Source organism: Sphingomonas sp. DC4900, assembly GCF_049896485.1.
GTDB lineage: Bacteria > Pseudomonadota > Alphaproteobacteria > Sphingomonadales > Sphingomonadaceae > Sphingomonas > Sphingomonas aquatilis.
In genome coordinates this window covers 1-53,856 of sequence record NZ_JAFCUK010000016.1, presented here as the reverse complement: position 1 = coordinate 53,856, position 53,856 = coordinate 1, and the positions used below count along the sequence as shown (strand labels likewise).

Annotated in this window: 62 protein-coding genes and 1 tRNA gene (1 of these 63 only partly in view); 30 read left to right on the top strand and 33 right to left on the bottom strand. The window is 67.2% G+C overall.

The annotated features are described in order from the left end of the window. The 4 genes in view from ACP690_RS15495 to lysC are tightly spaced (each overlapping or abutting the next) and all read left to right on the top strand, a layout consistent with a single transcriptional unit that may run on beyond the window. Positions 1–432 carry the 3' portion of a hypothetical protein gene (locus ACP690_RS15495; protein WP_426261537.1) on the top strand. Its footprint begins 189 nt before the window's first position, so 432 of the gene's 621 nt are visible here — the last part of the coding sequence; its start codon lies beyond the left edge, outside the window; the stop codon is at positions 430–432. Further along, complete coding sequence (locus ACP690_RS15490; RefSeq protein WP_426261538.1) at positions 429–653, top strand: hypothetical protein; 225 nt, start codon at positions 429–431, stop codon at positions 651–653. Before ACP690_RS15495 ends, ACP690_RS15490 begins: the two co-directional genes overlap by 4 nt. Continuing rightward, positions 650–1,036, top strand: coding sequence for a hypothetical protein (locus ACP690_RS15485; protein WP_426261583.1), 387 nt, complete (start codon positions 650–652; stop codon positions 1,034–1,036). Before ACP690_RS15490 ends, ACP690_RS15485 begins: the two co-directional genes overlap by 4 nt. Continuing rightward, positions 918–1,202, top strand: coding sequence for an Rz1-like lysis system protein LysC (lysC, locus tag ACP690_RS15480; protein ID WP_426261580.1), 285 nt, complete (start codon positions 918–920; stop codon positions 1,200–1,202). Before ACP690_RS15485 ends, lysC begins: the two co-directional genes overlap by 119 nt. Positions 1,203–1,755: 553 nt before the next feature. Here lysC and ACP690_RS15475 read toward each other — a convergent pair. Beyond that, positions 1,756–1,974 carry a hypothetical protein gene (locus ACP690_RS15475; protein ID WP_426261539.1) on the bottom strand — a complete coding sequence of 73 codons (219 nt, stop codon included), beginning with the start codon at positions 1,972–1,974 and terminating at the stop codon, positions 1,756–1,758. 140 nt (positions 1,975–2,114) lie between these two features. Between ACP690_RS15475 and ACP690_RS15470 the strand changes: the two genes are divergently transcribed. Next, positions 2,115–3,185, top strand: coding sequence for an RNA-guided endonuclease InsQ/TnpB family protein (locus tag ACP690_RS15470; RefSeq protein ID WP_426289877.1), 1,071 nt, complete (start codon positions 2,115–2,117; stop codon positions 3,183–3,185). A 155-nt stretch (positions 3,186–3,340) separates the two neighbouring features. On the opposite strand, the gene ACP690_RS15465 is transcribed toward ACP690_RS15470, so the two are convergent. The 10 genes from ACP690_RS15465 to ACP690_RS15420 all read right to left on the bottom strand — a co-directional run bounded on the left by ACP690_RS15465 (position 3,341) and on the right by ACP690_RS15420 (position 6,985). Next, positions 3,341–3,637 (bottom strand): hypothetical protein, encoded by a 297-nt coding sequence (locus ACP690_RS15465; RefSeq protein WP_426261540.1) that lies wholly within the window; start codon positions 3,635–3,637, stop codon positions 3,341–3,343. Next, positions 3,634–4,239, bottom strand: coding sequence for a hypothetical protein (locus tag ACP690_RS15460; protein ID WP_426261541.1), 606 nt, complete (start codon positions 4,237–4,239; stop codon positions 3,634–3,636). The genes ACP690_RS15465 and ACP690_RS15460 overlap by 4 nt, the downstream gene beginning before the upstream one ends. Before the next feature lies 1 nt (position 4,240). Then, on the bottom strand, positions 4,241–4,501 hold the full coding sequence (locus tag ACP690_RS15455) for a hypothetical protein (protein WP_426261542.1): 261 nt from the start codon (positions 4,499–4,501) through the stop codon (positions 4,241–4,243). A 31-nt stretch (positions 4,502–4,532) separates the two neighbouring features. After that, positions 4,533–4,868 (bottom strand): DUF6283 family protein, encoded by a 336-nt coding sequence (locus ACP690_RS15450; protein WP_426261543.1) that lies wholly within the window; start codon positions 4,866–4,868, stop codon positions 4,533–4,535. Continuing rightward, a complete protein-coding gene (locus ACP690_RS15445; protein ID WP_426261544.1) occupies positions 4,869–5,201 on the bottom strand; it encodes a hypothetical protein in 333 nt (110 codons plus the stop codon). Beyond that, positions 5,198–5,506: a hypothetical protein gene (locus ACP690_RS15440; protein ID WP_426261545.1), complete on the bottom strand. Its 309-nt coding sequence runs from the start codon at positions 5,504–5,506 to the stop codon at positions 5,198–5,200. The genes ACP690_RS15445 and ACP690_RS15440 overlap by 4 nt, the downstream gene beginning before the upstream one ends. Continuing rightward, the gene (locus ACP690_RS15435; RefSeq protein ID WP_426261546.1) at positions 5,503–5,670 is read right to left on the bottom strand and encodes a hypothetical protein; all 168 of its coding nucleotides are present in this window, start codon (positions 5,668–5,670) and stop codon (positions 5,503–5,505) included. Before ACP690_RS15435 ends, ACP690_RS15440 begins: the two co-directional genes overlap by 4 nt. After that, the gene (locus tag ACP690_RS15430; protein WP_426261547.1) at positions 5,667–6,011 is read right to left on the bottom strand and encodes a hypothetical protein; all 345 of its coding nucleotides are present in this window, start codon (positions 6,009–6,011) and stop codon (positions 5,667–5,669) included. The genes ACP690_RS15435 and ACP690_RS15430 overlap by 4 nt, the downstream gene beginning before the upstream one ends. Beyond that, the gene (locus ACP690_RS15425; protein WP_198356327.1) at positions 6,008–6,274 is read right to left on the bottom strand and encodes a hypothetical protein; all 267 of its coding nucleotides are present in this window, start codon (positions 6,272–6,274) and stop codon (positions 6,008–6,010) included. Before ACP690_RS15425 ends, ACP690_RS15430 begins: the two co-directional genes overlap by 4 nt. A 252-nt stretch (positions 6,275–6,526) precedes the next feature. Then, complete coding sequence (locus tag ACP690_RS15420; protein ID WP_426261548.1) at positions 6,527–6,985, bottom strand: (deoxy)nucleoside triphosphate pyrophosphohydrolase; 459 nt, start codon at positions 6,983–6,985, stop codon at positions 6,527–6,529. A gap of 31 nt (positions 6,986–7,016) precedes the next feature. Here ACP690_RS15420 and ACP690_RS15415 point away from each other — a divergent pair, with 31 nt between their 5' ends. Continuing rightward, positions 7,017–7,217 (top strand): Flp family type IVb pilin, encoded by a 201-nt coding sequence (locus tag ACP690_RS15415; RefSeq protein WP_017978665.1) that lies wholly within the window; start codon positions 7,017–7,019, stop codon positions 7,215–7,217. Between the two features lie 142 nt (positions 7,218–7,359). After that, positions 7,360–7,527: a Flp family type IVb pilin gene (locus ACP690_RS15410; RefSeq protein ID WP_018250824.1), complete on the top strand. Its 168-nt coding sequence runs from the start codon at positions 7,360–7,362 to the stop codon at positions 7,525–7,527. A 118-nt stretch (positions 7,528–7,645) separates the two neighbouring features. Here ACP690_RS15410 and ACP690_RS15405 read toward each other — a convergent pair whose 3' ends face one another. The 4 genes from ACP690_RS15405 to ACP690_RS15390 form a co-directional block, all read right to left on the bottom strand. Next, positions 7,646–8,593, bottom strand: a complete 948-nt coding sequence (locus tag ACP690_RS15405; protein ID WP_063688953.1) for an acetyl-CoA carboxylase carboxyltransferase subunit alpha — start codon at positions 8,591–8,593, stop codon at positions 7,646–7,648. Between the two features lie 33 nt (positions 8,594–8,626). Next, a complete protein-coding gene (locus tag ACP690_RS15400) occupies positions 8,627–9,535 on the bottom strand; it encodes a tyrosine recombinase (RefSeq protein ID WP_426261549.1) in 909 nt (302 codons plus the stop codon). Between the two features lie 11 nt (positions 9,536–9,546). Beyond that, positions 9,547–11,148, bottom strand: a complete 1,602-nt coding sequence (locus ACP690_RS15395) for a hypothetical protein (RefSeq protein WP_426261582.1) — start codon at positions 11,146–11,148, stop codon at positions 9,547–9,549. 238 nt (positions 11,149–11,386) lie between these two features. Beyond that, on the bottom strand, positions 11,387–11,521 hold the full coding sequence (locus tag ACP690_RS15390) for a hypothetical protein (RefSeq protein WP_018250826.1): 135 nt from the start codon (positions 11,519–11,521) through the stop codon (positions 11,387–11,389). A gap of 74 nt (positions 11,522–11,595) precedes the next feature. Between ACP690_RS15390 and ACP690_RS15385 the strand changes: the two genes are divergently transcribed. The 4 genes from ACP690_RS15385 to ACP690_RS15370 all read left to right on the top strand — a co-directional run bounded on the left by ACP690_RS15385 (position 11,596) and on the right by ACP690_RS15370 (position 15,395). After that, positions 11,596–12,165 (top strand): shikimate kinase, encoded by a 570-nt coding sequence (locus ACP690_RS15385; RefSeq protein ID WP_426261550.1) that lies wholly within the window; start codon positions 11,596–11,598, stop codon positions 12,163–12,165. Next, positions 12,162–13,265 carry a 3-dehydroquinate synthase gene (gene aroB, locus ACP690_RS15380; RefSeq protein WP_426261551.1) on the top strand — a complete coding sequence of 368 codons (1,104 nt, stop codon included), beginning with the start codon at positions 12,162–12,164 and terminating at the stop codon, positions 13,263–13,265. Before ACP690_RS15385 ends, aroB begins: the two co-directional genes overlap by 4 nt. Further along, entirely contained in the window at positions 13,265–13,405 is a 141-nt protein-coding gene (locus tag ACP690_RS15375; RefSeq protein ID WP_017978657.1) for a DUF2256 domain-containing protein, read from the top strand. Before aroB ends, ACP690_RS15375 begins: the two co-directional genes overlap by 1 nt. Positions 13,406–13,634: 229 nt before the next feature. Further along, the gene (locus tag ACP690_RS15370; RefSeq protein WP_426261552.1) at positions 13,635–15,395 is read left to right on the top strand and encodes a retroviral-like aspartic protease family protein; all 1,761 of its coding nucleotides are present in this window, start codon (positions 13,635–13,637) and stop codon (positions 15,393–15,395) included. Between the two features lie 49 nt (positions 15,396–15,444). Here the strand turns inward: ACP690_RS15370 and ACP690_RS15365 are convergent, their stop codons facing one another. The 5 genes from ACP690_RS15365 to radA all read right to left on the bottom strand — a co-directional run bounded on the left by ACP690_RS15365 (position 15,445) and on the right by radA (position 20,255). Continuing rightward, entirely contained in the window at positions 15,445–15,774 is a 330-nt protein-coding gene (locus ACP690_RS15365; RefSeq protein WP_426261553.1) for a DUF423 domain-containing protein, read from the bottom strand. Next, complete coding sequence (locus ACP690_RS15360; protein WP_241891669.1) at positions 15,771–17,537, bottom strand: cation:proton antiporter; 1,767 nt, start codon at positions 17,535–17,537, stop codon at positions 15,771–15,773. The genes ACP690_RS15365 and ACP690_RS15360 overlap by 4 nt, the downstream gene beginning before the upstream one ends. Continuing rightward, entirely contained in the window at positions 17,530–17,967 is a 438-nt protein-coding gene (locus ACP690_RS15355) for an iron-sulfur cluster assembly scaffold protein (protein WP_426261554.1), read from the bottom strand. Before ACP690_RS15355 ends, ACP690_RS15360 begins: the two co-directional genes overlap by 8 nt. After that, entirely contained in the window at positions 17,964–18,539 is a 576-nt protein-coding gene (locus ACP690_RS15350) for a CvpA family protein (RefSeq protein WP_426261555.1), read from the bottom strand. Before ACP690_RS15350 ends, ACP690_RS15355 begins: the two co-directional genes overlap by 4 nt. 342 nt (positions 18,540–18,881) lie before the next feature. After that, positions 18,882–20,255 (bottom strand): DNA repair protein RadA, encoded by a 1,374-nt coding sequence (gene radA / locus ACP690_RS15345; protein WP_426261556.1) that lies wholly within the window; start codon positions 20,253–20,255, stop codon positions 18,882–18,884. A 248-nt stretch (positions 20,256–20,503) separates the two neighbouring features. Here radA and ACP690_RS15340 point away from each other — a divergent pair, with 248 nt between their 5' ends. Further along, positions 20,504–21,667 (top strand): glycosyltransferase family 4 protein, encoded by a 1,164-nt coding sequence (locus ACP690_RS15340; RefSeq protein WP_426254955.1) that lies wholly within the window; start codon positions 20,504–20,506, stop codon positions 21,665–21,667. A gap of 509 nt (positions 21,668–22,176) precedes the next feature. On the opposite strand, the gene ACP690_RS15335 is transcribed toward ACP690_RS15340, so the two are convergent. Further along, a complete protein-coding gene (locus ACP690_RS15335) occupies positions 22,177–22,482 on the bottom strand; it encodes a DUF2218 domain-containing protein (protein ID WP_426254782.1) in 306 nt (101 codons plus the stop codon). After that, complete coding sequence (locus ACP690_RS15330) at positions 22,479–23,099, bottom strand: PadR family transcriptional regulator (RefSeq protein WP_426254956.1); 621 nt, start codon at positions 23,097–23,099, stop codon at positions 22,479–22,481. Before ACP690_RS15330 ends, ACP690_RS15335 begins: the two co-directional genes overlap by 4 nt. A gap of 561 nt (positions 23,100–23,660) precedes the next feature. On the opposite strand from ACP690_RS15330, the gene ACP690_RS15325 reads away from it, so the two are divergent. The 13 genes from ACP690_RS15325 to ACP690_RS15265 all read left to right on the top strand — a co-directional run bounded on the left by ACP690_RS15325 (position 23,661) and on the right by ACP690_RS15265 (position 34,875). Beyond that, positions 23,661–24,977 carry a replication-associated recombination protein A gene (locus ACP690_RS15325; RefSeq protein ID WP_426254783.1) on the top strand — a complete coding sequence of 439 codons (1,317 nt, stop codon included), beginning with the start codon at positions 23,661–23,663 and terminating at the stop codon, positions 24,975–24,977. 49 nt (positions 24,978–25,026) lie between these two features. After that, positions 25,027–25,102 (top strand) — tRNA-Thr (locus ACP690_RS15320). A gap of 40 nt (positions 25,103–25,142) precedes the next feature. Then, positions 25,143–25,853 (top strand): endonuclease/exonuclease/phosphatase family protein, encoded by a 711-nt coding sequence (locus tag ACP690_RS15315; RefSeq protein WP_426261557.1) that lies wholly within the window; start codon positions 25,143–25,145, stop codon positions 25,851–25,853. Further along, positions 25,853–28,144 (top strand): patatin-like protein, encoded by a 2,292-nt coding sequence (locus ACP690_RS15310; RefSeq protein ID WP_426261558.1) that lies wholly within the window; start codon positions 25,853–25,855, stop codon positions 28,142–28,144. Before ACP690_RS15315 ends, ACP690_RS15310 begins: the two co-directional genes overlap by 1 nt. Before the next feature lie 54 nt (positions 28,145–28,198). Beyond that, a complete protein-coding gene (locus ACP690_RS15305) occupies positions 28,199–28,504 on the top strand; it encodes a lipopolysaccharide assembly protein LapA domain-containing protein (protein ID WP_426261559.1) in 306 nt (101 codons plus the stop codon). Next, entirely contained in the window at positions 28,501–29,172 is a 672-nt protein-coding gene (gene pyrF, locus ACP690_RS15300; protein WP_017978643.1) for an orotidine-5'-phosphate decarboxylase, read from the top strand. The genes ACP690_RS15305 and pyrF overlap by 4 nt, the downstream gene beginning before the upstream one ends. A gap of 184 nt (positions 29,173–29,356) precedes the next feature. Then, positions 29,357–29,989 carry a phosphoribosylanthranilate isomerase gene (locus tag ACP690_RS15295; protein ID WP_426261560.1) on the top strand — a complete coding sequence of 211 codons (633 nt, stop codon included), beginning with the start codon at positions 29,357–29,359 and terminating at the stop codon, positions 29,987–29,989. Next, the gene (gene trpB / locus ACP690_RS15290; protein ID WP_426261561.1) at positions 29,986–31,218 is read left to right on the top strand and encodes a tryptophan synthase subunit beta; all 1,233 of its coding nucleotides are present in this window, start codon (positions 29,986–29,988) and stop codon (positions 31,216–31,218) included. Before ACP690_RS15295 ends, trpB begins: the two co-directional genes overlap by 4 nt. Then, positions 31,215–31,388, top strand: a complete 174-nt coding sequence (locus ACP690_RS15285) for a hypothetical protein (protein ID WP_426261562.1) — start codon at positions 31,215–31,217, stop codon at positions 31,386–31,388. The genes trpB and ACP690_RS15285 overlap by 4 nt, the downstream gene beginning before the upstream one ends. Next, entirely contained in the window at positions 31,385–32,185 is an 801-nt protein-coding gene (gene trpA, locus ACP690_RS15280) for a tryptophan synthase subunit alpha (RefSeq protein WP_426261563.1), read from the top strand. The genes ACP690_RS15285 and trpA overlap by 4 nt, the downstream gene beginning before the upstream one ends. Further along, entirely contained in the window at positions 32,182–33,036 is an 855-nt protein-coding gene (gene accD, locus ACP690_RS15275) for an acetyl-CoA carboxylase, carboxyltransferase subunit beta (protein ID WP_426261564.1), read from the top strand. The genes trpA and accD overlap by 4 nt, the downstream gene beginning before the upstream one ends. A gap of 28 nt (positions 33,037–33,064) precedes the next feature. Further along, positions 33,065–34,378 (top strand): bifunctional folylpolyglutamate synthase/dihydrofolate synthase, encoded by a 1,314-nt coding sequence (locus ACP690_RS15270; protein ID WP_426261565.1) that lies wholly within the window; start codon positions 33,065–33,067, stop codon positions 34,376–34,378. A gap of 68 nt (positions 34,379–34,446) precedes the next feature. After that, positions 34,447–34,875, top strand: a complete 429-nt coding sequence (locus tag ACP690_RS15265) for a DUF6628 family protein (protein ID WP_426261566.1) — start codon at positions 34,447–34,449, stop codon at positions 34,873–34,875. Here ACP690_RS15265 and ACP690_RS15260 read toward each other — a convergent pair. Further along, positions 34,872–35,537, bottom strand: coding sequence for an anti-sigma factor family protein (locus ACP690_RS15260; RefSeq protein ID WP_426261567.1), 666 nt, complete (start codon positions 35,535–35,537; stop codon positions 34,872–34,874). The two genes, ACP690_RS15265 and ACP690_RS15260, sit on opposite strands and share 4 nt — an antisense overlap. Positions 35,538–35,540: 3 nt before the next feature. Beyond that, the gene (locus ACP690_RS15255; RefSeq protein WP_020486481.1) at positions 35,541–35,999 is read right to left on the bottom strand and encodes an RNA polymerase sigma factor; all 459 of its coding nucleotides are present in this window, start codon (positions 35,997–35,999) and stop codon (positions 35,541–35,543) included. Positions 36,000–36,105: 106 nt separating this feature from the next. Here ACP690_RS15255 and ACP690_RS15250 point away from each other — a divergent pair, with 106 nt between their 5' ends. From ACP690_RS15250 to ACP690_RS15240, 3 genes are all read left to right on the top strand, one after another. Beyond that, complete coding sequence (locus ACP690_RS15250; protein WP_426261568.1) at positions 36,106–37,449, top strand: S8 family serine peptidase; 1,344 nt, start codon at positions 36,106–36,108, stop codon at positions 37,447–37,449. A gap of 97 nt (positions 37,450–37,546) precedes the next feature. After that, positions 37,547–38,335, top strand: a complete 789-nt coding sequence (locus ACP690_RS15245; protein WP_426261569.1) for a hypothetical protein — start codon at positions 37,547–37,549, stop codon at positions 38,333–38,335. Positions 38,336–38,623: 288 nt separating this feature from the next. Beyond that, positions 38,624–40,087 carry an MFS transporter gene (locus tag ACP690_RS15240; protein WP_426261570.1) on the top strand — a complete coding sequence of 488 codons (1,464 nt, stop codon included), beginning with the start codon at positions 38,624–38,626 and terminating at the stop codon, positions 40,085–40,087. Here the strand turns inward: ACP690_RS15240 and ACP690_RS15235 are convergent. From ACP690_RS15235 to dnaE, 3 genes are read right to left on the bottom strand one after another with little or no spacing between them, the layout of a single operon-like run. After that, complete coding sequence (locus ACP690_RS15235; RefSeq protein WP_426261571.1) at positions 40,084–41,415, bottom strand: ABC1 kinase family protein; 1,332 nt, start codon at positions 41,413–41,415, stop codon at positions 40,084–40,086. The genes ACP690_RS15240 and ACP690_RS15235 overlap by 4 nt on opposite strands. Before the next feature lie 37 nt (positions 41,416–41,452). Next, on the bottom strand, positions 41,453–41,980 hold the full coding sequence (gene moaB, locus ACP690_RS15230; protein ID WP_426261572.1) for a molybdenum cofactor biosynthesis protein B: 528 nt from the start codon (positions 41,978–41,980) through the stop codon (positions 41,453–41,455). Next, complete coding sequence (gene dnaE, locus ACP690_RS15225) at positions 41,980–45,486, bottom strand: DNA polymerase III subunit alpha (protein WP_426261573.1); 3,507 nt, start codon at positions 45,484–45,486, stop codon at positions 41,980–41,982. Before dnaE ends, moaB begins: the two co-directional genes overlap by 1 nt. Positions 45,487–45,594: 108 nt before the next feature. On the opposite strand from dnaE, the gene ACP690_RS15220 reads away from it, so the two are divergent. Further along, the gene (locus tag ACP690_RS15220) at positions 45,595–46,173 is read left to right on the top strand and encodes an HdeD family acid-resistance protein (RefSeq protein WP_017978626.1); all 579 of its coding nucleotides are present in this window, start codon (positions 45,595–45,597) and stop codon (positions 46,171–46,173) included. A 155-nt stretch (positions 46,174–46,328) separates the two neighbouring features. Here the strand turns inward: ACP690_RS15220 and ACP690_RS15215 are convergent, their stop codons facing one another. The 5 genes from ACP690_RS15215 to ACP690_RS15195 all read right to left on the bottom strand — a co-directional run bounded on the left by ACP690_RS15215 (position 46,329) and on the right by ACP690_RS15195 (position 52,432). Beyond that, entirely contained in the window at positions 46,329–46,808 is a 480-nt protein-coding gene (locus ACP690_RS15215; protein WP_426261574.1) for a glutathione peroxidase, read from the bottom strand. After that, a complete protein-coding gene (locus ACP690_RS15210; RefSeq protein WP_426261575.1) occupies positions 46,805–47,398 on the bottom strand; it encodes a GNAT family N-acetyltransferase in 594 nt (197 codons plus the stop codon). Before ACP690_RS15210 ends, ACP690_RS15215 begins: the two co-directional genes overlap by 4 nt. Continuing rightward, positions 47,395–48,066, bottom strand: a complete 672-nt coding sequence (locus ACP690_RS15205) for an ABC transporter ATP-binding protein (protein ID WP_017978623.1) — start codon at positions 48,064–48,066, stop codon at positions 47,395–47,397. Before ACP690_RS15205 ends, ACP690_RS15210 begins: the two co-directional genes overlap by 4 nt. Further along, the gene (locus ACP690_RS15200) at positions 48,059–49,303 is read right to left on the bottom strand and encodes a lipoprotein-releasing ABC transporter permease subunit (RefSeq protein WP_024310526.1); all 1,245 of its coding nucleotides are present in this window, start codon (positions 49,301–49,303) and stop codon (positions 48,059–48,061) included. Before ACP690_RS15200 ends, ACP690_RS15205 begins: the two co-directional genes overlap by 8 nt. 633 nt (positions 49,304–49,936) lie before the next feature. Next, a complete protein-coding gene (locus tag ACP690_RS15195) occupies positions 49,937–52,432 on the bottom strand; it encodes a TonB-dependent receptor (RefSeq protein WP_426261576.1) in 2,496 nt (831 codons plus the stop codon). Between the two features lie 250 nt (positions 52,433–52,682). Between ACP690_RS15195 and ACP690_RS15190 the strand changes: the two genes are divergently transcribed. Further along, positions 52,683–53,150: an Hsp20 family protein gene (locus ACP690_RS15190; RefSeq protein ID WP_426261577.1), complete on the top strand. Its 468-nt coding sequence runs from the start codon at positions 52,683–52,685 to the stop codon at positions 53,148–53,150. Between the two features lie 289 nt (positions 53,151–53,439). Here ACP690_RS15190 and ACP690_RS15185 read toward each other — a convergent pair. Further along, positions 53,440–53,856 (bottom strand): hypothetical protein (locus ACP690_RS15185; RefSeq protein ID WP_426261578.1); only part of this gene is annotated, 417 nt, incomplete at its 5' end.

Genomic DNA, 53,856 nt, shown 5'->3' with positions numbered 1-53,856 from the left:
GATGCGTATTTCACGCGCCTCTACGACGTTGCGGGCGATCGGCCGAAGACCTGCATCGCCTACGGCAACACCTGCGCTGGCGACGGTCCGAAATACTGCGGGCGCGGCTATGTCATGCTGACGTGGAAGGCGAATTACGCGCGCGCAGATCGCGAGCTGGCGCAGGCTGGGATCATCAAAGTAGGCGACCTGATCGCCAACCCGGACCTCGCCATGCGTCCCGACATCGCGGCGTTTATCATGGTGCGCGGCATGGTCGAGGGCTGGTTCAGCGGCAAGAAGCTGGCTGACTATCTGCCAGCGCAGGGCGTCGCGACGAAGCCGCAGTACGTTCAGGCCCGGCGGATCATCAACATCCTCGACAAGGCCGATCTGATCGAGGGCTATGCGCAGGCGTTTGAGCGTGCTTTGCGGGATGGAGGTGTGTCATGACCGAACGCCACAACCTGATCGCTTTTTCGGTCCTGATCGGCGCCATCTGCTACCTCGCCACGATCGCAGCCATCCTCGCCTTCTACGGCAAGTATGCGGAGGCGCTGGGGTTCGGCGGCCTGACAACGGGGCTTGTGGGCGTGCTGGGCACCTTTCGCCCCAAGAGCGCCGTAGCGAACGTCGAAAAGGCGGATACGGTCAATCAGGGGCCATCGGCATGATCCCCTTCCTCCTCCCCTACATCGCCCGCATCGGCGTGCCACAGCGCCTTCAGCGTGCAGCGGCATGGCTGATCGCCCTCATCATCGCCGCAGCAATCGCAGCCCTATGCGTCTGGGCATTCTGGCGTTGGGTCGGCCATCGCGAACAGCGGGCCGTGCAGGCCGATCGCGTTGACGTGACCATGGAGGCAGCGAACCGGGTAATCGCAGCCACGGAAGCGGCGGACGTGAACCAGGTGGCGCGGGATGAACGCGCGCAGGACAATGCGAAGGAGCTTCAGCGTGAAGTCGACACCAAGGGCAGTGACGACGTGGCTGGTCCTGCCGTTAGCGGGGTTCTTGACCGGGTGCGCCAGCAACAGGCAGCCGGTCGTCGTAATTAAGACGCCGCCTGCAAGCTACCTGACGTGCAAGCCTGAGCCTGCCGCGCCTGAGGTGGCGACAGACAAAGCTGTGGCGCAGTTTATCACGGATGCGCTCGACGCCGGGCAGTCGTGCCGGGATGCGCTGGCGCGCGTGCGGGACTGGTCGAAGGCGGTGGGGAAGTAGCTGCGGGCAGGACTCGAAACCTGCTCTCCCCGGCCTGCCGAAGCTGGTCTAGCCAGCGACGGAGTGCGGCGGCTTTCCGCACCTTAGAGACCTAGCCGTGTCCGCCGTCAGGCTCGTGCACGGTTCTCGATCAAGGGCTGACGATCCCCACGTGTCCTTCCACGTCGCCGCAGCTACGAAACAGGCCGTACGCTATTGCGCCGAGTCGCGTCAAGAGGTATGGCCGTGGGGCCATCGGAGGTTGAGCGAAAGCCCATCTGACGTTGACCTGAGGTGCCTGCGGTCTCGACGGTGGGAAGTGATCACCCCTCAGCGCTCTGAAATTGGGTGGCCCGGGCTGGACCTTCCCGCGCCCGATTGAGGATGACAGCCGGAAAGACGGCATAGCTGATCTGCCATGCGTAGAAACAGCAACGGGGGCGAGACATAGGGACGCACACGACGTCACGTATCTCGCCCCCAGCCACAGTATCGCGTCCCTGCTCTGCGCTATGGATTGGGCTTACCCGGTCGGCGCATCAGGCTTGGGGTGGCGGTTCCGGTAGCCGCCACCTCACCCCTTCATCGGCATCACCGACAGATCGCCGGCCAGAAACCGCCGAGCCCGATCGCGGAAGAAGTCTCGATACTCCGCAGTCCCGGTGAACCAGGTCGTTCCAAACGGCACGTCAAACGGGATTTCGTTGACCGGGGTGTAGGCCGACAGCTCCTTCGCGCAGGCATCCGTTATGGGGTTCACCATGTCGTCGGCGTGTTTGCAGCGCGGGTCCATGGCGGAACGTTAGCGGAACATGCAACGGATGTATAATCCGGCAGGCGCACTTTTTACGATCGGGGCTTTCCGTATAATCCCCTCACCTTATCTGCAATTCTTGACTTGATGTATTCCGTGTCGACTAATACATTTTAACTATGCCGGTGATGACCTTCAAGTACCGCATTAAAAGCGGGGACCGTCATCTTCGGCGGTACGGCATCGCATGCAACCAAGTGTGGAATTTTTGCGTCGCCACCCAACGCGAGGCGCAGCGCAGACGACAGGGAGGCCTCCAAACGAGGTGGCCGTCTGCTTTCGACCTGATCAAACTCACCACCGGTTGTGCGGCCGATATCGGGCTTCACTCGGATACGGTCAGCGGCATCTGCCGTCAGTTCGTCAAATCGCGTGACCAGCATCGTCGGTGCCCCAAATTCCGAGCCAGTTTCGGTCCAAAGCGTGCTCTTAGCTGGATCCCGTTTATCACTCGCGCGGTTAAGGTTCGGGAGAACCAGGCCGTTTACCTCAAGCGCAACTTTTCGTTCTGGAAGTCGCGGGAATTGAATGGAGAAATAAAAGCGGGTTCTTTCGTCGAAGATGCCCGTGGCCGCTGGTACGTGACGTTCCAGTGCGAGGTGGCCGATGATCTGCCGACTGGTAGTGGCCATATCGGCATTGATCTCGGCTTGAAGAACCTCGCTACGATGTCGGATGGAACCCATATCCCGGCCCTGCGGCATTACCGGAAATACGAGTGTCTTCTGGCTGTCGCGCAGCGCGCCGGAAACAAGAAACGGGTCCGTGCGATCCACGCAAAAATCGCGAACGCGCGGCGCCACCATCTTCACGAGCAATCGACACGTCTCGCTCGCGAAAACTTTCTGATCGTCGTCGGCAACGTAAACGCCGCCTCCCTTGCTAAGACACGAATGGCAAAATCCGTGCTCGATGCAGGCTGGAGTGCGTTTCGACATATGCTCCAGTACAAGGCCAGAAGGCACGGAGCCGTGTTTGTTGAAGCCGATGAACGATACAGTTCCCAAGTCTGTTCGGCGTGCGGTTCCATGCCCGCGTCGAGGCCGAGAGGTATCGCAGGTCTTGGAATAAGGCGCTGGGAATGCTCGGACTGCGGTACGTCGCACGATCGCGATGTAAACGCAGCCCGAAACATACTACGCGTCGGGCTGGAACATCAGCCTCCCGCTGGGGGAATCCCCGCCTTTTAGGGCAGGGAGCATGTTAACGGTGGCTCCTGTGGTGGCGAGGAATAGCCGACGTGATCTCGTACTGCCAGGTGCCGGGCCAGCCAACGATGCGGCGTCCGTCCATGGTGTGGATCACTGGTAGCAACTCGCCGCGGCGGTAGTGATCGCGATCGCTCTTATCCACGACCCGCCTCCATCGCTCGGGCGCGCAACGATGCTGCGGTTTGTGCTCGCACGCGCGGGCCGCCCAGCACCTCATGCGTCCAGTCGTCCGCGCGGAAGGTGGCGTCCCGGCCGTTCTGATCGGTCAGGATTACCTTTGTGCCGGCATGATTAGCGCGGATCGACGCCCACGTCGTGCTTGGCCGGAACAGCGCGATCTCGCACAGCACGTCAACCGCGTTGTCGCTGGTTTTCAGCGCTTCGACCCTATCCGCCAGCTCCACCAGCCCTTCGCGCGTGAGGTCGGTCATGCGGGGTCTCCAGTGGCAAGCGAGCGGCGAAGCTGCGCGATCCAGGCATTGCGGCCATCGGTTCGAGCGCGTTCCTCTGCGTCTTTCTTTGCGTGATATTCTATGTCGCGCTCAATCTGCGCCAGCTTGTCGGCCATCCATTCTGCGCCATCGGTGGTCGGCTCTTGCCGATAAAAGCGAAACTCACGGGGACAGTCGAAGTCCATGCCGGATCGCAGCTGGTCGAGGGCAAACTCCTTAATCCCCTCGGGTGCGCCCTGCCAAGCCTCCACCTTGTCGATCATCGCCTTGTAGCGCAGCACGCAGGCGTTGTGCTCGTCCCTCGCATTCGCGCGATCAGACAGAAACTCAGCGTGTTCCGCCTCGGCTTCCGCCTGCGTTTCTGCATCCGTCAAAGCATGTAGGCGGTCGCGCTCGGCTTTCGCTTCCTCCAGCCTCTCCGCATGGTATCGCGATGGCTCGAACGCCTCGGGGATCGGCTTGTCCATCGGATCATCGCGCATTGTGACAGTCGCGCCCATGCCGCGTGCCAGCCGCATAGCGAACGTGGTGAGGTCAGTGACACTGCCATCGGCAACATCGGCGGTATATCCTGTGGGCATTTCACTCTCCTTTGCGGGCGGGAACAGGTTGGCGACGATCAAGCCACTCGACATGGCTGCGAAAGTCGGTAGACATCGCCGGGTCGGAGCCATGGATTTTGCGATAAGCCTGCACCCCGCCGTAGTGGAAACTGATGTTCGTTGTGCGGTCGTCGTTCACCCGATGTGGCCACTCTCGCCACTGAAGCTCAAACCATAAGCGGTCAGCAGGCCCCGAGGCCGCATAATTTTCAGCGCCCTCGAATTGCGTTGCCTCGCTCATTCTGCGCTCCTGGGTTTGGTGGTGGGGGTGGTCACGGCAGCGTTTGCTCAAACGTTTCATGTTGCTCGCCGCGTAAGCGGATTGACCAACCATTTTCGCAGGACAGCATTCGCAGTCGCATGCCGATGTTATTGCCGGACCCGAGCTGGTTCACCAGCCAGCCGACGCAATGCACTTCATCGGCGCTGTCGTGTTCATGGCAGGCCATAACCCGCCCTGACCCGCGCAGCGATCCTGGATCAGCAATAGTGTCAGCCAGCCCGCGATGCAGATCTTCGCTATAGCCGTTCGGAATATCGTGCGGGTCTGTCTCGACGCGCCACGGACACTTCTCGCACTGATGCGTGCGCTTCAGCTTCCAGCCCATCTATCCCTCTCCTATGTCGGGGTGGCGGGGGTGGGTGGGATCGTCGGCGAGAAGTTGCAGATAGTGATCGCCGCGTTCGATCTGCGCAGCCTTGAAGGCCAAAGTCGCTGCCACCTCATGAAGAGCGCGAGCGTCCGATGGCGCTTCCTCGCTATATGCGTCAGCGTTCGCGCGCATCGTAGCGGCGTCGTCTCGCAACATGGAGACGATCAGCGAGCGCTCTGTCTCGCCAGATGTGGCGGCATCCAGCGCCTGCTCAAATGCGCCCCAATGGGTTGCATCGTCAGCATCGAGCCATGTGCGGATGATGCTCCTGATCTCATCGGCCGTCATTCTTCCCACCCCTCAAGATATTCCTGTACAGCGACGAGTAGCCGACAGCCGTCATCGTACTGCCCGCGCTGGTCGAGGTTTTCGTATTCGGGCGGAGCGGCATGCAGCAGCGCCAGCACCGAGCGGAGCGCGTCAGCCATCTGATAGGCCGTTTCACGATGCCGGAGATTGTCGCCAATCGGCATGTCGCCACGCATGGCCTCGGCTACGTCAAGCGTGGCAGCATTGCCGGCTGCGATAGCAGACAGCGCCATATCCCATTCCGTGCGGACGTTAGCGCAGGCCACAGGCATATTGTCGCTCATGGGCGGACCTTTCCATCGGATAGCGTCAGCGCGGCATTGATTTGCTGCACGACGGCGAAATTGTTGAAATCTTCGAGGTTCCACATGTGGCGGTGCTCCATCCACAGGGCCTTTTTTGCCTCGACAAGAGCGGCATAGAGCGCGGGAGCAACCTCTTGGGTCATTGATGATGATCCTCGCGCTCGATCATGTCTGCGAAGCTTTTGGCGTAGCCTCGCATCTCCGTGTCCCAAGAGAACCACTCGCCCCTGATCTTTTGACCACCGTTGCGGAGGAACGCGACGACAGACATGCGTTCGCTGGTCGCCATGATAGAGCCATGCAGCTTGCAGGCCGCGTCAATTTCCTCGGGCGTGGAGGATGCGAGGATTTGCTCGTCGGTTTGGGCCATCATCTCAGCCACCGCCTCATCAGCGGTAGCAAGCCGACGATCGTCGCACGTGTCCGAGTGCCGGATGGCATCCATCCCCCATGGAAAGCCGCAGGTCGCGCAGACGCCGCTCATGCCGCCAGCCCCAACATGCGCTGAGCCTGCACGAGCCACGCAGCTTTCGACTGCGCCGCCTGCATGCTTTTGTGGCCCGATATGAACCCGAACTCAACGGTATCGGGATCATCTCGCGGGCCGTCGTTCAACCGCCAGATGAGCCGATAGCGCTTCGTCGTATCGTCAATGAAGAAGTCCAGCCACTCGCCCTCACCCGGCACTGGTACGCGGAGCTTCGGGTAGACCTCAGTCAGCAGGATGGTATTGGGATCGTCAGCCATTCGAGCCTCCAACTCGTTTGGTCGGGGTCGTTCGGCTGCAACCGAGCGGCCCTTTTTCGTATGCGGAGGCGAGTGTCGAGTTCGCAGCCGCGCTCAAAACCCACGGAATCCGGTGGGTGGAACGGACAGTGAATCGTGCGAACTCATTAGCTAGGAGCGAGGCTGTCGGTGGATTTGCAGTCCTCTGCGTCACCACTCCGCCATCGCGCCTCGATGCGGGAGGGCGGCTGATGATCGGTTTTCCCCGTGGCGTCAACCGCCGATTGCATCGTTTCCGGTCAACCAGCGATCCAGCATCGCCACCAACGGAACGTCGGCGGGCGGCATCGGCAAATCGCGCATCGCCGCGGGCGTCACCCACGCCAGCTCGGTCGCCTCCAGCGCCTGCGGATCGCCCTGCCAGTCGCGAATCACGTAGAGCAGCAGCAGCAAATGCCGCCCGCCCAGCGGCGCGCTGGCGAAGGTCAGCGGAACGCAGCCCTCCTGATCCACGACGATGCCGAGCTCCTCGCCCAGTTCGCGCACCAGCGCGGCTTCGGGGCGTTCGCCGGGGTCGATCTTGCCGCCGGGAAATTCCCACAGGTCCGCCATCTGCTTGCCCGGCGGGCGCCGCTGCAGCAGCACGCGTCCCTCACCATCCAGCATCGCCGCCGCCACGACCGGCAACAGCGTGACGGCCTCGCCGGCGATATCGTTACACGTGTCGACCATTTCTTAAGCGCTTTCCCCTATCGCCGACGCCATGACAGCGCGCGCGTACCTTCGTCGTCTCGTCCGGCGGCTCGCTCCGGCCCTGCGCAACGCGCGCGGCGCGACGGCGGTCGAATACGGACTGATTCTCGCGCTCGTCGTGCTGGTCATGATCGTCGCGCTGCGCGGGGTCGCGGGCGTCACGGTCAATATGTGGACCAACGTGTCCGACCAGGTCAGCAAGGCTGGCTAATCAGCCGCAGAAATCCGCCGTTTTGAGCAATACCTTAGCCGCTCGTCTTAAACCTTTGGCAACCTCACCCCCGTACACCCGTCCCCGCTGCTCCGGACTTCCGGTTCAGCCGGGTGACTGAAGTTCGAACATGGAGACCGGAATGCTAGCGATTCGTAAGTTCATCAAGAACAGCAAGGGCGCCACCGCCATCGAGTACGGCCTGATCGCCGCGCTGATCGCCGTCGCCGCCATTGCTGCGATGAAGGGCCTGGGCACCAAGCTGACCACGACCTTCAACAACGTCTCGTCGAACATGAGCGCCACCTAAGCGCTACCGTTCGATCGAATGAAACAGGGCGGCGGACCTCACGGGTTCGCCGCCCTTTTCGTTTTGGCAGAGGACGCGAGGCGGAAGCTACCGCCCCGCACCGGGGACTGGCCGTGTCTTACAGCCGCCCCATCGCCAGGAACTTCTCGCGCCGCTCGCGCCGCAGCGTCGCGGCATCACGGCCCGACAGCGACGCCAGCGCATCGCGCAACGCGTCGCCCAGCAGGCGGATCGCCTCGGCCGGATCGCGATGCGCGCCGCCCAGCGGCTCGGGCACGATCGTGTCAATCACGCCGAAGGTCTTGAGGTCCTGCGCCGTCACGCGCATCGCCTCGGCCGCCTCCGCCGCCTTGTCCGCGGTGCGCCACAGGATCGACGCGCAGCCTTCGGGGCTGATCACCGAATAGATGGCATGTTCGAACATCAGCACGCGATTGCCCGCAGCCAGCGCGATCGCGCCGCCCGATCCGCCTTCGCCGACGATCGCAGCGACCACGGGAACACCCGCGGCCAGGCACGCCTCGGTCGAGCGCGCGATCGCCTCGGCCTGGCCGCGCTCCTCCGCCTCGATGCCGGGGAAGGCACCCATCGTGTCGACCAGCGTCACCACCGGCAGGCCGAACCGGTCGGCCATCTCGACCAGACGGATCGCCTTGCGATAGCCTTCGGGTTTGCCCATGCCGAAATTGTGGCGCAGGCGCGTCGCGGTGTCCGAGCCCTTTTCGTGGCCGATCACCATCACCTTCGTGCCGCGGAACGTCGCGAAGCCGCCCATGATCGCCTGGTCGTCGGCAAAGGCACGATCACCGGCCAGCGGCACGAACTCGTCGAACAGCCCGGCGACATAATCCTTGAAATGCGGCCGCTCGGGATGCCGGGCGACCTGCGTCTTCTGCCACGGGGTCAGCTTCGCGAACGTGTCGCGCAGCAGCTTGTCCGACTTGCCCTGCAGCCGCACCAGATCGGCAGCGATGTCCACGGTGCCATCCGCCGCGGTCGCCCGCAGTTCGTCGATCCGGCCCTGCAGTTCGGCAATCGGTTTTTCAAATTCGAGGAAGCTCGCCATAGTGCCGCCGGTTACGGGCCACAGCCCGTCGCGTCAACGCGTGCCGCTGTCGCGCCGTTCGGGGTCGGCCAGCGGGTGGCGCGTGTTGACCAGCGCGACGAGGCGGCTGGCATCGACATGCGTATAGATTTCGGTCGTCGCGATATCGGCATGGCCCAGCATCGCCTGCAACGCGCGCAAATCCGCACCACCGGCCAGCAGATGCGTCGCGAAGGCATGGCGTAGCACGTGCGGGCTGACCCGATCGGGCGGAATGCCCGCTTCCGCCGCCAGCGCCTTCACCAGCTGATACAGGCGTACCCGCGTCAGATGCCCCTTGCCCGACGGGAACAGCCACGCCCGATCCGCCGCGACATGCACCCGCCACGCCGCCACCGCGGCGCGAGCACGGTCGGATATCGGCACCAGCCGCTCGCGGCCGCCCTTGCCCTTCAGGATCAGGAACGGCCGGTCGGGGTGAATGGCATTGCGTGGCAGGCTGACCAGCTCGGTCGCGCGCAGCCCAGATCCGTACAAGAGCTCGATCAACGCCGCGAGCCGCAGGTCGGCACGCGTCGGCATCGCCGCAGCCAGCCGATCGCCGATCGCCCCGAACAACGCATCGACGTCGTCCACGCTCAGCACCTTGGGCAGCGGCCGCGCCGTCCCCGGCCGGGGCAACGCCGCCCCCGGATCGTCCGCGCGATGCCCCTCGTCGACCAGAAAGGCATAGAAACGCCGCAACGCCGCCGATTTGCGCGCCACGCTGCTCTTCGCCAGCGCGCGCCATGCCTCCGCCAGCCGCTGCAACGCCGCCGCATCCGCTTCCACCAGCCCGCCGCTCAGCACCTCAGACGCCAGCGACAGGTCGCTGCGATAGGCCGCGATGGTGTTCGCCGCCGCGCCGGCTTCGGCGGCCAGCATCTCGAGGAACCGCTCGATCAGCGCGCGGTCGGTGGCCATGATCCCGGCGATCAGGCCCGCGCCAGCGCCTCGGCCGCGATCATCCGCGCCTCGCCCTCCAGCCCGACGGCGCGCAGCGCGCCGACGATGCGGTAGAGCATCGCGGGTGGCACGCCGTCCCAGCGCGGCGTCTGCATGCCGATCGCGGCGAGGACCACGACCATGCCCTGCTGCCCGTCAGCCGCCGCACGGTCGATCGCGCGCGTCCACGTGTTCTGGGCACCGATCCGCACGTCCAGCGCCTTCGCCGCCCGCTCGATATCGTCGGCAGACAGCCGCCCCAGGCCGGCGAGGCCCGCAAAGAACAAGCGCTGCTTCAGCGCCGCATCGCCGCGCCCGACGTAGGAGGACAGCTGACGATAGCTCAATTGCCCCGTCATATCCGGATCGGCGAGCGCGATCATCGCCCAGGCGTCGCCGCCTTCTTCCACCGCCGGGCGCCAGCGCGTCGCGGTGCGATCGAGCCCCGCGGTCAGCATCGACGCAACGAGGTAGCGCGCGTCAGCGACGCCCAGCCGCGCCGGCAGGCGCCCCGCCGCGCGCGCGGTCAGCACCAGCCGCGCATAGGACGGCTCGGCGCCCTTGTTGTCCCCGCCCCACAGCCGCCGCATCGCCGCCAGCCGCGTATCGACGTCGTTGCCGACATAGGCGGCACGCAGATCGTTCGCCGCCGCCGCGGCACCGCTCGGCATATCGTTCGCAGCATCCACCGCGCCATACAGATCGACCAACGCCGCCGACGATAGCACGCCCTGTCCGGCCGCCGCCTCGGCATAGGGCACGCGGTCGCCCAGCGGCACGCTCGGCGACAGCGCATACCAATAGCGCGCCTGCTGCCCGGTGGTCGCGAACAGCGTATCGGGCACGGTCACGCCGGTCGCAATCGCGAGGCCGAAGCGCCACGCGGTCAGCACGTCGACGCCCGCCCATTCGATCGTCACCGCCTGCCCACCATCGGGACCTGCGCCGACCACTTTCTGTGCCAGCTGATAATCGATCCCGCTCGCGACGTTGCGCCGCTTCGCCGCAGCAAGCAGCGTCTTGGCGCGGCCCGGCTCGGCGGCAAGCGCCGCGCACATCGCCTGCGCCATCGTCCAGCCGCGCTCGTGCGTCGCGGCGAGGCCCGCATCGGCGATCCCGCACAACTCGCCCGGATCACCCGTGGCGAGCGCGGTGTTCATCGCAACCTGATACAGTTTCGGCGTGTAATTCGCATTGTCGACGCTCTGCGCCACGGCCCGCGCCGCGACCGATTCGCCCATGCGCAGCAACAGCCACGCACGCTCGGCGGCAAAGTCCGCGCCATCGACATTCTCGGGCGTGTCGAGCTGCGCTGCCAGCGTCCGCCGCAGCAGGATCGACAGCCAGCGCGACGGCAGCGGCGCGGCCACCCGGCGCATCAGCGCCTCGGCAAAGCGCCCGTCCGCGCCGGCGAAGGCATTCGCCTCCAGCCCGCCCTCGCGCGCGCCGGCCGGGCCGACCCGGTCGAGCGACCGCCGGGCAAAGGCCGGCATCTCATATTGCGCCAGCACCGACGGATCGATCGTCGCCACCGGGGTGGGCGTCGCGCTGGCGACCGGCGTCGGCGTATCGCTGGGCAAGGGCTGCACCATGCCTGTGCCGGCCGCCTGGCCGGACGCCGGCGTGCCGCTCGCGGCCGGGGCGGGCGCGGCAGACGGACCCGTGCGCGCCGGCGTCGGCCGTGCGGCCGGCTGCGACGCGGGCTCGCCAAAGCCCGGCGGCAGGATCGATTCGGGACGCTCCTGCCCGATGGCGGAGGTGAACGCCGGCACCGCCGCGATCGCGATCGCGGTCAGCGCCGCACCCCGGGCCAGCAGGCGGACGCGCGTCCTAGCTGAGGTTGGCAAGCGTCACGGCCTTCTCGACATGGGTCTGCGGCCGTTCGGAGGCCCGACCGGCGAGCAAGAACAGGCCACCGACGATCACCACGAGAACGACGATGACGGAAAGGACGAAGCGGGACATACCGTACCTTGCAACACGTAAACGCAAACCGGAGCTGTTGCCCCGTCCTGACCCGCTGTATAGCGCCGAGACCGATGTTGCAAAGCGCTGTTCCCCCGTCCGACGATCATGCCCCCGCGAAACCGCCACGCGCGATCGTGCTCGTCGGGTTGATGGGGGTCGGCAAATCGACCGTGGGGCGCCGCCTTGCCGCCCGCCTGCGCCTGCCCTTCGTCGATGCCGACCACGCGATCGAGGAGGCGGCCGGTATGACCGTCGCCGAAATCTTCGAACGCTTCGGCGAGGCCTATTTCCGTGACGGCGAACGCCGCGTCATCGCCCGGCTGATCGACGGCACGCCAAAGGTGATCGCGACCGGCGGCGGCGCCTTCATCAATCCCGATACGCGCGCGCTGATCCTCGAATCGTCGACCGCCATCTGGCTACACGCCAACCCGGACGTGCTCGCCGAGCGCGTCGGCCGGCGCGACACCCGCCCGCTGCTGCGCGGCAAGAACCCCCGCGCGGTGCTGGCCGAGCTCGCCGCGATCCGCAACCCGATCTATGCCGAGGCGCATATCCACATCACCAGCAACAAGTCGCCGCACGAAACCACGGTCAATGCGATCCTGAAGGCGATCCGTCAGCCGGGGCATACGGCATGAGCGCGCGCGTCACGGTCGAACTGGGCGACCGCAGCTACCCCATATTGATCGAGGACGGCCTGCTCGCCCGCGCCGCAGAGCATCTGGCCCCGCTCGCCCGCGGCCGTACCATGGCGATCGTCACCGACGATCACGTCCTGCCCCATGCCGACACCGTGCGCGACAGCCTCGCCGCCGTGGGGGTCGCCAGCGAGACGATCGTGCTGCCACCGGGTGAGGGCACCAAGAGCTGGCCGCACCTCAGCGAGCTGTGCGACCGGCTGCTCGGCCTCGGTGTCGAGCGCGGCGACCATGTCATCGCGATCGGTGGCGGCGTGATCGGCGACCTCGTCGGCTTCGCCTGCGCCATCCTGAAGCGCGGCTGCAATTTCGTGCAGGTGCCCACCACCCTGCTCGCACAGGTCGACAGCTCGGTTGGCGGCAAGACCGCGATCAACACCGCCGCCGGCAAGAATTTGATCGGCGCCTTCCACCAGCCCGCGTTGGTGCTGATCGATCCGACGGTCCTCGATACGCTGCCCTTGCGCGAAGTCCGCGCCGGCTATGCCGAGGTCGTCAAATACGGCCTGATCGACGATCCCGCCTTCTTCGCCTGGTGCGAAGCCAATGGCGCCGCTTTGCTCGCTGGCGACCCCGCCGCGCGCCATTATGCCATCGCGCATGCCGTCGCCGCCAAGGCGCGCATCGTCGCCGCCGACGAGCACGAAACCAACGGCACGCGCGCGCTGCTCAACCTCGGTCACACCTTCGGCCATGCGCTGGAGGCGGAAGCCGGCTTCGACGGCAGCCTGATCCATGGCGAGGGCGTCGCCGCCGGCTGCGCGCTCGCCTTCGCCTATTCCGCCGCGCACGACCTGTGCCCACCCGACGACGCCGCCCGCGTCGCCGCGCACATGCGTGCCGTCGGCCTGCCCGATGGCCTCACCGCCGCCGGCATCGCCGCCAGCGGCGCGCGCCTGGTCGACCATATGCGCCACGACAAGAAGATGGCGGCCGGCACCCTGCCCTTCCTGCTCGCCCGCGGCATCGGCCAGACGTATCTCGACAAGACCATCGACCTCGCCGACGTCGCGGCGTTCCTAGACCGGCAGCCGCGCTGATGCCCAACGGCACCGCCAAGCGCGACCTGCCGACCAAGGTCTGCCCCGCCTGCAACCGCCCCTTCACGTGGCGCAAGAAATGGGCGCGCGACTGGGACAACGTCGTCTATTGCTCCGACGCCTGCCGCAAGAAACGGTAACGCGGCCGCGCCTCACACACTCCGTCACCCCGGACTTGTTCCGGGGTCCACCGGGCCCCCAGGGGACGGCAAGAGGCTCAATCCACCCCCCTCGCCGCAGAGTGGACCCCGGAACCAATCCGGGGTGACGGCGCTCCTGGGGCAACCGCCACCTCACACCCCCCACCCGTAAGCCACTTGTCAGCTTCCGCCTCTACCCTCCCCCGACACACATATGGGGGGACGGCACATGGCGCGGCACATCACGGCATCGGCAATCGCCGCCACCCTGCTCGCCACCACCGCGATCACCCCCGCCCAGGCCGCCACCTGCAAGGCGGGCATCCTCGCCAATCTGCCGATCACCATGCAGGGCTGGCGCCCGATCGTGCAGACCACCATCGACGGCAAGCCCGCCCCCTTCATCCTCGACAGCGGCGCCTCGTACAGCATGATGCCCGCGCCCGTCGCCAAGGCGTTCGGCCTCCATCTCCAGCCTGCACCCGTCGGTCTGCACATGAAGGGGATCGGCGGCGAATCGGACGTCGATCTCACGACCGTCCGCCACTTCGGCCTCGCCGGTGCGGATATTCCGCAGGTGCAGTTCCTCGTCGGTGGCACCGATGTCGGCCAGACCGGCCTGCTCGGCCAGAACGTCCTCAGCATCGGCGATGTCGAATATGATCTGCCCGGCGGCGCCGTCCGCCTGTTCCGCGCGCAGGGCTGCGGCAAGCTCGCCATGGCCTATTGGACGCAAGGCAAGCCCTTCTTCGAAATCCCCATCGAAGCGCGCCAGAACGCCCTATCGCACACCGTCGGCACCACCGAACTGAACGGCGCGAAGCTCCGGACCGTCTTCGACACCGGCGCCGCGCAGACCGTGCTGACGCTGAAGGCCGCCGCGCGCGCGGGCGTCCACCCCGGCGATCCGGGCGTCGAGGCCTCGGGCTGGGAAACCGGCATCGGCCGCCACGTCACGCAAGGCTGGATCGGCCATTTCGCGCTGCTGAAGATCGGCAACGAGGAATTGCACAACATCCGCCTGCATTTCGCGGATCTCGGCCCGTCGTTCGACAACGACATGCTACTCGGCGCCGACTGGTTCGTCTCGCACCGCCTCTATGTGTCGAACGCGCAGCACCGCATCTATTTCACCTATACCGGCGGCCGGCTGTTCGACACCAAATCGCATATCGATGCCGCCAGCCAGATCGCCGCGGTCGGCGGTGTCGATGCCACCGCGCCGACGACGGCAGAGGGCTATAGCCAGCGCGGTGCGATGCTTCAGACGCAGCATGACCTGTCGGGCGCGATCGACGCCTTCAGCCACGCCGTCACGCTCGCCCCCAAGGAAGCGCGCTACGTCCGCCAGCGCGCGCTCGCCTATATCGCCGATCGCCGCCCCGTGCTGGCGATGGACGATCTCGGCACGACGCTCGCGCTCGATCCCAACGACGTTCGCGCCCGCTTGCTGCGCGCCGAACTCAGGATGCGCGCGCGGAACGACGCCGGGGCGATCAGCGACCTCGACGATGCCGCCGGCCGCCTGCCAAAGGAGGACAATCAGCGGCTTTGGATGGGGCAGCTCTACCTCGAATCCGACGCCTTCGACGCGGCGATCGGCCAATACGACCTGTGGCTCGCCAGCCATCGCGAGGACGCCCGCCGGTCCCAAGCGCAGAACGGCCGCTGCTGGGCGCGCCTGTTGCCTAACAAGGATATCGATGCGGCGAAGGCCGACTGCGCCGCCGCGGTGCGCGCCGTTCCGACCGACGCTAATTACCTCGATGGCCGCGGCCTCGTCGCCTTCCGCCAGGGCGCCTATGATGCCGCGGTGGCGGACTTCACCGCGGCGCTAGCGATCAATCCCAAACTGGTCTGGGCGCTCTACGGCCGCGGCCTCGCCGAACGCCACCTTGGCCGCACCGCCGATGGCGACCGCGACATCGCCACCGCGCAGGGCCTGAGCAAGACGATCACCGCGCGGGCGAAACGCTACGGTTTCGTTTGAAACCCGCCGCCACCGTCATTGCGAGCGCAGTGAAGCAATGACGGCCACCCTAAGCCCCACGCAACCCCCAGGCGAACCACAACCATCCGATAATCAAGAGCGTGCCGCCAATCGGCGTCACCGCCCCCAGCCAGCGCGGAGCGCCCAGCGCCATCAGATACAGCGTGCCTGCAAAGATCGCCGATCCCGCCACGAACAGCCACGCCGGCCCGCGCGCATCGAACCGCAGCGCCACCAGCGCCGCCACCGCATGGATCAGCTGATACTGCCCCCCGGTCTTCAGCCATTCGATCGCCGGGCCGCTCGCGCCATGCGCCCCGAACGCCCCGGCAGCGACGGCGATCGCGCCCGACAGCGCGGCAAGCAGGCCAAGGATCATCGCGGATCATTCCCCCAGGGTTGCTGTTCGGCGACCAGCGCCCGCGCCGCGCGCAGGTCGCCCGCCTCGATCTGGATGCGCAGCCGTTCCTTGTCGCGGCTACGGTACATGTCCTCGGCCCGATCGATATCCGCCTGCCCGATGCCCAGGTCGCGCATCGCGACCCGCGCCATCTTGATCGCCGACTCCAGCACCTCGCGCACGACGTACACCGCCGAGCTCTTCTTCAGCCGCACCAGCGCCCGCCGGTCGAATGCGCGGACGTAGATCGCCGCCTGCGGGAAGGCTTCGTGGATGCCCTCCAGCATCTCCGCATCGATCTGGTCGCCGTCCATGCAGAACAGGATCAGCTCAGCTTCTGCCGCGCCTGCCTGTCGCAACAGGTCGATCCGCGTGCCGTCGCCGTAATAGACTTTGGCGCCGAATTCGCCGGCGATGTCGATCATCTCGATATCGGTGTCGATCAGCGTGACGGGGATGTCCTGCGCCAGCAGCATCTGCCCCACCGTCTGCCCGAACCGTCCGTAGCCGACGATGATCGCATTGGCGCCGTCCGCCGTCGGGCCGTCGCGCGGTTCGTCCTTGGCGATCGGTTCCTCGCGGAACCGCTTGGTCGCCGCCATCAGGAACGGCGTCGTCGCCATCGATAGCGTGATGATCGCGCCGAACAGGCTCGCCGCCTCGGGCGCGATCAGGAAGCCCGATTGCGCCTGCGCGAACAGCACGAAGCCGAACTCGCCGCCCTGGCTCAGCAGCAGCCCCAGCGCCAGCGCGCTGCGCCACGTCATCTTGAACGCCATACCGATGCCGGTGATGACCGCCGTCTTGGTGACGATCAGCGCCGCCGCCATCGCCGCAACGAACAGCGGCCGCTCGGCGATCGCCTGAAGGTCCAGCATCATGCCTACGGCCAGGAAGAACAGGCCGAGCAAAATCGACCGGAACGGCTCGACATCCGCCTCCAGTTCGTGCCGGTACGGGCTGTCCGCCAACATCACGCCCGCGATGAACGCACCGAGCGCGGTCGACAGCCCCAGCGCCTCCATCAGCGCCGCGCTGGCGATGACGGTGAACAGCGCGGCGAACACGAACATCTCGCGCTCGCCCAGATTACCGATCAGCCGGAACAGCGGCCGCAGCAGGAACCGACCCGCCAGGATCAGCCCGACCACCGCCCCGACCGTGTACAGCGCCAGCAGCCACCCCGGCGGCCCGCCCGCGTCGGCGGGGTTGCGGCTCATCGCCGCGACGATCGTGATCAGCGGCACGATCGACAGGTCCTGGAAGAGCAGGATCGAAAACGCCCGCTCGCCAAACGGCGTGCGCAGCCGCCCCGACGATTGCAGCATCGGCAGCACCTGCGCCGTCGACGACAGCGCCAGCGGCAGGCCCAGTGCCAATGATGCTGGGACGGAGAAATGTGCGAACGCCCAGATGACGGCCGTCACGGCAAGACCGCAGGCGACGACCTGCAACAGGCCCAGCCCGAAAATCTCCTGCTTCATCCGCCATAGCCGCGACGGGTTCAGCTCCAGCCCCACGACGAACAGCAGCAGCGTAATGCCGAGTTCGGCGATCCCCATCTTCGATTCGGCATCGCCGACCAGGCCCAGCACATGTGGCCCGACGACCGCGCCCGCGACCAGGAAGCCCAGCGTCGCACCCAGGCCGATCCGGCGGAACAGCAGCACGAACCCCAGGCCGAAACCCAGCAGGATCATCCCGTCGCGCAGCATCGACACGCCCTCTGCCGCCTCATGCATCGGCCGTCTCCGCGCGCGCCGCAAACGCGGCCTCCGCCGCCGCCTCGAATGCCAGCCGGATCGAGGGGTGCCGCGCGGTATAGTCCAGTGCCGGCGTGAACACGTCGATCCCCGGCCAATCGGGCGTATTTCCCTCCCGCGCCAGCCACGCGGTCAGCGCATCGCGCGCCGCGGCCAGCTCCTCGGGCGTCTTGCCGACGATGTCCGCCGCCAACAGCGACGACGATGCCTGGCCCAGCGCACAGGCGCGTACCAGCAGCCCGACCTCCTTCACCCGGCCGTCGTCGCCCAGCCCCACGTCCACCGTCACCCGGCTGCCGCAGATCGGCGATCGCTTTTCCACGGTCGCCTGCGCATGCGCCAGCCGCTCATGGTGCGGGATCGACGCCGCCAGCCGCAGGATTTCGGCATTGTACAAGGGGGCGTTCATCGCGCGTCACTTCCATTGTCGGGCTGGCCCGCCTCGCGATCCAGCATCGCGCGCGAACCGAACACGGGCAGCCCGCGACGGCGACGATCGACGAAATCGGCGATCCCTGCGCTCGTCGCGTTGAGCAGATTGTAGCATTTCGACTGGGTCATCCAGTCCGGCCGCCGCGCGGGCCCGCCACGCGCGGTATCGACCAGCAACGCGGCCAGCAGGAAGGCGAGGCTCGCGAGGATCAACCCTTTCAGCGCGCCGAAGCCGAAGCCCAGCGCGCGGTCGACCGGCCCCAGGATCGAGGTGCGCGTCCGCTTGCCGATCGCATTGGCGACCAGCTTGCCGCCCAGATACGTGCCGCCCGCGATGACCGCGAACGCCGCCACCGCCGCGCCCGACGGCGTGCCGACCGTCCCCGCCAGCTTGGCCGCGAGCGCGACGTGGAACAGCTTCAGCATCGCGACGATCGCCACCCAGGCGAACATCGACAACACCTCCGCGACGAACCCCCGCCGCGCGCCTAGCAGCGCCGCGCCCCCGACGAGCAGCAGAACGATGATATCGAGTGCGGTGAGACCCATAGACCTCCGGGAATAAGGACGCGGAACGCCCGCGGCTAGTCCTGCATCGGATGAACTGCGATATGTGGCGGAGAACGGGACGCCGCTACGCCGCGAGCGCCGTCCGTGACGTTTTATCGCGACCCTACCCAATTGCCACGACATGCGTGTGGCGCCCAGCGTTTGCCGCCCTGCCTTCCCCACCCACCGCCGTCATTCCCGCGCAGGCGGGAATCCAGACGCGCTACCGGTAGCGAGAGAGCCGCACCGTCAGAGGATATGGATTCCCGCCTTCGCGGGAATGACGGGACGAACGGGGCGACGAACAAACCTCACCACCAGCCGAAAACCCGCCGAAGCCCCTTACCCCCGCCCCAGCATATGGTCCACGAACTGCCCCAGCGTCCGGAACCCCGTCAGCCGCAACGCGCTGTCGTCCTTGGCCAGCGCGATCGGCACCATCGCGCGCTCGAAGCCGAGCTTCCCCGCCTCCTTCAGCCGCAGCGCGCCATGTGCCACGGGGCGCAGCTCGCCCGACAGCGCGACCTCGCCGAACGCCACCGCATCGACCGGCACCGGCCGCTCCGACAGCGCCGACACCAACGCCGCCGCGACGGCCAAGTCCGCCGCCGGGTCCTGCACGCGATAGCCGCCCGCGATGTTGAGATAGACTTCCGCCGTCGCGAAGCTCAGCCCACACCGCGCCTCCAGCACCGCCAGGATCATGGCCAACCGCCCGCTGTCCCAGCCGACCACCGCACGCCGCGGCGTCGCGCCGCTGGCGAGGCGCACCACCAGCGCCTGGATCTCGACCAGCACCGGCCGCGTCCCCTCCAGCGCCGGGAAGACGGTCGTCCCGCTCACCCCCTCGTCGCGCTGCGTCAGGAACAGCGCCGACGGATTGGCAACTTCGGCCAGCCCCTCGCTTTGCATCGAGAACACGCCGATCTCGTCCGTCCCGCCGAAGCGGTTCTTGATCGAGCGGAGGATGCGATACTGATGGCTGCGCTCGCCCTCGAAGCTCAGCACCGTGTCGACCATATGTTCCAGCACACGCGGCCCCGCGATCGACCCGTCCTTGGTCACGTGGCCGACGAGCACCAGCGCGGTCCCGCGTTCCTTTGCGAAGCGGATCAGCTCCTGCGCCGACGCGCGCACCTGGCTCACCGTGCCCGGCGCGCCCTCGATCAGGTCGCTGTGCATCGTCTGGATCGAATCGATCACCAGCAGTGCCGGCGGCGCGCCGATCGACAGCGTCGTCAGGATATCGCGCACCGATGTCGCCGCGGCGAGCTGCACCGGCGCGCTCCCCAGCCCCAGCCGCCGTGCGCGCAGCCGCACCTGATCCGCAGCCTCCTCGCCCGACACATAGGCGACCGACCGCCCGGCGAGCGCGAACTTCGCCGCCGCCTGCAGCAGCAGCGTCGACTTGCCGATCCCCGGATCGCCGCCGATCAGCGTCGCCGACCCCTCGACGAAGCCGCCGCCCAACGCCCGGTCCAGCTCGGCGATTCCCGTCGCCATCCGTTCGGGCAGCGCGATCTCGGCATCCAGCCCGACCAGCTGCACCGTCCGCCCGCCGGTGTGCAGATTATGCTTGGCCTGGAACGGGGTAACGACCGCACCCGCCTCTTCGACCAGCGTGTTCCATTCGGCGCAATCGCCGCACTGCCCCGCCCAGCGATGCGAAACCGATCCGCACGCCTGGCACACATATCGTTTCTGCGGTTTTGCCATGGCGAAGCGTTTAGCGGAATGAGAACGGGAAGGGAACAGATTTCGGGCTATCGGCAACCCCTAATCCCCCGTCACCCCGGACTTGTTCCGGGGTCCACCGGGCGGCAAGGGGTCGGCTGGCGGCTCGGGACTCCCCCGTGCGGACGAGTGGACCCCGGAACAAGTCCGGGGTGACGGTGTGAAGGCGCGACGACCACGCCCAAGCGACATAGTCACGCCGCAATCGCAACGCTATGGCCGGCGCCATCATGCACCCGTCGGACCTTCGTGTCGCGCTCTTCAGCGGCAATTACAATTACACCCGCGACGGCGCCAACCAGGCGCTGAACCTGCTCGTGCGCCACTTGCTCGACCGCGGCGTGCAGGTCCGCATCTATTCACCGACGATCGATCCGCCCGCCTTCCCGCCCACCGGCGACCTCGTGTCGGTGCCGGCGATCCCGATGCCCGGCGGCCGTGCCGAATATCGCCTGGGCCGCTATCTGCCCAAGGCGACGCGTGAGGATCTGGAGGCGTTCGCGCCCAACATCGTCCACGTCTCTGCGCCCGAATTCCTCAATCACGGTGCGGTCACCTGGGCACGCCGCCACGGCGTTCCCTCGGTCGCCTCGTTCCACACGCGCTTCGAAACCTATTTCCGCTATTATCGGATCGGCTTCATCGAACCGATGATCAAGGCAATCATGACGCGCTTCTACAACCGCGTCGATCGCGTCATGCCGCCCAGCCCGAGCATGGGCGAAGCGCTTCGCGAATGGGGCGTCACCACGCCGATCACCATCTGGTCGCGCGGCATCGACCATGACCGCTTCACGCCGGACCGCCGCGATTGCGCCTGGCGCCGCAGCCTCGGCATCGCCGATCGTGAGGTCGCGATCGGCTTCCTCGGCCGACTGGTGAAGGAAAAGGGCCTCGACGTCTTTGCCGAGGTGGTGAAAGAGCTCACCCGACGCGGCGTGCCGCACAAGGTGCTCGTCGTCGGCAAGGGCCCGGCGGAAGACTGGTTCGCCGCCCAGGCCCCGCACGCAATCTTCGCCGGCTTCCAGTCGGGCGACGACCTTGGCCGTGCGGTCGCGTCGATGGACGTCTTCTTCAACCCCTCGATCACCGAAACCTTCGGCAACGTCACCACCGAAGCCATGGCCGCCGGCGTCCCCGTCGTCGCCGCCCGCGCGACGGGCGCGGTCGATCTGGTCGAGGACGGCGTCACCGGCTTCCTCGTCGATCCGAAGGACATTGCGGGCTATGCCGATGCCATCGAACGCATCGTCGCCGACCCCGCACTGAAGGCCAGCATGGGCGAAGCCGGCCACGCCAAGGCTGCGCGATACCGCTGGGACACGGCGAACCAGGCGGTGCTCGACACGTACCTGGAACTGCACGACGGATCGCACGCCATTCCGAGCCACTGAGCCATCGTCTCGGATTGCGCCACGCCCGCGACGATAAGCCTTCGGTAAAGGCCACGCCGCCCACCCCAAGCGATCGTCACCCCGGATTTGGTCCGGGGTCCACTCCGCGGCGAGGGGAACGGCTACAAGCTCCATCGCTGCCCCTGAGGCCCGGTGGACCCCGGAACAAGCCGGGGTGACGGATCGCGTGCGGGTAGCGATCAAACCTCCACAAAGGCCCTACCAGCGCAGTCGCTCACAGCCCGCGCCCAAAACCCAAACAGGTCATTCCCGCGAAGGCGGGAATCCAGACACGCTAACGTCTGCGATGGAAGCGAAACGTCAGAGGTTATGGATTCCCGCCTCCGCGGGAATGACGGACGGTGGGATTAGAGGATTCCTGCCGGCCTTTCGATCGAAGACAGCGACGATCCCTCTTCCTCGCCGCGCCTCGGCGTCACCCGATCTTCTTTCTACGCCGCGTCTTCGCGCGAACGCTCCCCCTTCGCGCGAATGACGAACCGAACGCGTCACTCCCCCTCCCGCCAATCGAACGTCAGCGGCGCCTCGCGAAACGCGAACCGGTCGAGGTGGCTTGCCACCACCTCGCGCATCCGGCCCGTATCCTCGCCCGCAGGCACGGTCAGCACCAGATCCAGGCTCTCGCTGTCGGCCTGCATCGCCAGCACCGATCCGTTGGGAAAGGTGATCGTCCCCTCTTCCTGGGTGAAGGCCACCGTCATCTTGTGGCTCCAATGCTTGGCCAGTTGCTGGAGATAGCGGCTCGCCGAATGCGTCGGCACGCGGACGACGGAGATGTGGGGCGCGCCGCTCACTTCAGCCGCTCGATCTTGCGCACGACCTCGTCGATCAGCTCGGCCACGTCATGCCCCGCCTCTTCGGACAGATCGCCCGCCTCCAGCCGGTTCTGCAGCACCGTGCGCAGGTTGCGCATCGCCCGCCGGATCGGCGCCCGATCGGCCCGCGCGCGATGCTCGCCGACGTCGGTCAGCCGCGCGATCAGCGCCGCGACCAGCTCCGCATTCTCGGCGAGGTGCGCGGCACCCGCCTCGGTGATCGCATAGCGCTTGCGCGTCGTCTCCGACGCCTGCTCCGCGATCGACTCCATGTCGGCGAGCATCGTCAGCGCGGGATAGACCATCCCCGGCGACGGCGCATAGGCGCCCCCGGTCAGTTCCTCGACCGCCTTGATCAACTCATAGCCGTGGCGCGGTTCATCGGCGATCAGCTTCAGCAGCACCAGCCGCAATTCGCTGCCATCGAACATCCGGCGACTCCGCCCGCCGCCGCCGCGCCCTTCGCCGAACACCTCGGCAAAACGCTGGTCGAGCTTCTCGCCCCACTGCTCCCAGCCCCCGCGCGGCCCGAAACCGTGATCGCGTGCGTGCCGATATCCACCCCCATGGCGATGTTCATGTCCATGACCAAACATCATGCGTCCTTTTTGTATCTCGATGCAGTCAAGATATATCACAGTGCGCAGAGTACAAGCCCGATCAAGATATATTTTGGTCGACGGCGGCGGTTCGGGCAGATCGACATTCGCGAAGGCCCGAAGTCCTCCCCCGCCAGGGGGAGGTGGCATGCCGCAGGCATGACGGAGGGGGAGGTAAGGGTAGCGCCTCGTTATTAGGGACGTTCCTGTCCGCCCCCTCCGTCACCGCCTTCGGCGGCGCCACCTCCCCCTGGCGGGCGAGGACTTACACCTGCGTCGGAGTTTAGTCGGTCCCGGTGCTCGTTGGATCGCAAATAGCGCAACGCCTTGACCACAGAAACAAAACCTACGGATGCTGCCCTACACCGCACGCCATGCTACGCCCACGCCATGCCCCGCGCGCTCGTCCGTCGTCATCCGGTGCTACCAGAACCGAAACGATCGGCCTCAATCGTTTCGCGTAAGGTGTTCATGTTATCCATGCCGCGCAAAACGGCGGACCGCCCCCCCGATCACGACGGGGGTGACGCCCCACCCCCCACGCCTTATCTGACCGTCATGGCAGACCTGCTCACCGGCCTGGAACCGGAGCCGACCCCCACCCCAGCGGCCCCAGACGCCCCGCTCGCCGACCGCCTGCGCCCGCAGACGCTCGCCGATGTCGTCGGGCAGGAGCACCTCACCGGCCCTGAAGGCGCGATCGGTCGCATGGTCGCCGCCGGGCGCCTCTCCTCGATGATCCTCTGGGGCCCGCCCGGCACCGGCAAGACGACGATCGCCCGCCTGCTCGCCGACGCGGTGGGCCTGCGCTTCCTCGCCATCTCCGCGGTCTTCTCCGGCGTCGCCGACCTCAAGAAGGCGTTCGCCGAAGCACGCGACCACGCCCGGCTCGGCAAGCGCACGCTTCTGTTCGTGGACGAAATCCACCGCTTCAACCGCGCGCAGCAGGATGGCTTCCTGCCGTACGTCGAGGACGGCACGGTGACGCTCGTCGGCGCGACCACCGAAAACCCCTCGTTCGAACTCAACGCCGCCGTGCTCAGCCGCGCGCAGGTGCTGATCCTCCACCGCCTCGGGGCCGAAGCGCTCGGCAAGCTCCTGACTCGCGCCGAGCAGCTGGAGGATCGCCCGCTCCCCCTCACGCCCGATGCCCGCGCCGCGATGATCGCGCAGGCCGATGGCGACGGCCGCTTCCTGCTCAACCAGGCCGAAACCCTGTTCTCGGTCGACCTGCCCGAACCGCTTGATCCGGCCGGCCTCTCCGCCTTCCTCCAGCGCCGCGTGCCGGTCTACGACAAGGATCGCGAGGGTCATTACAACCTCATCAGCGCGCTCCACAAATCGATCCGCGGCTCCGATCCCCAGGCGGCGCTCTATTATCTCGCCCGCATGCTGACCGCGGGCGAGGAACCGCTTTACGTCCTCAGGCGCCTCACCCGCGCCGCGGTTGAAGATATCGGCCTCGCCGACCCGCAGGCGCTGGTCCAGTGCATCGCGGCGAAGGACACCTACGACTTCCTCGGCAGCCCCGAAGGCGAACTCGCCATCGCGCAGGCGTGCCTCTACCTCGCCACCGCCCCCAAATCGAACGCCGCCTACAAGGCACAAAAAGCGGCGTGGCGCAGCGCGAAGGAAACCGGCAGCCTGATGCCCCCCGCCAATATCCTCAACGCGCCCACCAAGCTGATGAAGCAGATCGGATACGGTGCGAACTACGCCTACGACCATGATGCCGAGGACGGCTTTTCGGGTGCCAACTACTGGCCCGATGAGCTGCCGCCGCAGACCTTCTACGAACCCACCGGCCGCGGCTTCGAAGCGCGCCTGCAGGAACGCCTCGCGCACTGGAACGGCCTGCGTGCGAAGCGGCGGTGACGCACGCCCTCTGGACTATGGCGCGCGCCTGTCGCATGGGGCGTGCCGCGCCGGGTTAGCTCAGCTGGTAGAGCAGCGGTTTTGTAAACCGAAGGTCGCGGGTTCGATCCCTGCACTCGGCACCATAACGGCACCAAATGCGCGCGGCGGCGTTACGCCTCCGCAATGGTTTCTCGTCCCCTGAAGGTTGCCAGCTACAATATCCACAAAGGGATCGGCCTCGACCGCCGGCGCAACCCCGAACGCGTGCTGGAAGTGCTGCGCGAGGTAGATGCCGACGTCATCGCCCTGCAAGAGGCCGACCGCCGCTTCGGCACCCGCGAATCGGTGCTGCCGCTTCACCTGCTCGACGAACACAGCGACTGGAAGCCCGTGCCCTTCGGCATGCGCGCGCTGTCGATGGGCTGGCACGGCAACGTCATCCTCGTCCGCAAGAGCGCAGAGATCGTCCACCACACCCCCATCCATCTGCCCGCGCTCGAACCCCGTGGCGCAGTGATGGCCGACATTGCCACGGCGGCCGGCGTGTTCCGCGTCGTCGGCATGCACCTCGACCTGTCCGGCCTGTGGCGCCGGCGGCAGGCCGCTGCGATCTGCGCGCATGTCGACGGATGCAGCGAGCGGCGCCCAACCGTGCTGATGGGCGACCTTAACGAATGGACCGCCGCCGCCGGGTGCCTGCGCGACTTCGGCCGCGATTATCGCATGGCGGCGACCGGCCCCAGCTTCCATTCACGCCGCCCGGTGGGGCGGCTCGACCGGATCATGGTGTCGCGCGACCTGACCGTCACCGACTGCGGCGTCCACGCCAGCGCCGCCGCGCGCAAGACGTCGGACCATCTGCCCATCTGGGCAACGCTGGCCGTGGCACCCTGATGCGCGAAAAGGAGCTCCGCCTCGCGCTCGTCTGCTACGGCGGCATCAGCCTCGCGGTCTACATGCACGGCATCACCAAAGAGGTGTGGCGCATGGTCCGCGCCAGCCGCGCCGCCCACGCCGGCGAACCGCCAGCCGACGGCACGCAGGGCGTTTATCGCGCACTGATCGAGGAGATGGAAGCGCTCGCCGGCATCCGTTTCCGCATCCTTGCGGACATCATCGCTGGCGCGTCGGCGGGCGGCATCAACGGCATCTTCCTCGCGCAGGCAATCACGACCGGCCAGAGCCTGGAACCGCTGACCGACCTGTGGCTCACCTCGGCGGACGTCGAGGCGCTGATCGATCCCGAGGCCGCGCCGGCCAGTCGCTTTTCGAAGATGTGGGCGCTGCCGCTCGCCTGGGTCGCCGCCGGCCGCAGCGCCGATTCGGTCGCCGCGCTCGATGACGCCACGCGCGACGAGGTGCGCACCAAGCTCTCGCATTTCGTCCGCTCGCGCTGGTTCGAACCACCGTTCGGCGGCGCCACCTTCACCGGACTGCTGCTCGACGCCTTCGATGCAATGGCGCGCAGCGAAGCCGGCCCTCGCCTGCTGCCCGACAGCCAGCCGCTCGACCTGTTCGTCACCTGCACCGACTTCACCGGCCATCCCGAGCGGCTGAAGCTGAACTCGCCGCCCGAGGTGCTCGAAACCGAACATCGCATTGTGCTGGGCTTTTCGGATCATGGCGCCACCGGCACGATCGGCGCGATCCCCGAACTTGCCTTCGCCGCGCGGGCGACCTCCAGCTTCCCCGGCGCCTTCCCGCCCTTCACCGTCGGCGAGCTGGACGGCGTTCTCGCCGAGCGCGACGTGGCATGGCCCGGTCGCGAGGACTTCCTGCGCCGCTCGCTGCCGCGCCAATATGCCGCGCGACAGGTCGACAAGGCCGTGCTGATCGACGGATCGGTCCTCGCCAACGCGCCCTTTCGTCCCGCGATCGACGCACTGAAGGAACGCCCCGCCCGTCGCGAGATCGACCGCCGCTTCGTGTACATAGACCCCTCGCCGGGCATCAAGATCCGCCTCGGCACGCCCGGCCAGGCGCCCGGCTTCTTCCAGACAATTCTCGGTGCGCTGAGCGACCTGCCCCGCCAGCAGCCGATCCGCGACAATCTCGACGCGATCGCCGCACGCTCGCAACGGATCGACCGGATGCGCGGCATCGTCACCGCCCTGCGCCCGGCGGTGGACGAAGAGATCGAAGCCCTGTTCGGCCATACCCTGTTCCTCGACCGACCGACGCCCGCGCGCCTCGTCGCCTGGCGCCGCCGCGCGCAGGCGGCCGCCGCCACGCGCGCCGGCTACAGCTACGCCGCTTATGGCCATCTGAAGCTGAGCGACGTCGTCGCGACCATCACCGCGCTCCTCTATCGCGTCGGCGGCGAATTGGGGCAGCAGCGCTGGCAGCGCATCCGCTCGGCGATCGAGGCGGCGATCGCCGAACGCGGCTTCGGCGGGGCGGCGCCCAGCTTCTCGGGTAAGGAAAGCGCCGCGACGATCGACTTCCTGCGCACCTTCGACATCGGTTTCCGCATCCGGCGCCTGCGGCTGATGGCGCGCCGCCTCGGCGAAATCGATGGCGAGACGGAGGATGCCAGTGGCACTGCCGCGATGCGGGAGGCGATCTATGCCTCGCTGGCGACCTATCTCGACCGCCAGCGCGCCGACGATCACCTGCACCTTGGCATGCTGGTTCGGCAGATGCGCGGGCAGGATGCCGCACCGCTGCTCGATGCGCTGGCCGAGGCGCTCGACCTGACCGCGCTCGACGCGGCCACCGACGAACGGCTGGCCGAGGCGCTGGCGACGGTCGACAAGACCACCCGCCGCTCGCTGCTGCTCACCTATTTGGGCTTCCCTTATTTCGACACCGCGACGCTGCCGCTGCTCCAGGGCGAGGGGCTCGACGAATTCGATCCTATCAAGGTCGATCGCATCGCCCCCGACGATGCCGTCGCGATCCGCTCCGGTGGTGCGGAGGCGACGCTGAAGGGCATTCAGTTCAACAGCTTCGGCGCCTTTTTCAGCCGTGCCTATCGCGAAAACGACTATCTGTGGGGCCGCCTGCACGGCGCCGAACGGATGATCGACATCTGCGTCTCCACGCTGCCCGCCACCGTCCGGATGAAGGCCGGCCGCGTCGCCGCGATCAAGCGCGCCGCCTTCCGCGCGATCCTCGACGAAGAGGAACCGCGCCTCACCGCCATCCCCGCCTTGTTCGCCAGCCTGCGTGTCGAAATCGGATAGGCTGGCCTTCCTCCGCCTCTGCGGCTACCCTCCCGCGCACCTCAGGAGTGTTGCATGCAGTTCCTCAAGATCCTGTTCTGGTTCCTGCTCGCGTTCGTCGCGGCGCTGTTCACCTATGGCAATTGGACGCGCGTCCAGATCAATCTGTGGAGCGGCCTGATCGCCGACGTGAACCTGCCGCTGCTGCTGCTGGTGACGTTCCTGATCGGCTTCGTGCCGACCTACCTGTATCTCGGCACGGTCCGCTGGCGGCTGCGCCAGCGCCTGACGACGTGCGAACGCATGCTCGCCGACGCCCGGGCGCTGCCGGTCGCGACGCCCGTCGCGACGCCGGCCATCGTCGAAGAGCCCGTCGCATGAGCCCGATCTACGTCGCGATCGACACCCCCGACCTCGCGCGCGCCAAGGCGATCGCTACGCGCACGCGCACCCATGTCGGTGGCATCAAGCTCGGCCTCGAATTCTTCTGCGCCCACGGCCAGCACGGCGTCCACGAGATGGCGAAGCTCGGCCTGCCGATCTTCCTCGACCTGAAGCTGCACGACATTCCCAATACCGTCGCCAAGGCGATCCAGGCTTTGGGGCCGCTCGAGCCGGCAATCCTGACCGTCCACGCCAGCGGCGGCCGCGCGATGCTGGAGGATGCCAAGGCCGCCGCCCCGCTCAATACGAAGGTGGTCGCAGTCACGATGCTGACCAGCCTCGACGCCGACGATCTCACCGCCACCGGCATCACTGGTAACGCGCACGATCAGGTGCTGCGCCTCACCGATCTCGCCCACGAAGCTGGCATCGACGGCATCGTCTGTTCGGGCGAAGAGGTGCGCGCGGCCAAAACAGCCTGGCCCAAGGGCTTCTTCGTCGTCCCCGGCGTCCGCCCCGCCAACGGCAGCGCCGGCGACCAGAAGCGCGTCGTCACCCCCCGCGCGGCGCTCGACGCCGGTGCCTCGATCCTCGTCATCGGCCGCCCGATCACCCAGGCCGAAGACCCCGACGCCGCCGCCCGCGCGATCGGCGCGACGCTGTAGTCGTGGCGCGGGGCAGATCGTAGCGCCGCTACGGCATGCCAGCCCCGTCATTGCGAGCGCAGCGAAGCAATCCAGGGTGTCCTGGTCAGGGTTCTGGATTGCTTCGTTGCGCTCGTAAGGACGCGAGGGAGGGGTGATATCCGAGCCCCCTTCCGCACCGCGCTCACCGCGGTATAGCGACCCCATGCCCGTCCTGACCAAAATCTGCGGCCTGACCACGGCCGACACGCTGGGCGCCGCGCTGGCAAGCGGCGTGAGCCACGTCGGCTTCGTGTTCTTCGCGGCCTCGCCCCGCAACCTCGCCTTCGACCGCGCCGCCGGCCTTGCCGCTCAGGTGCCCTCCGCGGTGTCCCGCGTCGGCGTGTTCGTAGATCCCGACGACGCACTGCTCGACGCCGCGATCAACGCCGGCCGGCTCGACGCCCTGCAACTCCACAAGACCGCCCCCGCCCGCGTCGCCGCGATCCGTGCCCGCTTCGGTCGCGAGACTTGGGCGGCGGTCGCGGTGAAGACCCGCGCAGACCTCGACGCCGCACGCGACTTCGCGGGCGCCGACCGCATCCTCTACGACGCCAAGACGCCGGACGGCGCCGCGCTGCCAGGCGGCATGGGCCTGCGCTTCGACTGGAGCCTGCTCGACGGCGTCCGTCATCCCTTGCCCTGGGCGCTCTCCGGCGGTCTCGATCCGGCCAACGTGGCCGAGGCGATCCGACGCACCGGCGCGCCGCTGGTCGACGTATCCTCCGGCGTCGAGAGCGCACCGGGGGTCAAGGATGTGGACAAGATCGCTGCCTTCCTTAAAGCGGCGCAGCTATGAACGCCCCCAACTCCTTCCGCGCGCAGCCCGACGATCGCGGTCACTTCGGGCAGTTCGGCGGCCGCTACGTCGCCGAAACGCTGATGCCGCTGATCCTCGACCTGGAACGCGAATATCGCGCCGCCAAGGCGGACCCGGCCTTCGCCGCGCAGTTCGACGATCTGATGACGCATTACGTCGGTCGTCCCAGCCCGATGTATCATGCCGAGCGCCTCAGCGAAGCGCTGCGGGAAGGTGCCGAGCCCGGCATGGGCGCGCAGGTTTGGTTCAAGCGCGACGAGCTGAACCACACCGGCGCGCACAAAATCAACAATTGCATTGGCCAGATCCTGCTCGCGATCCGCATGGGCAAGACGCGGATCATCGCCGAAACCGGCGCCGGCCAGCATGGCGTCGCCACCGCCGCGGTCTGCGCGCGCTTCGGCCTGCCCTGCGTCATCTACATGGGCGCAAAGGACGTCGAGCGGCAGCAGCCCAACGTCTTCCGCATGAAGCTGCTCGGCGCCGAAGTGCGCCCCGTCACCAGCGGTGCGCAGACGCTGTCCGATGCGATGAACGAGGGGCTGCGCGACTGGGTCGCGAACGTCCACGACACCTTCTACATCATCGGCACCGCCGCCGGCCCGCACCCCTACCCGGAGCTGGTGCGCGACTTCCAGAGCATCATCGGCCGTGAAGCGCGCGCGCAGCTGCTCGAACGCACGGGCAAGCTTCCCGATCTGCTCGTCGCCGCGATCGGCGGCGGGTCGAACGCAATCGGCCTGTTCCACCCCTTCCTCGACGATCCCGATGTCGGCATGCTCGGCGTCGAGGCGGCGGGCCATGGCCTGGAGGGCAGCGAGCATGCCGCCAGCTTGGCGGGCGGCTTCCCCGGCGTGCTCCACGGCAACAAGACCTATCTGTTGCAGGACGAGGACGGCCAGATCGCCGAGGGCCATTCGATTTCCGCCGGCCTCGACTATCCCGGCATCGGGCCCGAACACGCGTGGCTGCGCGACATCGGCCGCGTCGAATATACCAATGCGACCGACGTCGAGGCGCTCGACGCCTTCCAGCTGCTCTGCCGGACCGAGGGCATCATCCCCGCACTCGAACCCGCCCACGCGATCGCCGCCGTCACGAAGCGTGCCAAGACGATGCGCAGCGACCAGATCATCCTCGCGAACCTGTGCGGCCGCGGCGACAAGGACATCTTCACCGTCGCTAACGCGCTGGGGGTGGCGATATGACCCTCGACTGGCGACAGGGGCTGACAAGCATCGTCGTGGCGGCGGCCGTGGCGGGCGTCGTGAGCCTCGTCCTGCGCGGCTATGATGGCAACACGCATCTGGTGTCTGCGCTGGCCATCGGCCTCGCCATCGGCGCCTCGCGGCTGGTACAGGGAGGGAAGCTCTCGTGAGCCGCCTGTCAGACGCCTTCGCCAAGGGCCATCCGGCGCTCGTGACCTTCGTCACCGCCGGCGATCCCACGCCTGACGCCACCGGCGCGATCCTCGACGCGCTCGTCGCGGGCGGCGCGGACGTGATCGAACTGGGCATGCCCTTCACCGATCCGATGGCGGACGGCCCCGCGATCCAGGCCGCCAACATCCGCAGCCTGGCCGCCGGCACCCGCACCGCCGACATCCTCTCGATCGCGAGCGCCTTCCGCAGCCGCCATGCCGACGTGCCGCTCGTTCTGATGGGCTATGCCAACCCGATGCTCCGCCGCGGCGCCGACTGGTTCGCCGACGCGGCGGCACAAGCCGGCGTCGATGGCGTGATTTGCGTCGACATTCCGCCCGAGGAAGACGATGCGCTCGGGCCAGCCCTACGGGCGAAGGGGATCGACCCGATCCGCCTCGCGACGCCAACCACCGACGCCGCGCGTCTGCCGCAGGTCCTCGATGGCGCTAGCGGCTTCCTTTATTACGTCTCCGTCGCCGGCATCACCGGCCTGCAACAGGCGGCACAAGGCTCGATCGACCAGGCCGTCGCGCGGCTGAAGGCCGCAACCGACCTGCCCATCGCGGTCGGTTTCGGCGTCCGCACGCCTGCGCAGGCCGCGGCGATCGGCGCCGTCGCCGACGGCGTCGTCGTCGGCTCCGCGATCGTCGAGATCGTGGCGCAGCACGGCGCCGATGCACCCGACGCCGTCCGCACCTATGTTCAATCGCTGAGCGAGGCACTGGCCTCTGCGCGAAAGGTAAATCGATGAGCTGGATTACCAGCGTCCGCAACGCCCTCCCCTTCGGCACCAAGCGCGAAACGTCGGAGGAAAACCTCTGGCACAAGTGCAAGGGCTGCGGGCAGATGATCTTCACCCGCGAACTGGAGGAGAATCTCTACGTTTGCCCGAAGTGCGATCACCATGAGCGCATCGGACCGAAGGAGCGGTTCAAGCAGATCCTCGACGAAGGCAGCTGCAGCGAATTGCCCGCACCGCGCGTACCGGAAGATCCGCTCAAGTTCCGCGATTCGAAGCGCTACACCGATCGCCTGAAGGCGGCACGCACGTCCGCGCAGGAGCAGGACGCGCTTATCAACGCCCGCGGCACGATCCTGGGCAACCGCGTCGTCATGGGCGTGCAGGACTTCGGCTTCATGGGCGGATCGATGGGTCTCGCGGTCGGCGAAGCCTTCGTCCGCGGCGTCGAGGCCGCGATCGCCGATAAAGCCCCGTACGTCATCTTCACCGCTGCCGGCGGCGCGCGCATGCAGGAAGGCATCCTCAGCCTCATGCAGATGCCGCGCAGCACTGTGGCAATCCAGATGCTGCACGATGCCGGCCTGCCCTATATCGTCGTGCTGACCGATCCGACGACGGGCGGCGTCACCGCCAGCTACGCGATGCTGGGCGACGTGCAGATTTCGGAACCCAATGCACTCATCGGTTTCGCCGGTCAGCGCGTGATCGAGAATACGATCCGCGAAAAATTGCCCGAAGGATTCCAGCGCGCCGAATATCTGCTGGATCACGGCATGCTCGACATGGTCGTTCACCGGAAGGATCTGCGCGACCAGCTCGCGACGGTGATCGCCTATCTGACGGCCGCCCGCGCCGCCTGACGCCAACCAGCCGCAGCGGGGCGCCACCGTGCCGGATCATGCCATCTCGACCGATCCCGCCGTGCAGGCACAGCTCGACCGGCTCTGGGCATTGTCGCCCGGGGCCGACGTGCTGGGCCTCGAGCGGATTACGCGATTGCTCGATCGGCTCGGCAACCCGCAGGAGGCGTTGCCGCCGGTGTTTCACGTCGCCGGCACCAATGGCAAAGGCTCCACCTGCGCCTTTCTGCGCGCCGCGATCGAGGCGACGGGGCATGACGTCCACGTCTTCTCCAGTCCGCATCTGGTGCGGTTCAACGAACGCATTCGGATCGCGGGCACGCTGATCGACGACGCATCGCTCGCCGCATTGTTGGCCGAAGTGCTCGATCATGCGGATGGCATCGGCGCCAGTTTCTTCGAGATCACGACCGCCGCCGCCTTCCTCGCCTTCGCCCGCACGCCCGCCGCGGCGACGATTGTGGAGGTTGGCCTGGGCGGTCGGCTCGATGCGACCAACGTCATCCGCCGCCCCGCCGTCACCGGCATCGCCGCGCTTGGGATGGATCACGAGGCATTCCTCGGCAACCGCCTGGTCGATATCGCCGGTGAGAAGGCGGGAATCGCCAAGGCCGGCGTGCCGCTAATCACGATGAACTATTCCGCCGCCTGCACCGCCCGGATCGCGGCGGCGGCCGACGCGGCGGGGGCACCCGTCATCGCCCGCAACGCGGCGTGGTGGAGCGACACCGGTCGCAACACTGTCCGCTACCGCGACACCGGCTTCACCCTCGTCAGCACGCGCCCACGCCTCGTCGGCCCGCACCAGACGCGCAACCTGGCGCTCGCTTTCGCCATGCTGCGGCATCAGGGCGCGATCAACGTTCCCGAAGCCGCGATGCGCGCGGCGGCAGAATGGGCGCGATGGCCAGCGCGCATGCAGCGGCTCGGCCACGGCCCGCTCCACGCCCGCCTTCCCGACGAAAGCGAATTGTGGCTCGACGGCGCGCATAATCCCTCCGCAGCCCGCCCGGTCGCCCAGAGCCTGGGCCGGATCGCCGAAGGCCGCCCCGTCACGCTCGTCCTCGGCATGCTCTCGAACAAGGATGCGGAGGGCGTGCTGCGGCTCCTCGCGCCGATGGTGTCGCGTGTCGTCGCGGTGCCCGTGCCGAATCATGCCTGCCACGCGCCGGCAGAGCTCGCCGCGGTGGCCCAGCGGCTCGGCGTTTCCGCTACGTCCGCGGATAGCTTGGAAACAGCGCTGGAGAGCTTGGCTACCGAGCCGCCGCACGTCGTGCTGATCGCCGGTTCGCTCTATCTCGCCGGTGAAGCGCTCGCCCGCAACGACGAGGCGCCCGACTGACTGATTAATTGCGATTGACTTGCAATAGCTGATTTAAGACTGTCGGCGGCGAACGAAGGAGTCGCCGCATGTCCGAAATCACCACGACCATCGCGGCATTGCCGCATGCGCTACCGGCCTGCCCCAACGCGCGCATCGCGCTGTTCACGCTGCGCCGCATGGGCGCGCACGGACTGCACGACGCGCGCGCCACGCATGCGCTGTTCACGATGTTCGGCGAGGGCTTCCGCCGCCCGCTGGTGCTGATGCGCGCGCTGATGACGGACCTGGCCTCGACCGCCGCGGATACGATCGCGATCGCACCATGCTGCTGCGCTCGCATGACCGCCGCCGAGCGCGCCTTGCTGACCGTCATCGCGCGCATCGAAACCGCGCCCGACACCGCCCGGCTGTTGATGAGCGACCTGCTGGGCGTGCGCCGTGTCGATCCGGTGCTGGCGAGCCTCGCCGCGGTCAGTGCGGCATGGGCCGACGACGGTCGCCCGATCTGCGTCTAGCGCCAGTTCGCCCGCCGCGCGGCGTCTTCCTGCGCGCGGTCGAGCGGCTCACCGGCGATCATCCCCATGATCGCCGTCGCCCGGGCGCCGTCGGTCCCCGCCATGCGATAATCGGTGGCCGGCGCCGATCCGGGCGCGGTGTAGCGCATCTGCCAGTCCGTGCCCGCGCGGCAGGCGATCCCGGACAGCGTTTCCCCCGTGAAGCTGCGGCAATATTGCCCGTTCCTGTCACGGAACGACAAAGCGACCCGCACCGGGCCGGCATCGCCCGACAATTGATCGTTGAGCGCGACGGCCACCGACGCCGGCACGCCGCCGCCAGGCGCCCCGCCCCGATCCTGCAAGACGAACAGCCCGACCACCAGGCTCGCCGCGATCGCGCCGCCCGCCGCCCAGCGCCGCCAGCCGTGGCTGGGCGCCGGCGCCGCTTTCGCCGCCCGCCGCGCCCGCACGTCGGCCAGCGAAATCACCTCCGCCGGCGGACGCGCCAAAGGATCGAAGGCCGCGGCAAAGCGCGCCTTCATCCGACGGTGCCGGTCGGCGAGCGCACGCCAGTCGGCATCGTTCGCCACCGCGGCCTCGACCCTTGCGGCCTCCGCCCCGGTCAGTTCGCCGTCGACCCAGGCGATGATCGCCGCTTCGTCCACCGGATCAGCACCCATCGCTCAAGCCTCCACCGCCGCCATCAACGCCTGCCGCCCACGCACCAGGCGGCTGGTCAGCGTGCCCATCGGCACCTCGAGCACCTCCGCCGCTTCGGCGTAGCTCTTGCCCTCGATCATCACCAGCACCACCGCCTCGCGCTGCTCGTCCGGCAGGCGGTCCAGCGCCCGCATCAAATAGGACAGTTCGACCCGCGCCTCGGCATCGCCCGCCACGCCGACCTGCATCCCCTGTTCCTCGGGCGCATGCACCGCCTCGCGGCGCTGGCGAGATCGCGCCGTATCGATCCACAGATTGCGGACCACGCGATAGGCCCAGGCCTCGAAATGCGTGCCCGGCTGCCACTGATCGCGCGCCTTCAACATGCGTTCCGCCGCCGCCTGCACGAGATCGTCGGCATCGGGGCCGCTGCGCGCCAGGCCATGGGCAAATCGCCTCAGCCGCGGCAACAGGCTTGCCAAACGTCGCTCGACTTCGTCCAAAGTGGCCCAGTCCTTCGTCCATGCGGATGAAACGTCACCCGGCGGTCGTTTCATCCATGGAGCGAGCCAAAAAAGGAAGACAAAGATGAAGCGATGGGCGCTGATGCTGACGATCGGTCTGGCCAGCCCGGCTGCGGCGCAGCTGCTGGGCGGTGGCTTGCCGACAGGCGGCTTGGGGACGCCGCTCGGCGGGGTGACCGACACCGTGCAGCGCGCCACGGGCAGCATGCTCGGATCACGGCAGCAGGCGTCCGACGCGCTGTCGCAGGGCGTCGCGTCCGGTCTCGGCGGGCCGCTGCTGATGGCCGACGGCGCATTGCGTGCGCTCAGCCCCCGCGACCTGCTGGCGCTGCGCAAGGAACGCCTACGCGCACTGGTCCGCGAAAACCGCACGACGCTGGACGTGGATGATGACGGCAATCCCGTGCGGCGTGACGTAATCCTGGCGCTGGCCCTCTCCCCGGAAACGCTCGAAAAAGCGAAGGCCGCAGGCTTTACGCTGACCGGCACCGAGACGATCGACGGCCTCGATGTCAGCACCTCCGTACTCGCGCCGCCGCGAGGCAAGCCGGTGCGCAAGGCGATCGAGACGCTGCGCGCGCTGGATCCGGGTGGCACCTATGCGCTCGACGCGGTCTACGAACCTGCGCATGCGCCGCTGGCGGCGATGGCCGGCGCGCTGGCGGGCGGCGGCGGCGCGGCAAGCGGCAGCAGCCCATTGCGCATGGGCCTGATCGATGGCGGCGTCGGCCGCCATCCCGCCTTCGCCGGCCTCGCCATCGAGCAGCGCGGCTTTGCGGGAGAGGCCAAGCCCAGCGGCCATGGCACCGCCGTCGCGTCGTTGATGGTGGGCCGCAGCGGCGCCTTCCATGGCGCGATGCCCGGAGCCGGATTGCTCGTCGCCGACGTCTATGGCGGATCGGCAAGCAACGGCTCGGCCGTCGCCATCGTCCGCGCCATGGCCTGGCTCGCCCAGAATGGGGCGAAGGTCGTCAACATCAGCCTGGTCGGCCCGCCCAACCCGCTGCTCGCGGCGGGCATTCGTGCGTTGACCGCCAAGGGCATCCGCGTCGTCGCGGCGGTCGGTAACGACGGCCCTGCCGCCCCGCCGCAATATCCCGCCTCCTACCCCGAAGTGATCGCCGTCACCGGCGTCGATGCCAGGGGCAAGGCGCTGATGGAGGCGGGTAAGCCGCTCCATCTCGATTACGCGGCACCGGGCGCGGACATGGTGGGGGCGGTGCCCGGTGGCGGGTGGGAGGTGCTGCGCGGCACCAGCTTCGCTGCCCCCCTCGTCGCCGCGACGCTCGCCCGCGTCGGTACGCCCGCCGCCCTTGCCGCAGAGGCGAAGCCCGGCAGCGGCCGCATCGGCCGCGGGATCGTCTGCGACACGTGCCGCACGCCCCCGAAGGCGGTCGGCCTAAAATAATTTTCGCGATGCAGGGATTAAACCGAAAAGGTCCATCGTTGTCCTTTTCGGAAGCCGGGCAGTCCCCCACCCCGGCTCGGACGAAAGGAGATTTCTCATGACCCCCACGATCCGTTTCGCCCTGATCGCGACCACCATGCTGGTGACGGCCCCCGCATCGGCGCAGCTGCTGGGCGGTGGCGGCGTCGGCGGCATGCTGGGCGGTGCCGGCAACCTCGGCGGCGCCGTGTCGGGCACGCTGAACGGCGCCGGCCAGCTCGGCTCGACCGTTGGGCAGACCAGCGGCCGCGTGTCGAACACCGTCAACGGTGCGGCACGGGCGCATGGCAGCCGCTCGATCGACACCCGCTCGGGCCGCGCGAGTGCCGATGGCAGCCTAGCCGGTAGCGTCAGCCGCAGCACCGACGGCGCCCTCGGCGCGACCGGCCCGCGGGGCGGCGCGCTCAACGGGGCGCTGAGCCAGAGCGGTTCGGCCAGCGGCAGCGCGAACGGCGGCGTCGATGCGCAGCTGGTTGGCACCGATCAGGTCGCCAACACAGTACGCGGCGCTCGCGACGGCGCGGCGGCAACGGCCGGCGCCGCACGCGATCGCGCCACGACCACCGCGACGGCAGCCCGCAACCGGGCGACCTCGACCGCCGGCGCCGTGCGCGATCGCGCCGCTACCACCGCGGCGACCGCCCGCGACCGCACCACGACGGCCGCCAATGCCACCCGCAATCGGGTGAACGAAGGCGCCCTCGCCGCCGGAGGCGCCGCGAACGGCACGCGCGGATCGCTTGCCGGTTCGGGCTCGGCGAATGGCAGCGGCTCCGCGAGCGCGGGCAACCGCTCGGCCTCGGCCAGCGGCAGCGCCTCGGGCAGCGGTAGCCTGAGCGTCAACTGACCACGCGCTCCGTCGCATCGACGGGAAGGGGGCATCGCCGGCAACGGCGGTGCCCTTTTCCGTGGCGGCGTTTTCGCCGTGTGTTTCGAGGCGGATGGGGGTAGGTGCTCCGCAGACGGTCGTTCCATGAACGACCCGGCATGGCTCTTGCCGAGCGCAAACGCCGGACGGAACACCGCCATCGAACCGGGTGAGGATCACGATCGAAGCGGGTCGGCGCATGCCGCCGCGCCGGGCGAAGGAGCATGAACGAACGACATGCGGTGGAGACGACGTAACCTCGCTTCGATGAGCGCCGATGTCGGCGATGGCCTGGCGCCCGCGGTCGAAGCCGTCACCAGCGGCGAGGGCCGACCGCCCGCATCCGCCCGCAGCTATCGCGTCATCGCGCTGGTCGTCGCCTCCGCGTTGTTCATGCAGCAACTCGACGGGACCGTGCTGACCGTCGCCTTGCCCACCATGGCCCGCGATCTCGGCACGCCCGCCACCAGCCTCAGCCTCGCGCTCACCAGCTATCTGCTGGCGCTCGCCCTGTTCATCCCGGCAAGCGGCACGCTGGCCGATCGCTTCGGCTCGCGCAGCATTTTCTGCTGGGCGATCGTCGTCTTCCTGCTCGGTTCGATCGCCTGCGCGCAGGCCGGGTCGCTGCCGACGCTGGTCGCCGCCCGCTTCGTCCAGGGGATCGGCGGTGCGATGATGGTGCCGGTCGGCCGCCTCGTCCTGCTACGCAGCGTCGCCAAGGAGGACATGGTCCAGGCCCTTTCCTGGCTGGTCATGCCCGCACTCGCCGGGCCGATCCTGGGACCACCGATCGGCGGCTTCATCGTCACCTGGCTCGACTGGCGCTGGATTTTCTACCTCAACATCCCCTTTGGCGTCATGGGGATCATCGGCGCGCTGCTGTTGGTGCCGGAGGTGCGCGGCGACGCGCGCGCCCGTTTCGATCTGGTCGGTTTCATCCTGTCGGGCGTGTCCCTCGGCTGCCTTTTGTTCGGCTTCGAGCTGGCGAGCCGCCCCGGCACCGGGTTGGTCGCGCTGATCCTGCTTGTCGCGGGCCTCGGCATGGGCGTCGCCTATTTCCGCCATGCCCGTCACGTCGCCGATCCGATCCTCGACCCCGCGCTGATGCGGGTGCCCACCTTCCGCCTGTCGGTGATCGCCGGATCGCTGACCCGCATCACGCAAGGCGCGCAGCCGTTCCTGCTGCCGCTGATGCTTCAGCTCGGCTTCGGTCTGACCGCCGCGAAGACCGGTACGATCACCATGGCCGGGGCGATCGGCGCGCTGGCGATGAAGGCGCTCGCCCCGCGCGTGCTGCGTCGCTGCGGGTTCCGCCGCAGCCTGATCGTTTCGGGGATCGCCAGCAGCCTCGGCTACGCGACCTGTGCGCTGTTCCGCCCCGATTGGCCGACCGCCGCGATCGTGCTGGTCCTGGGGATTTCGGGCTTCTTCACGTCATTCCAGTTCACCGGCTACAACGCCATCGCCTATGCGGATACCGACAAGGCGCAGATGAGCGCGGCGACAAGCTTCTACGCGACCTTTCAGCAGCTGACGCTATCGCTCGGCATCTGCACCGCCGCGACGGTGCTGGAGATCGGCTCGGTGATCGAGGGCACCCGTCAGCCAACGCTATTCACCTTCTCGCTCGCCTTCGTCGTCGTCGCCACTATCTCCGCGTCGGCAGTCATCTGGAACCGCCGGTTCGCGGCCGACGCCGGTGCCGAGATGAGCGGCCACGCCGCCCGCTAGGCGCGCCCGATCGCTGCGGCGGCAAGCCCGCGCACGTCCACCCGCGCCTTCAGCCGTGCGGCGAGCAGTGCCGTGCCGCTGACCTTGCGCTGCACGAACAGCGTTTCGACATGCGGTACGTGCCAGGTGTCGCGATCGGCGATCATCGCCTTCGCCTCCTCACGCACCACCGGCACGAAGGCGCGGTCGCCAAAGTCGAACGCGCCGGGCCTGTTGAGCGCCGCGTCGATCGCCGCGATGATCCGGTCGACCGCCCCACGGTGCGACCGCGCGGCCTCGACCCCGATGAAGCCCGTCTCCACCGCCACCTCGCGGATCATGTCCCGATCGAGCGCCAGCCCCGCCTCGATCAACTGGCGATAGGCATCCGCCGTCTCCGCCGGCACCGCGCGCATCGCCCCGAAATCGAGCAGCACCAGCGCGCCGCTATCCGCCTGCCAGCGATAATTGGCGAAATTGGGATCGGTCTGCATCACGCCAAACTCGAACAACTCGCGCAGCACCAACGTCACCAGCGCGGTCATCGCGGCGTCGCGCGCCTCTTGCGAGGCAGCATCCAGCGTCTCGATCGCCTGCCCCTCGACGAAGCTCATCGCCAGCACGTGTCGCGTCGTCAGCTCCGGCTCCAGCGTCGGCACGACATAGCGAGCGTCCCCGTCCAGACGCGCGGCATAAGCGCGCATCTGCTCGCCTTCGCGCGTGTAATCGGCTTCCTCGGCCAACTGCCGCTTCGCCTCGTCGAGCAGCGGCGCGATATCCAGCCCGCGCGGCAGCAGCCCTGATACGCGCAGCAACGTCGCGACATTGTCGACGTCGGAATCGATGCTCTCCGCAACACCCGGATATTGCACCTTGATCGCCAGCCGCCGCCCATCGGGCAGGGTCGCGCGATGCACCTGGCCGATCGAGGCCGCCGCGACCGGCGCGGCCTCGAAATGCCGAAACCGGCGCCGCCAGTCCCTTCCCCATTCGCGCGTCAGCACCTGGTCGAGCTGCTGCGGCGGCATGCGATAGCCCTGGTTGCGCAGCCGCGCGAGGATCGCCGACAATTCGGGCGGCAGCACGTCGCCGGCGTCCATCGAGATCATCTGCCCCAGCTTCATCGCCGCGCCGCGCAGGTGCGACAATCGGTCCGCTACCCGTGCCGCATTCGCCGGAGTCAGCACCAGATCGCCCATGCGTGGCCGCTCACCCTGCGCCAGCCGCCGCGCGCCCTCGGCCAGCATGCCGCCCGCCACACCGCCAGCGAGCCGCCCGAACCCGCCTAGTCGCGCAAGCCTGCCCGTCGGCACCGCGCGATGCCGTGCCTCGAATCGATCGTCATCCATGCCCGCACAACGTCGCGGACGCCCGCGAAGGTCCGCCCTATCGTTCGGTCAGGCGCGGCATCAGCTCGACGAAGTTGCAGGGCCGATGCCGGCTGTCCAACTGATCGGCGAGGATGCCGTCCCATCCATCCTTTACCGCCCCGGTCGAGCCCGGCAGCGCGAAGATATAGGTCCCCCGCGCAACACAGGCGCAGGCGCGCGACTGGACGGTCGACGTGCCGATCTTGGCGAAGCTCAGATACCGGAACAGCTCGCCGAACCCCGGAATCATCTTCGTCGCAACTCGCTCGACCGCCTCCGGCGTCACGTCGCGTCCCGTCACGCCCGTGCCGCCCGTCGTGATGACGCAATCGATCGCGGGATCGTCGATCCACCGTTCCAGTTGCGCGACGATGGCCTCGATGTCGTCGCGCAGGATGACGCGATCGGCGAGGCGATGCCCCGCTCCCTCCAGCCGCGCGACGAGCGTATCGCCCGACCGGTCCTCGGCGAGCCCCCGCGTGTCGGAGACGGTGAGCACCGCGATATTGATCGCGCGGAACGGCAGAGCGGGGTCGATCGGCATCAGCCCACCGCCCGCAGCTGAGAAGCGACCCGGTCGAGCGCCACGTTGCTGATCCCCGGAATCGCCTGGATCGCCTCGACCAATTCGAGGTCGAGCAGGAAATCGCGCCCGAGCAGGACGACCGCCTCGCCATCACCCGCCGGAATGCGCGCGCGCACTTCGCCGCGCGCACCGCGCGCCTCACCCAGCAAGGTCGCCAACGCCGCGAACGCCTCCGCCGTCGCCACCCGCGCCTCGATCGTGAAGCGCGCCATCGACGCCAGCCCCTCGAACGGCTGGATGCGCTTGACCGACACGCGCGGAGTCTCTTCGCCCGGCCGCCGATCGAGTTCGACGGTGATCAGACCGCAACCACCACAGCGCGCCGCCTCTTCCAGTTCCGCCGCGACGCCATCGTCGAAGCATGTCGCGACGAACTGGCCGCTCGCATCCGACAGCGTCGCCATCATGTAGCGCTTGCCGCGTGCCGAGGTCCGCCAGCGTGCATCCTCGACCAACACCGCCATCGTCGCCCCCGCGCGCGTGCCGTCCTCCGGAATGCGCAACTCGGTCAGCGCGACATATTGCCGCGCGCCATGCATCTTGGCGAGATGCGCGTGCCGGTCGACGGGATGCGCGGAGAAATAGAAGCCGAAGGCGTCCTTCTCCTGCTCCATCGCCTGCGCCATCGTCCAGCGCAGCCCCTGCGGCAGCCGGATCGTATCGCCGGCCACCTCGTCCCCACCGAACAGGCCGCCCTGCCCGCTCGTCCGTCCGGCATGCGTCGAGGCGGCAAGGCCCAGGATCGTCTCGGCGACGGCATGAACCGCAGCGCGGTTCGGCTCGATCGCGTCGAACGCCCCCGCCGCGGCCAGCGTTTCGAGCTGCCGCTTGTTGATCAGTCGCGGATCGACGCGATTGGCGAGGTCGTCGAGGCTCTTGAACGGCCCGGCCGCGACCCGCTCGACGATCAGTTTCTCCATCGCGCCTTCGCCAACGGATTTCAGCGCGCCCAATGCATAGCGAACCGCGAGGCGGCGTTCCTCGCCCTCCCCGACCGTCTGCACGTCGAACTCGGCATCGCTCTGGTTGATGTCCGGCCCGACGATATCGACGCCCAGCCGTCGCATGTCGTCGACGAAGATGCAGAGCTTGTCGGTCTGCGCCATGTCGTAACACATCGACGCGGCGAAGAATTCGTGCGGGTGGTGCGCCTTCAGCCACGCGGTCTGATAGGCGAGCAGGGCATAGGCGGCGGCGTGGCTCTTGTTGAAGCCGTAGCCCGCGAACTTGTCGATCAAGTCGAACAGCTGGTTGGCGTAGTCCGCCTTGATGCCGTTATGCTCGGCGCAACCGGCGACGAAGGTCGCGCGCTGCGCATCCATCTCCGCCTTGATCTTCTTGCCCATCGCGCGGCGCAGCAAATCGGCGCCGCCCAGGCTATAGCCCGCCAGGATCTGCGCGGCCTGCATCACCTGTTCCTGATAGACGAAGATCCCGTAGGTCTCCTTCAGGATCGGTTCCAGCAGCGGGTGGGGGTAGAGGATTTCCTCCGTCCCCTGCTTGCGCCGCCCGAAGCTCGGGATGTTATCCATCGGGCCGGGGCGATACAGCGACACGAGCGCGATGATGTCGCCGAAATTGGTCGGGCGGACGGCGCTGAGCGTCCGGCGCATCCCCTCCGATTCCAGCTGGAAGACGCCGACCGTGTCGCCCTTCTGGAGCAGCTTGTACGTCGCTTCGTCGTCCCAGGGCAGCGCATCCAGATCGATCGAAATGTCTCGCTTGCCGAGCAGTTGTACGGCCTTCTTCAGAACCGACAGCGTCTTCAGGCCGAGGAAGTCGAACTTCACCAGCCCCGCGCCTTCGACATATTTCATGTCGAACTGCGTCACCGGCATGTCCGACCGCGGATCGCGATAGAGGGGGACGAGTTGGCTCAGCGGCCGGTCGCCGATGACCACGCCCGCGGCGTGCGTCGACGAATGGCGCGGCAGGCCCTCCAGCTTGGTCGCGAGGTCGAGCAGGCGGCGGACCTGATTGTCGTTGGCATATTCCTTCGCCAACTCAGGCACGCCGTTCAGCGCACGCTTCAGATCCCAGGGATCGGTCGGATGATTGGGCACCAGCTTGGCGAGGCGATCGACCTGGCCATAGCTCATCTGAAGCACGCGGCCGGTATCCTTCAGCACCGCGCGCGCCTTCAGCTTACCGAAGGTGATGATCTGCGCCACCTGATCGCGGCCGTATTTCTCCTGCACGTAGCGGATGACCTCGCCACGCCGAGTTTCGCAAAAGTCGATGTCGAAGTCGGGCATCGACACGCGTTCCGGGTTCAGGAATCGCTCGAACAGCAGGCCCAGCTTCATCGGATCGAGGTCGGTGATCGTCAGCGCCCAGGCGACGACCGAGCCCGCGCCCGAACCACGCCCCGGCCCCACCGGAATGTCGTGATCCTTCGCCCATTTGATGAAGTCGCCGACAATCAGGAAGTATCCGGGAAAGCCCATCTGGACGATGACGTTCACCTCGAACGCCAACCGCTCGCGATACGCATCCCGCCAATTGGGATCGTCGGGCTGCGCCCCCAGCTCCTCGATCCGGTCGAGCCGCGCTTCCAGTCCCGCCGCCGCCTGATCGCGCAGCATCGCCGCCTCACCGTCGCGGTCGCCCGCCAGGCTGGGCAGGATCGGCTTGCGATAGGGCGCCATTACCGCGCACCGCTGCGCCACGACCAGCGTATTGTCGATCGCCTCGGGCAGGTCAGCGAACAGCTGCTTCATCACCTCCGCGGGTTTCAGCCATGCATCGGGGCATGAGCGGACGCGATCCTCGCTTTCGACATAGGTCGAATGCGCGATGCACAGCATGGCATCGTGCGCGTCGAGGAAACCGCTGTCGGAGAAGCAGCACGGATTGGTCGCGACCAGCGGCAGGTCGCGATCATAGGCAAGGTCGATCAGCGCCTGCTCGGCCGCTTCCTCCACCGCGTCGCCGCGCCGGACGAGCTCGATGTACAGCCTGTCGGGGAACAGCGCCTGCAACCGGCCGCAATAGGCACGCGCGCGGTCCGGCTGATCCTCGTGGAACAGGCGCGCCAATCCGCCTTCGGCCCCGGCGGTCAGCGCGATTAGGCCATCGGTCCGCCCTTCCAACGCGGCGAAATCGACATGCGCCGGCAATTCGATCGGTCGGTCGAGATGCGCCATGCTGACCAGCGCGCACAGATTGTCGTACCCCGTCGTATCCTGCGCATAGAGCGCGATCCAGTCGAGCGGCGCGGCGACGCCGTCGGGCATATCCGGCCGCGCGACGCACAGCATCGTCCCGATCACCGGCTGCACGCCATCCTTCTTCGCAGCGTCCGAAAAGGCCATCGCCGCGTACAGCCCGTTGCGATCGGTCAGGCCGGCCGCGGGAAACTTCTGCGCCTTGGCTTGCTTGGCGATCGCCTTCGGATCGATCGCCCCGTCGAGCATCGTGTAGGACGAAAAAATGCGGAGCGGCACGAAACCCGAATGAGCCATGCGAACCACTTAGCGACTCCGACCCGATTCGAACAGGCGACCCGCCCGGAATGGACGGAACCAGCGGTGGATAACCTCGTTACGCGCCCATAACGAGGAGACATCGCCATGACCGACACGCGCACCTTCACCGATCCGCTAGCACCCACCGCCGCCGGGGCCGGCTGGGCCTGGATCCTCGCCTATGGCGTGCTGTCGCTGGCGCTTGGCGTGCTCGCCTTCCTCAATCCCTTCGCCGCCACCTATGCCGCGACCTTAGTGATCGGCGCCTTCTTCATCGCCGCCGGCATCGTCTCGCTCGCGGCGGGCGTGATGGGCAAGCACGAAGGGCGCGGCTATGCGATCGGCTTCGGCCTGCTGTCGCTGGTCATCGGTGTGCTGATGGCCTTCGATCCGATGTCGGGCGCGCTGTCGCTGACGCTGCTGGTCGGCGTGTGGCTTGGTATCCGCGGCGCGATGGAAATCGGCCTCGGCGCACGCTTCAAGCGCGGACGCGGGCTGATGATCGCGCTCGGCGTCGTCAACATCCTGCTCGCGATCTACGTCCTCGCAACGCTGCCCTGGTCGGCGCTGACGCTGCCGGGCTTCATCCTCGGCATCAGCTTCGTCTTCGGCGGCGTGACCTCGATCCTGTCGGCGCTGCACCACAAGAAAGGTGCCAAGCCCTTCGCCGCCCCGGCGCTGTAAGCCACGCCGCTAGCCCCACCCACCCCGTCACCCCGGACTCGTTCCGGGGTCCACCGGCCCGCAAGAGAATGGCAAGAGGCACCAGCCGTCCCCCTCGCCGCGGAGTGGACCCCGGAACGAGTCCGGGGTGACGCCCGTGTGGGTCGAGGCCCGCCCTACAGCAACGCCTCGATATCCGCCGCAAGGTCTTCCGGCTTCGTCGTCGGCGCATAGCGCCGCACGACCTGGCCCGACTGATCCACCAGGAACTTCGTGAAGTTCCACTTGATCGCCTTCGACCCCAGCACGCCCGGCGCCGCCGTCTTCAGCCGCTCGAACAACGGATCGGCCGCCGCACCGTTGACGTCGATCTTGGCGAACACCGGAAACGTAACGTCATAGGTCAGCGAACAGAAATTCGCGATCTCCGCCGCATCGCCCGGCTCCTGCGCCCCAAACTGATTGCAGGGAAAGGCCAGCACCTCGAACCCCCTGTCGGCGAACCGCCGATGCAGCGCCTCCAGGCCTTCGTACTGCGGCGTGAACCCGCATTTCGACGCGGTGTTGACGATCAGCAGCACCTGCCCCGCCCAGCGGTCCAGCGACAGCGGGTTGCCATCCGCGCCCCGCACAGTGAGATCGGTGATGCCGCTCATGCGTACCTCCCAAGCAGATAGTCGAGATTCTGGCGCACGCCCGGCCATTCACGGTCCAGGATCGAATAGACGACGCTGTCTCGCAGCCGGCCGCCGACGATCTGATGACCGCGCAGCACGCCATCCCGCTTCGCGCCCAACCGTTCGATCGCGCGCTGGCTGCGGATGTTGAGCGCATCGGTGCGAATCTGTACGCACTGCACGCCCATCGTGTCGAAGGCATGCGTCAACAGCAGCCGCTTCGCCTCGGTATTCACGCCGGTGCGTTGGACCCGCGTCGCATAAAAGGTGCCGCCGACCTCCAGACGCCGATGGCCTTCGTTCATCCGCATGTAGCGCGTGGTGCCGACAATTGTGCCTGCCGGATCGCAGACCGCAAACACCAGCGCCCGCCCCTGCTCGACCTGCGCGAACGTGGCGGCAAACCAGCGATCCGCGTCCTTCAACTGCGACACGCTCGCGTAGAATATATCCCACAGGTCATCCGTCGCAGCGACGGCGACCAACGCATCCTTGTCCTCGGCGACAAGCGGCCGCAGCGTGACGTGACGGCCGACCAAGGTCGGGGTGGTCCGCCACGCATCGCTCACGACAGCACGCCCTCGTGCAGGCGCACGACCCGGTCCATCTTCTGCGCCAGCCGCTCGTTATGCGTCGCGATCAGCGCCGCCGAGCCTTCTCCGCGCACCAGCCGCAGAAACTCGGCCAGCACGATATCGGCAGTGTGTTCGTCGAGGTTGCCGGTCGGTTCGTCCGCCAGCACCAGCGCCGGCCGGTTGGCCAGCGCGCGGGCCACCGCGACGCGCTGCTGCTCGCCGCCCGACAGCTGGCTCGGCCGGTGCGTCAGGCGATGCCCCAGCCCCAGCGCGGTGAGCAACGCGACCGCACGATCGTCCGCCGCCTTGCGCGCCGCGCCATGCACCAGCTGCGGCAGCACGACATTCTCGGTCGCGTTGAAGTCGGGCAGCAGATGGTGGAATTGGTACACGAAGCCCAGATGATCGCGACGCATCACGGTGCGGCCATGCGCGTCGAGCTTCGCCGCTTCGGTGCCGGCAATCCGGATCGATCCTTCGAACCCGCCCTCCAGCAAGCCCACCGCCTGCAGCAGCGTCGACTTGCCCGAACCCGACGGCCCGACCAGCGCGACGATTTCGCCCGGCGCCACGGTCAGGTCGACCCCACGCAGGACGTGAATCGTCTCGCCGCCCTGTGTGAAGCTGCGCGTCAGACGACCAGTTTCGAGGACGTTATTCATAGCGAAGGACCTGTACCGGATCGGTGCTCGCCGCCTTCCACGCCGGATACAGCGTCGCGAGGAAGCTGAAGACCAGCGCCATGATCGCGATCACGATGATCTCTACGGGATCGGGCTTCGACGGCAGTTCGGTGAGATAGCGGATCGACGGATCCCACAGGTTCTGCCCCGTCACCATCTGGACGAGGTTCACCACCGCTTGGCGATAGAACAGGAACACGAAGCCCAGGAGCAGCCCCGCCACCGTGCCGAGCGCGCCGATCGTCGTGCCGACCACCATGAAGATGCGCATCAATCCGCCCCGCGTCGCACCCATCGTCCGCAGGATCGCGATGTCGCGCGTCTTGGCGCGCACCAACATGATCAGGCTGGACAGGATGTTGAACACCGCGACCAGGATGATGATCGACAGGACGGTGAACATCGCCACCCGCTCGACCTCCAGCGCCTGGAACAGCTGCGCATTCATGCTGCGCCAGTCGCTGATCACCGCGCCGGGCGGTAATTTGTCGCCCAGTGGCGCCAGGATCTGCCCGACCTTGTCGGCGTTGTTCGTCTCGATCTCGACCATGCCGACGTTATCGCCGAGCAGCAGCAGTGTCTGCGCGTCCTCGATCGGCATGAAGACATATTGCTTGTCGTAATCGTACAGCCCGATCTCGAAGATCGCGGCGACCTTGTAGCTGACGATCCGCGGCACGGTGCCGAACGGCGTCGTCTGCCCCTGCGGGCTGAACAGCGATATGTCGCTGCCGACGGTCGCGCCCAGCGCTTCGGCCAGCCGGCTGCCGATCGCGATCCGCCCACTGCCCGGCGTCACGCCGGCGAGCGACCCCATCACCACCTTGTTGCCGATCACCGGCGCGATATCCTGCATCCGCACGCCGCGGACCAGCACCGCCTCCGCCCGGCCGTTATAGGTCGCGGCCAGCGGTTGTTCGATCATCGGCACCGCCGACGTGATGTTGGGCGTCCGCTTCGCCTCGGCCACCACCTGCCGCCAGTCGACGGGGCGGGTGGGGTCGAACTGGATCACCGCATGGCCATTGAGGCCGACGATCTTGTCGAACAGCTCGGCGCGAAAGCCGTTCATCACGCTCATCACGATGACGAGCGCCGCGACGCCGAGCATCACCGCGACGAGGCTGATCGAGGCGACGAGGAAGATGAACGCCTCCCCCTTGCCCGGCAGCAGATATCGCCGCGCGATCATCCGTTCATAGGTAGAGAGGATCATGGCCGCGGCTCTAGGCGGAGAGACGGCGACAAGCAACAAATGTTGCGGATTCGACACAGGGCAGCCGCAATCGAAAGGACGGGCGACAATATCCGGTGACAAAGCCCCTGCCCCTGCCTAGCACAGGCTCATCTGAGACACAGGCAACGGCCGTGGTTCGGGGAAACAGTGTTCCGGCGACGCAGCGAAAACGCGCGATCGTCCACGACACGACCTAAGGGGGCTGACGGGTTTCTCGTCACGCAGGCGCCCGGATCGGAAACGGTCCGGGCGTTTGCTTGTCCGGACCGCCTCGACGGCGCCGGGCGAAGGGCGGGAGCTTCCAATTCACGCCCCCCGTCCGGCATCGTCTCTTATCGCAGATCAAAGCTGAACGTCGTCCGAACGCGGGGTCGTTCTCACGATCGACGCTGGTTTGGCCGGTACGCGAGGCCGCGCCCCACCCCCTGCTCCCGACCACCGCCACCCTTCAACCGTCATTCCCGCGAAGGCGGGAATCCAGATTGGCGAACGTCCGCGAATCAAGCTGGGAGCCTAGCGCGTCTGGATTCCCGCCTCCGCGGGAATGACGAAGAGCGTATACCGCCGCACTCTTCGTCATCCTGGCTTATGCCAAGACGACGGGGGAAACCCCTAGAACCGCGTCGACAGCGTCACACCATAGGTCCGCGGATCGCCCGGCTGCCCCACGATCAACCCTGTGCTGCCCGACTGGGTCGAGAGCAGCTCGAAATACTGCTTGTCGAACACGTTGCGCACCCAACCGAACACGTTGATACCGCCCTCGCGATAGCCGGCGCGGACGTTGGACAGCGAATAACCCTCGATCCAGGTATAGGCCGACGGTGACGGGTTGGACGAAAAGCGTGAACGGTAATTGCCGTCATAGCCGACATAGGCTTCGCCGCCCTTACTCCCCACCGGTACGTTATATTCGCCGCCGAACGAGAACGACCATTTCGAGATGCCGGGCAGCCGCTGACCGGAGATGTCGCATTGGGCCGGGCTGTACGATGGCTGGGTGGAACTGCCGGCCTGCCCTGCCGGACTCGCCGGATTCGTGGCACTGGCCGCAGAGCCACCCGACAATTCCGGCGGGCAGGGCGCATTGGCAAAGCGGACGTATTTTGCGTCGGTGAAGGCGCCGTTGACGTACAGGTTCAGCCGGCTGCTCGGCCGAAAGCTCGTATCGAATTCGAACCCGCGCGACCGCACCTGACCCGCATTGGCAAGATAGCCGCGGATCACATTGATCGCATTGTTGTTTACCGTCGCCTGATAGTCGAACACATCGGTCCAGTATCCGGCAAGGTTCAGCGTCAGCCGCCGGTTGAGGAACTGCGTCTTCAACCCGATCTCGTAATTGTTGACCTTCTCGGGCTTCACCGTCTGCGTCGACAGATCGACGCCCGTGCTGGTGGAATTGAGCGGCAGGCCCGACAGGTTGATGCCGCCCGATTTGAAGCTCCGGGCATAGGTCGCATAGGCGTGAATGTCGGGACTGACGTCATACGACACGGTGATGTCGCCCGAGGTGTTCCACGCGCTGAACCGCGGGCTGTAGCGTTGCGGCGCCAGCGTGTTGATCTGGTTCTGGAAGGTCGTGCGCGCCGCCGCGGTCGGCTGCGATGCCAGCAGAGCGGCCACATTGTCCGCCGTCGCGGTGAAGGCATATTGCGCGTTGCGGATGCTCACGACCGATTCGTAAAAGCCCGACTTGCGGTCGTAATTGACGCGCAGGCCCGGCTGGATGTGCAGCGCATCGGTCAGCGCCCAGTTCAGCTTGCCGAACACCGCGAAGCTCGTGTTGTCGAAGTTGATCGTGTTCGTCGACGTCAGGCCGTTCAGCACATTGGGATTGGTCGCGTCATTGCCCGACAGCAGGAACCGGCTCGCCGCCGATCCCTGCACCTGCGAGCCCTGCGTATTGATCGTCTGGTGAAAGAAGAACGCGCCGACCGTATAGTCCAGCCGGTTGGTGCCATTGGACGCGAGGCGCAGCTCCTGCGACACCTGTTTCTGCTGCGACGGGTTCTGCGACACCGTCGTGATCGGCAGGCCGATGAAATCGCGATCGTTCTGCGGCTGCCAATCCCAATAGCGCCACGCGCTGACCGAGGTCAGCGTCGCCGGCCCAAGATCCCAATTGCCGACCAACGAGACGCCGCCAATCTCCTGCCGCGAATTGATCGACGCATCCAAGTCGGTCACGCGATCGAACGGATTGGTGCTGGGCGGCCGATAATTGAACGCCGCGGCGAGCGCCGCATATTGCCGCGCGATCGGCCGCTGCGTGGTGCCGACGCGGGCGTAATATTGCACGCAGCAGAGCGGATTCTGCACGTTGTAATCGCCCGACAGCGTGAAATTCAGGCTGTCGCTCGCATTCCACAGCAACTGCCCGCGCACGCCATTGTTGTCGAGCCGGTGCAGGTTGCGCCCCGACGTGACGTCGTAGATCGTGCCCTGGCGCTGCGTCGACGAGGCAGACATGCGCAGCGCGACCCGATCCGACAGCGGGCCCGATACCGACGCCTTGGCCTGGACGAATTCGTAATTGCCGGCGGTCAGCTCGATCCGCGCCTCGGGGGTGAAGCTCGGCGGTCGGGTCGTGATATTCAGCGCGCCCGACGTGGTGTTCTTGCCGTACAGAGTGCCCTGCGGCCCGCGCAGCACCTCCACGCGCTCGACATCGACGAAGTCGAAGGTCGAAGCGCCGATCCGCCCGATGTACACGCCATCCACGTAGAAGCCGACGCCCTGTTCGATCCCGTCGTTCGTCAGGCCGAACGGCGCGCCGAGCCCGCGGATGTTGATTGCCGAGTTGCGCGGGTTGCTCGAATAGAATTGCAGCGAGGGCTGCTGCTGCTGCAGGCGGTTGACGTTGAACGCCCCCGTCTTGTCCAGCTCGGCGCCGCCGATCACCGAAATCGCGATCGGAACCCGCTGCACCGATTCGGCGCGGCGGCGCGCGGTGACGACGATATCGCCGGCACCCGCCGGGGCGGGGGCACCCTGCGCCGCGCTGGCGTCGTCCTGTGCGGCAACGCTTTCGGGTGTCGGCACGGGCTCGGGCGTGGGCTGCGGCACGGTCTGGCCGGCAAGCAGCATGGCAAGCGTCAGCGACATCGAAAGCTCCCTTTTATCGTTGTCGCCAAACTCCCCTGATTCGCTGGGATTACAAAGATGGAGAAGCTTGGGGTCGCGATAGCCGGGCTTCGCGCGCTGAAATCACCCGCAATTTTTCAGGCCCACCCCCTCTTGAAGCCGGTACGGACCTTCCCAAATTTGGGGACGCATGGCGCCATGATGGGCCATGCACCGGCATCGCACCGCTGTGGATGCCGTCGTTCAACTCGCTTCGTTCGGAGGATTTGACATGCGACTCGACCTGACCCCCTATCGCCGCTCGACCATCGGTTTCGACCGTCTGTTCGATATGCTGGAAAGCAACGCGCGCGCCGCGACCGCGGAAAACTACCCGCCCTTCAACCTGGAACGGATTGCCGACGATCGTTACCGGATCACGCTCGCCGTCGCCGGCTTCAGCCGCGACGAAATCGAGATCACGGCGCAGCAGAACCTGCTCCTCGTCGCCGGCAAGAAGGACGACAAGGCGGCTAACTCCAACTTCCTGCATATCGGCATCGCCAATCGCAGCTTCGAGCGTCGCTTCGAACTCGCCGATTTCGTGTTCGTCGAAGACGCGCGGCTTAACGATGGCCTGCTCGTGATCGATCTGGTCCGCGAGGTGCCGGAAGCGATGAAGCCGAAGAGCATCGCGATCAAGACCGGTGCGCCGCTGGCCGCCGTCGACAACAACGCGGACGCCGCCAAGGCTGCGTAAGCCGACGCGACGCACCTTGCAGGTGCTCAGGGGCGCTCGGATCGTACGGTCCGGGCGCCTCGCCTATGATGCGACCCGATTTGCCCGACGGCGCCGATCCACGGCAATCGCCGTCGCCCCGTAACTGGCTGACGATACGGATCGCAGACAACCGCTGCGCCGTTTCAGTTCGTCACTCGGACCGTTCGAAAGGCCCCAGAATCAACAAGGGGAGCCGAAGCCCCCCTTGTCTTTAGAATCATGTCGATCGGCGAGCGTCTTGGGAACTCCGCCGGATCGTCAGAAACTCTTAGTTGCTGTCGCCGCTGTCAGCGACGATCACGATGCCGGCAACGACGGCAGCCGCCGCGACCAGGGCAACGATCAGACCGCCACCGGCCAGTTCGCTCTTCTTCGCCGACGCCGAACCGGTGCGAACCGACTTGGCAACCGACAGGCTCGCGGCGGGGTTCGACGGAGCGGCCGCAGCGGGGGCCACGGCGAGAGCGGCTGCAGCGACAGCCATCAGATACTTGGCAACCATGATGGTCCCCTCTTTGGTAGGTTGAGATGCTCCAATGACACATAATTCATCGAATTCAAGGTAACGCCGATAACCCATGTCCGCTTCCGGCGCCCGGATCGCCTTGCGCACCACCTTGCGCGACAGGTGCAGGTCCCGCGCTATCGCCTTGATGGCCTTGCCCGACGCGTGCTCGCGCCGGAT

What these genes read in the sequence shown, in the direction of transcription:
- ACP690_RS15200 (WP_024310526.1), bottom strand. Translation starts at nt 49,303, where the DNA reads ATGATCCTCTCTACCTATGAACGGATGATCGCGCGGCGATATCTGCTG.
- ACP690_RS15370 (WP_426261552.1), top strand. Translation starts at nt 13,635, where the DNA reads ATGGCGCGGCACATCACGGCATCGGCAATCGCCGCCACCCTGCTCGCC.
- ACP690_RS15465 (WP_426261540.1), bottom strand. Translation starts at nt 3,637, where the DNA reads ATGACCGACCTCACGCGCGAAGGGCTGGTGGAGCTGGCGGATAGGGTC.
- ACP690_RS15420 (WP_426261548.1), bottom strand. Translation starts at nt 6,985, where the DNA reads ATGGTCGACACGTGTAACGATATCGCCGGCGAGGCCGTCACGCTGTTG.
- ACP690_RS15250 (WP_426261568.1), top strand. Translation starts at nt 36,106, where the DNA reads ATGAAGCGATGGGCGCTGATGCTGACGATCGGTCTGGCCAGCCCGGCT.
- ACP690_RS15450 (WP_426261543.1), bottom strand. Translation starts at nt 4,868, where the DNA reads ATGGGCTGGAAGCTGAAGCGCACGCATCAGTGCGAGAAGTGTCCGTGG.
- aroB (WP_426261551.1), top strand. Translation starts at nt 12,162, where the DNA reads ATGAGCGCGCGCGTCACGGTCGAACTGGGCGACCGCAGCTACCCCATA.
- ACP690_RS15430 (WP_426261547.1), bottom strand. Translation starts at nt 6,011, where the DNA reads ATGAGCGGCGTCTGCGCGACCTGCGGCTTTCCATGGGGGATGGATGCC.
- ACP690_RS15340 (WP_426254955.1), top strand. Translation starts at nt 20,504, where the DNA reads ATGCACCCGTCGGACCTTCGTGTCGCGCTCTTCAGCGGCAATTACAAT.
- ACP690_RS15215 (WP_426261574.1), bottom strand. Translation starts at nt 46,808, where the DNA reads ATGAGCGGCATCACCGATCTCACTGTGCGGGGCGCGGATGGCAACCCG.
- ACP690_RS15410 (WP_018250824.1), top strand. Translation starts at nt 7,360, where the DNA reads ATGCTAGCGATTCGTAAGTTCATCAAGAACAGCAAGGGCGCCACCGCC.
- ACP690_RS15295 (WP_426261560.1), top strand. Translation starts at nt 29,357, where the DNA reads ATGCCCGTCCTGACCAAAATCTGCGGCCTGACCACGGCCGACACGCTG.
- ACP690_RS15355 (WP_426261554.1), bottom strand. Translation starts at nt 17,967, where the DNA reads ATGAACGCCCCCTTGTACAATGCCGAAATCCTGCGGCTGGCGGCGTCG.
- ACP690_RS15285 (WP_426261562.1), top strand. Translation starts at nt 31,215, where the DNA reads ATGACCCTCGACTGGCGACAGGGGCTGACAAGCATCGTCGTGGCGGCG.
- ACP690_RS15405 (WP_063688953.1), bottom strand. Translation starts at nt 8,593, where the DNA reads ATGGCGAGCTTCCTCGAATTTGAAAAACCGATTGCCGAACTGCAGGGC.
- ACP690_RS15195 (WP_426261576.1), bottom strand. Translation starts at nt 52,432, where the DNA reads ATGTCGCTGACGCTTGCCATGCTGCTTGCCGGCCAGACCGTGCCGCAG.
- ACP690_RS15470 (WP_426289877.1), top strand. Translation starts at nt 2,115, where the DNA reads ATGCCGGTGATGACCTTCAAGTACCGCATTAAAAGCGGGGACCGTCAT.
- ACP690_RS15205 (WP_017978623.1), bottom strand. Translation starts at nt 48,066, where the DNA reads ATGAATAACGTCCTCGAAACTGGTCGTCTGACGCGCAGCTTCACACAG.
- pyrF (WP_017978643.1), top strand. Translation starts at nt 28,501, where the DNA reads ATGAGCCCGATCTACGTCGCGATCGACACCCCCGACCTCGCGCGCGCC.
- ACP690_RS15455 (WP_426261542.1), bottom strand. Translation starts at nt 4,501, where the DNA reads ATGAGCGAGGCAACGCAATTCGAGGGCGCTGAAAATTATGCGGCCTCG.
- accD (WP_426261564.1), top strand. Translation starts at nt 32,182, where the DNA reads ATGAGCTGGATTACCAGCGTCCGCAACGCCCTCCCCTTCGGCACCAAG.
- moaB (WP_426261572.1), bottom strand. Translation starts at nt 41,980, where the DNA reads ATGCCGATCGACCCCGCTCTGCCGTTCCGCGCGATCAATATCGCGGTG.
- ACP690_RS15415 (WP_017978665.1), top strand. Translation starts at nt 7,017, where the DNA reads ATGACAGCGCGCGCGTACCTTCGTCGTCTCGTCCGGCGGCTCGCTCCG.
- dnaE (WP_426261573.1), bottom strand. Translation starts at nt 45,486, where the DNA reads ATGGCTCATTCGGGTTTCGTGCCGCTCCGCATTTTTTCGTCCTACACG.
- ACP690_RS15265 (WP_426261566.1), top strand. Translation starts at nt 34,447, where the DNA reads ATGTCCGAAATCACCACGACCATCGCGGCATTGCCGCATGCGCTACCG.
- ACP690_RS15235 (WP_426261571.1), bottom strand. Translation starts at nt 41,415, where the DNA reads ATGGATGACGATCGATTCGAGGCACGGCATCGCGCGGTGCCGACGGGC.
- ACP690_RS15190 (WP_426261577.1), top strand. Translation starts at nt 52,683, where the DNA reads ATGCGACTCGACCTGACCCCCTATCGCCGCTCGACCATCGGTTTCGAC.
- ACP690_RS15490 (WP_426261538.1), top strand. Translation starts at nt 429, where the DNA reads ATGACCGAACGCCACAACCTGATCGCTTTTTCGGTCCTGATCGGCGCC.
- ACP690_RS15305 (WP_426261559.1), top strand. Translation starts at nt 28,199, where the DNA reads ATGCAGTTCCTCAAGATCCTGTTCTGGTTCCTGCTCGCGTTCGTCGCG.
- ACP690_RS15445 (WP_426261544.1), bottom strand. Translation starts at nt 5,201, where the DNA reads ATGACGGCCGATGAGATCAGGAGCATCATCCGCACATGGCTCGATGCT.
- ACP690_RS15310 (WP_426261558.1), top strand. Translation starts at nt 25,853, where the DNA reads ATGCGCGAAAAGGAGCTCCGCCTCGCGCTCGTCTGCTACGGCGGCATC.
- ACP690_RS15435 (WP_426261546.1), bottom strand. Translation starts at nt 5,670, where the DNA reads ATGACCCAAGAGGTTGCTCCCGCGCTCTATGCCGCTCTTGTCGAGGCA.
- ACP690_RS15330 (WP_426254956.1), bottom strand. Translation starts at nt 23,099, where the DNA reads ATGTTTGGTCATGGACATGAACATCGCCATGGGGGTGGATATCGGCAC.
- lysC (WP_426261580.1), top strand. Translation starts at nt 918, where the DNA reads ATGCGAAGGAGCTTCAGCGTGAAGTCGACACCAAGGGCAGTGACGACG.
- ACP690_RS15260 (WP_426261567.1), bottom strand. Translation starts at nt 35,537, where the DNA reads ATGGGTGCTGATCCGGTGGACGAAGCGGCGATCATCGCCTGGGTCGAC.
- ACP690_RS15425 (WP_198356327.1), bottom strand. Translation starts at nt 6,274, where the DNA reads ATGGCTGACGATCCCAATACCATCCTGCTGACTGAGGTCTACCCGAAG.
- ACP690_RS15325 (WP_426254783.1), top strand. Translation starts at nt 23,661, where the DNA reads ATGGCAGACCTGCTCACCGGCCTGGAACCGGAGCCGACCCCCACCCCA.
- ACP690_RS15245 (WP_426261569.1), top strand. Translation starts at nt 37,547, where the DNA reads ATGACCCCCACGATCCGTTTCGCCCTGATCGCGACCACCATGCTGGTG.
- ACP690_RS15375 (WP_017978657.1), top strand. Translation starts at nt 13,265, where the DNA reads ATGCCCAACGGCACCGCCAAGCGCGACCTGCCGACCAAGGTCTGCCCC.
- ACP690_RS15365 (WP_426261553.1), bottom strand. Translation starts at nt 15,774, where the DNA reads ATGATCCTTGGCCTGCTTGCCGCGCTGTCGGGCGCGATCGCCGTCGCT.
- ACP690_RS15385 (WP_426261550.1), top strand. Translation starts at nt 11,596, where the DNA reads ATGTTGCAAAGCGCTGTTCCCCCGTCCGACGATCATGCCCCCGCGAAA.
- ACP690_RS15475 (WP_426261539.1), bottom strand. Translation starts at nt 1,974, where the DNA reads ATGGACCCGCGCTGCAAACACGCCGACGACATGGTGAACCCCATAACG.
- ACP690_RS15350 (WP_426261555.1), bottom strand. Translation starts at nt 18,539, where the DNA reads ATGGGTCTCACCGCACTCGATATCATCGTTCTGCTGCTCGTCGGGGGC.
- ACP690_RS15360 (WP_241891669.1), bottom strand. Translation starts at nt 17,537, where the DNA reads ATGCATGAGGCGGCAGAGGGCGTGTCGATGCTGCGCGACGGGATGATC.
- ACP690_RS15220 (WP_017978626.1), top strand. Translation starts at nt 45,595, where the DNA reads ATGACCGACACGCGCACCTTCACCGATCCGCTAGCACCCACCGCCGCC.
- trpB (WP_426261561.1), top strand. Translation starts at nt 29,986, where the DNA reads ATGAACGCCCCCAACTCCTTCCGCGCGCAGCCCGACGATCGCGGTCAC.
- ACP690_RS15390 (WP_018250826.1), bottom strand. Translation starts at nt 11,521, where the DNA reads ATGTCCCGCTTCGTCCTTTCCGTCATCGTCGTTCTCGTGGTGATCGTC.
- ACP690_RS15460 (WP_426261541.1), bottom strand. Translation starts at nt 4,239, where the DNA reads ATGCCCACAGGATATACCGCCGATGTTGCCGATGGCAGTGTCACTGAC.
- radA (WP_426261556.1), bottom strand. Translation starts at nt 20,255, where the DNA reads ATGGCAAAACCGCAGAAACGATATGTGTGCCAGGCGTGCGGATCGGTT.
- ACP690_RS15485 (WP_426261583.1), top strand. Translation starts at nt 650, where the DNA reads ATGATCCCCTTCCTCCTCCCCTACATCGCCCGCATCGGCGTGCCACAG.
- ACP690_RS15395 (WP_426261582.1), bottom strand. Translation starts at nt 11,148, where the DNA reads ATGGTGCAGCCCTTGCCCAGCGATACGCCGACGCCGGTCGCCAGCGCG.
- ACP690_RS15315 (WP_426261557.1), top strand. Translation starts at nt 25,143, where the DNA reads ATGGTTTCTCGTCCCCTGAAGGTTGCCAGCTACAATATCCACAAAGGG.
- ACP690_RS15400 (WP_426261549.1), bottom strand. Translation starts at nt 9,535, where the DNA reads ATGGCCACCGACCGCGCGCTGATCGAGCGGTTCCTCGAGATGCTGGCC.
- ACP690_RS15240 (WP_426261570.1), top strand. Translation starts at nt 38,624, where the DNA reads ATGAGCGCCGATGTCGGCGATGGCCTGGCGCCCGCGGTCGAAGCCGTC.
- ACP690_RS15440 (WP_426261545.1), bottom strand. Translation starts at nt 5,506, where the DNA reads ATGAGCGACAATATGCCTGTGGCCTGCGCTAACGTCCGCACGGAATGG.